The following is a 57,318-nucleotide window of genomic DNA, read 5'->3' as shown; positions in this document are numbered from 1 at the left end:
ACGTCCTCCATCCACAATAATCGTCTGGCCGCGGATCATAAAAGCTCCCGGCGATGCTAAAAACAGGACGGTTTGAACGATATCCTCCATTTCAACAATCCGGCCGGCGGGCGTGTTTTCCTTTGCGTCAGCAAGAATTTCGTCCCGGTTTGAAAAATGCTTCAGCGCATCGGTGTCAATCGCTCCTCCTGAAACCGCATTGACAACGATATTTTTCGGTGCCAGCTCTACTGATAAATAACGGGTTAACGCTTCTACAGCTGCTTTTGATACACCTACTGCCGTGTAATTTTTCAAGTAGCGGATCGAGCCGAGCGAACTAATGCTGATGATTGATCCTCCGCCGTTTTTTTCCATTAATTTTGCTGCTTCCTGTGCGCAAAATAAAAGTGCCTTGCTGTTGATGTCCATAGTCCAGTCCCAATGTTTTTCCTCAAGCTCCATAATTGGGCGCTGTACGCCGGATGCCGCGTTGTTAATAAATAAATCGAGACGTCCAAATTCACGGCTGATTGTTTCAAACATTGCCTTAATTTTATCTGTGTCGCCCACGTTGGCTTTGATCACAAGAGCACGCTGGCCGAGTGCTTCAACTTCTTTTGCTGTTTCTTCTGCCGCTGTTTTGCTGCGGGCATAATTCACAACAATGTCATATCCCTGTCTAGCCAGTGCAAGTGCAATTGCTTTGCCGACACCGCGGCTTGATCCTGTTACTAATGCTGTTTTCATTTCTCCATTCCTTTCACGTGCTGCCAGATTTTTTGGTGAGAAACCGGAAATGCGAACGTTTCAACATCTTGTTTTAAAATAAGTTTAGCCGGTTCTTTTTCTGTTTTTAAATCAATTGTTCCAACGAATACATCAATTTCCCATGTTAAATGGGAAAACACATGAGTAATTTCTGTTACTTTTTCTGAATAGACGCGGGCAGTAAGCCCGTATCTTTCTTTGATGTATGATTCCAAAGCAGCCCGCGGGTTTACCCCGGCCGGCAGCTCCATATTTGGAAACTGCCATAAGCTGGCCAGCAGGCCTGATGCCGGGCGCTTTTCAATGAGAACCGTCCCATCGGCCGCTTCAAGCACTACAGCCCCCATTCGGACTTTCTTATCAGATTTCTTTCTTGTTTTTACCGGAAGTTCGCGCTGCACACCTTCCTCGAATGCCTGGCAGTGATTCTGCACTGGACATAGCAGACAGGCCGGTGAGGTCGGCGTGCAAATCATCGCCCCCAGCTCCATTAATGCTTGATTGAACGAAGAAGGGTCTTCTTTATACATCAGCTGCCGGACTGCTTCTTCAAATACTTTGCGTGCAGACGGCTTAGCAATGTCATCCCAAATCGTTAAAATACGGGACATAACCCGCATTACATTGCCGTCAACAGCCGGTTCAGGCAGCCCGTAGGCAATGCTTAGGACCGCTCCTCCTGTGTATGGGCCAACGCCTTTCAAGGATAAAAAGTCATTTTTGTCAGCCGGCACTGTTCCTCCGTAGCTTTCTGCCACTTCCTGCACAGCCGATTGTAAATTGCGGACGCGTGAGTAATAGCCGAGACCCTCCCACGCTTTCAGAACTGATTCCTCATCAGCTGACGCAAGAGCGTCAATAGTGGGAAACTGCTCAATAAATCGGTTAAAATAAGGAATAACGGTTTCGACACGTGTCTGCTGCAGCATAATTTCCGATACCCAGATTTTGTATGGGTCTCGTTCACGCCGCCACGGCAGATCACGCTTTTCCGCTTTATACCAGCTGACCAGGTCCTTTTGAAACTTTTGAACATTTATTTTCTGTAGTGCATTGTTTTCGGGCAAATTATTTTTCCTCCGCTTTCTGCATGTTACAATAGACTGAAAATCGGGAATACCAAATAGAAGTTAGATTTTTTCATAAAGGAGGCTGTCCGTTGGATACAGGCACTCACATTGTCATGGGCTTTGCTCTTGGCGGCCTGGCAACAATTGACCCTGTTGTTGCAGCAGAACCCGCCACAAAATATGCAGTAATGGCGGCCGCCCTGATCGGCTCTCAGGCGCCAGATATTGATACCATTTTAAAACTCCGCAACAACGCGGTTTATATCCGAAATCACCGGGGTGCTACGCACTCTATTCCAGCTGTTATTCTCTGGCCTCTTCTTATTGCCGGAGCGCTGTTTCTTATTTTTCCGGATGCCAATGTTCTCCATCTCTGGCTCTGGTCGCAAATCGCTGTTTTTTTCCATGTGTTTGTTGATATTTTTAACGCATATGGCACGCAGGCCCTGCGCCCGTTTTCATCAAGATGGGTCGCACTCGGCATTATTAACACGTTCGACTGGTTTATTTTCGTTATGCACGTTATTGGCCTTCTGCTCTGGTGGCTTGCTGGCTTTGACCCGGCATTTACTTTTATTGCCGTTTATGCTGTATTGTTTATTTACTACGTGCTCCGCTTTCAAATGCAGGCAGCTATACGCCAGTCCGTCCGCCGGCTTATTCCGGATGCGGAAGAAATTATTATCGCACCAACCATCCGTTTTAATCAATGGCGTATTGCCGTAAAATCTCCTGACTATTTTTATGTAGCGAGAGGCTATCGCCGGTCCGTTACAATTTTGGATAAATACAAGCGGGTGCCCGTACCGGAAACAATTTTATTTAATGCGGCGAAAAAAGATAAAAACCTGGCTGCCTTTCTTCACTTTTCTCCTGTTTACCGATGGGAAATGGCCGAATACAATGACTGCTACGAAGTGAAATTCATTGACCTTCGTTACCGCAGCAAAAATTATTATCCTTTTGTCGCGGTGGTACAGCTGGATTTAAACTATAACATTATCGGCTCGTACACCGGCTGGATTTTTAGTGAAGAGAAGCTGCGTAAGAAATTAACATTCCTGCCCGGAGATTAATGGGTGAGATCATTTGAGTCATCGAGCAAATGCTTATACTTTGGATTGCGGGCCGCGAATTCATGCAGATTGCTTCCATAGCTTTCGATCAGCTGGGTGACCATTTTTTCAGTTAGTTCTTTGCCCCTGTAGTCGTGGCCTGCTTTTGCATAGGTTGTTTCAAAATCCTCCCATAAAAGCTCTACCCACGTGCGCGCGCGGGCAACTGACAGGCGGCTGTTTTTTTGAAGCAGCCGCTCTGTTAATTTTTGAAATACTTCTTCCATGTTTATCACACTCCCTTGTTTAATAGCGAAATTGGAAGCCCTTCTTCTTTTCCATCTCCATTTAATCTGTATCCCCAGGCGAAGACGCCGTTCAAATACTCTATTTTAAAATAATTTCCTGGATCTGATTTTAACTCATACAGCCTGCCCGGCTTGAAATCATCCGGGTTGATTAAATACGCCTGCGCCATCGATACGCGCCGTTCATACACAGCAAACTCGTTAATAATGCCAAGCTGTTCTGCTTTACGCGCTTTTTCCCGAAGCTGTGCAATTTCCTCCTTTAATTCTGTCTCGCTCATTTCACTGTATCGCTTTTCATGCTCCATCATTTATTCTTCCCCTCGTATTCTTCTTCTAGCAAAGAGTCAATCGCCCGGTCAATATCCGATAAATCAAAGCCTTTTCGGTAAAGAGCCATCTTCATTTTCTGGCGGTATTCCCGCTCTTCGAGTGAGCGATAGCGGCGATGTGCTTTTGCCGTCTGATGCATAAGCGCATCCATTTCTGCTTCTTCATCCAGTTCCTGCTCTGTTGATGCTTTTTTTAAAATATCTGCTGAATATCCTTTTGCCATTACATGCTGCTCTGCTTTTTTCTTCTGTAAAAAAGCGGAATCGTGCTTGTATTTTTTTCGCTGCTTGTGAAATAAAGATGCTGCCTTTGCAGCCTGTTCTTCTTCTGTAAACTGTTCAATAAGTGAAAAAGCGATATGGTCTTCAACGCCTTTTTCCTTTAGTTCACGCAAAATAACAGCCGGGCCTTTTTCTGTCGTCTGAATCTGTGTTTTAATATAAGCATCCGCAAACTGCTCATCATTTAAATAGCCCATCGATTCCAGCCGGCTCATAATTTCCTCCCAGGAGCCCGGATCGATTTCTTTTTTTCTTAAATAGTCAAGCACTTCTTTTTTTGAACGCATGCGGAGGGATAAAAAGTTGACAGCCGTATTGATCCCGCGCTGTACACCATCACGAATTTTAATTTCGGTGATTTCTGCTTCTGTCACAGGCTTTCCTTTTTTTAAATCAAATTCAATCAAGATGGCTTCATCCACACTGAATGCGTAATTCCCGTCAATTTCTATATTATAGCGGTCCACTCGTTTTTGCTGCATCGCTATTTTGGTAATAATACCCACAACTCAGCCTCCTTTGCACATCCGAATAGTTTTTTTATGATTCAAACAGGTAAAATAATAATATATTAAAAAGTCAGGAGGTTTTCATTATGAAAGCTGCAATTACAGGCGGCACTGGCTTTATCGGCAAAGAACTGGCAGCTGAACTTATCCGCCATGGATACGATGTTATTATTTTAACGCGAAACACGGAAAATAAGAAAGAAGAAGAACATCTTCACTATGTGAAATGGCTTTCATCTGGCGCACAACCGGAAAAAGAATTAAGCGGAACAGATCTTTTCTTTAATTTAGCCGGCGAATCGATCAACAGCGGACGATGGACCACAGAACGAAAAAAACGTATACTAGACAGCCGCATTACCGCCACTCGTGAAATCGTTCGGATCATGAATGCACTTGAACAGAAGCCAAAAGTGTTTGTAAACGCAAGCGCTATCGGTATTTATCCTGTTTCGGAAATGGAAGTCTTTACAGAGTCTACACGTACAGCCGGCACTGGCTTTTTAAGCCGTGTCGTCAACATCTGGGAGCAGGAAGCCATTGAAGCAGACAAAGCCGGCATAAGAACCGTCCTCGCCCGGTTTGGTGTTATTTTAGGAACGGAGGATGGGGCGCTTCCTCGCATGGCTGTGCCGTATAAATTGGGAGCGGGCGGCAAACTCGGCACCGGCCGCCAGTGGATGTCCTGGATTCATGTAAAAGATACAGCACGGGCGTTACGGTTTGCAGCTGAAAATGAAACAATAGAAGGTCCTCTTAATGTTACTGCGCCAAATCCCGTGCGAATGAACGATCTTGGCAAAACTCTTGCAAAAGTGCTCGGCCGCCCTCACTGGCTGTTTGTTCCTGAGCCTGCCTTAAAGCTTGCTCTTGGCGAAATGAGCACGGTTGTGTTAGACGGACAAAAAGTGCTGCCGGACAGGCTAATGAAAGCCGGGTTTCAATTTGAATTCCCTCTTATCCGCGGGGCACTTGCTGATTTATATTCAAGCTAACGTAAAAGCTGCGTAAACAAAATATGTTCAGCGCAGCTTTCTATTGTTCCATTATTTTTTCTTTAACGTGACTACCGCCTCTACCTGCGCTGTCTGCGGAAACATATCCACTGGCTGAATGCTTTCGATTTTATAAACAGAGGCAAGCTCCATTAAATCCTTTGCCAGTGTGGATGGGTTGCAGGAAACATAAACAAAAGTAGCCGGTTTAATCTGCTTTATCGTTTGAACAAGCTTCCGGTCCAGCCCGGCGCGCGGCGGATCGGTTACAAGCACATCGGGCACCCATCCTTTTTCTTTCCAGGCAGGCAGCCATTTTTCGGCAGGTCCCACTTCGTAGACAGCGTTGACGTCATATTTCTTTGCATTGGCACGGGCATCTTTAATAGAAGCCGCAATGGTATCCATGCCGCGCACTTCCGCTGCCTGCCTGCCGACCCAGAGACCGATCGTGCCCGAACCGCAGTAAGCATCCGCTACTTTATCTGTCGGCTTTACATTCGCAGCTTTTTTTACTTCATCGTACAGCTTTTTTGTTTGAACAGGATTCAGCTGAAAAAAAGCACGAGCTGATAACTCATATTCAAACTCACCTAGTTTTTCCGTGATCGTGTCACTGCCGGCGATGGTTTTAGAAACGTCTCCCATTACCAGATGTGTATTTCCCGGATTCACGTTATGAACGACTGATTTCACCTGCGGCTTTTGCGCCATCAGCTGCTCGGCAAACTGGCCCGCTTTCGGGAAGTTTTTATCGCCCGTGACAATAACCGCCTGCACTTCCCCTGTTTCAAATCCATACCGGACCACAATGGTTTTCACACCCTGCTTATTTTTCGAGCTGTACACCGGAATAGACAGCTTGTTCAATATTTTTTTGCACTGATGAATCGTTTCATCCACGGCATGGTGCTGCACAATGCATTCTTCAATGTCGACCAGCTCATTGGAATTCGAACTGTAGAGTCCCGAGATCATTCTTCCTCTGCGAATTCCTGTCTGGAACTGGGCTTTATTCCGGTAGCGCCATGGGTCATCCATGCCGATCGTATCGTGAATGGGCAGCTTTTCGACATTAAAAGAAGTATAGCGTTCAAGCGCCTGAACAATTACTCCCTTTTTTTCGGCCAGCTGGCCTTCGTAGGAAAGATGCTGCAGCTGGCATCCGCCGCATTCATGGTAAATTGGGCAGGGTGGTTTCACACGGTCTGGCGATGGCTTGCGCAGCTTTTTAATCGCAGCTTCTGTAAATTTGGGCATTACTTTTATCGCTTCTGCAGTAATCTCCTCTCCTGGAAGAGCTCCCGGTACAAATACCGCTTTTCGCTTGAAATAGCCGACTCCCTCTCCATTAATGCCAATTCTTTTTATCGTAAGCGGGAACGTCTGGCCCGGTTTCATTTCTATTCCATTTTTCATTCAAGTCACCTCATGCTTTACTGTATCATACAACCCTTTTAATCAAAAGAAGCCGGCGTTAAGCGCCGGCAAGGTGATCAAGGGATTTAAATGTGTACCCTTTTTTCTTCAAGTCACGAATTACATCCGGCAGCGCTTCAGCATTATCCTTTGAAACACTGTGGAGCATAATAACAGCACCTGGATGAATCTGTTTCATAATTTCATCATACGCATACTGCTTTCCTTTTGGCTGGTCCGCATACCAGTCTACGTACGCAAGGGACCACATAACGTGTGTATAGCCTGCTTTTTGTGCAGTTTTTAATACGTTTTCCGAGAAAATACCCCGCGGCGGACGAATATATTTCGTTTTTTTCTGGCCGGTTACTTTGGCGACTTCTTTTTCAACAAGCTTCATTTCCTCGATTACTGTACTGCCCGGCACTGTTGTTAAGTCATAATGATGCCAGGAATGATTGCCGATAATATGCCCCTCTTTAGCCATTCGCTTCAATAATTCAGGCGCACTTTCCACATAATGGCCGGTGACAAAAAAAGCAGCCGGAACTTTTTCTTTTTTCAAGGTATCCAGAATTGTTTTCGTGTGGCCATTTTCATAGCCGTTATCAAATGTTAAATACAGCACTTTTTTCTTCGGGCTGCCTTTATAAAATGAATCGTATTTCTCCAGCATTTGATCAAGCTGTTCGCCGGCTTCCGCCTGGCGTCCATCTGTTCCTTTTTGAAATCCCCAATGAACGGCTTCCGATGAGACCGCAATAACCGGCAGCATAAAAAGAAAAACAACAAATAAAATAAACTGTTTCATTTCAGCACCACCTTTTACGCTTAAGATGCGCTGCATAAAGACCCTTCATCCGTGGAAACATATTTCAAGGTAAAAAAAACCCGGCAGGCGAAATCAGGCCAGGCGCCTGCCGGGTTTTGGACCGTTTTTCTTATTTAGGGCGATATTTCTTCATTTGGGGCGGTACATTCAATGCCAGGGGCGGAGAAATAGATTACCGCCCCTAATTGGCCGTTTTTTCTCTGCTTCCCGGCCAGGCAATGAAAAAACCCGGCAGGGCCGCCGGGCTTTTGATTAAGCAAAAACAGGTTCTTTAAACTTTGCTAATTTTTCAAGTGAGGACTTATCCACTTCTTCATGAAGGCTGTTTCCGTGTGAATCCATTGTTACAACGGCTGTAAAGCCTTCTACACGCAAATGCCACATTGCTTCCGGAATACCAAACTGCATTAAATCAACACCTTCTACACCTTTGATGCAATCCGCATAGTATTGTGCCGCCCCGCCGATCGCATTTAAATAAACACCGCCATGCTCACCAAGTGCCTGCAATGTTTTTGGCCCCATGCCGCCTTTGCCGATGACCGCGCGAATGCCAAACCGTTTCATAATGTCTCCCTGATAAGGCTCCTCACGAATGGACGTAGTCGGGCCTGCTGCTTTCACATGCCACTGCCCCTGTTCATCTTTCAGCATAACCGGGCCGCAATGGTAAATGACTTGCCCGTTCAGGTCAACTGGTGCGCTGTCGGCTGTGCTCAAATGCTTGTGAATCGCATCACGGCCGGTGTACATCATACCGTTAATTTGTACGACATCTCCAACTTTAAGCTCGCGAATTTGTTCTTCGGTAATCGGTGCCTGAAGTGTTACAACCCGGCTTTCTGCTTTTACTTCCTGCTCCTGCTGCTGGTCTGTTTCAAGAGAAACTTTATCCCCGTCCTGGTAAAACCAGCTTTTAATCCCGCCTGTTTCCGCATCAACCGCCACACCTAAGCGGCGGTACGCCCAGCAGTTATACGCAACTGATACAAAGAAACTGGCCGGCAGGCGGTTCATCACACCGATTTTACAGCCAAGCAGCGTCGTTTCACCGCCAAAACCCATTGTTCCGATACCAAGCTCATTTGCATGCTCCAGAACATACTCTTCCAGCTTGCGCAGTTCTTCATTTTCATTTACATCATCAACTGCACGGAACAATTGTGCTTTTGCCAGATCATATCCAGACGAACGGTCGCCGCCAATGCCGACACCGATAAATCCGGCAGAACAGCCCTGCCCCTGTGCCTGATAAACCGAGTGCATAATGCACTTGCGGATGCCGTCCAGGTCGCGGCCGGCTTTCCCGATTCCTTCCAGCTCACAGGGAAGGCTGTATTGAATATTTTTATTTTCACAGCCGCCTCCTTTTAAAATAAGGCGCGCATCGATATAGTCTTCTTCCCATTGTTCAAATTTAATGACCGGTGTGCCGGGCCCAAGATTATTGCCGCTGTTTGAGCCATCAAGCGAGTCAACGGAATTCGGGCGGAGCTTTCCGTCTTTTGTTGCCTGCTCAATAGCCGCATAAATTGCTTTTTGAATATGTATTTGGTTTGCGCCAACCGGTGTTTTAATTTTAAAAGTCGGCATCCCTGTATCCTGGCAGATCGGCGAAATATTATCATCCGCCATTTTAATGTTAGTGGTGATCGTGTCAAGGCTCATCGCGGCCCGTGTTCCGGCATTTTCCCGCTCTTTTGCTTTTTTCACGGCACGGCGGACGTCTTTCGGAAGATTGGTCGATGTTTCAACGATCAACGTATACATGCTTTGCTGAAGTGTTTCCAAATTCATTCTGCAGTTCCCCCTCAGGATTTTTCTTATGTATCTAACATATTTATTATACGCCTGTCCCAAAGCGTTTAAAAGAAAAAATCGCAAACGGTTTCAGCGGCATCTCTTGATTGGTTTGTACTAATTGCCCTTAACATCCTTTATTAGCTCATCTATATAAAAAAGCTTAAGCGGCAACACCAGCTTAAGCTTTTTTATTATCCGCGGCTGCGGAACTGCTCGCACTTCAATTCAATATCATCGATCATCTCAATCAGGCGGTCAATATCTTCTACCTCTGTTTCTTCCGGGTCAATTGAATCGAGCACTTCCATAAAAATATTCAGCCGTTCTTTTAAATAAACAACCTGCTTTTCTTTGTCTTGAATTGGTTTCAAATAAGCTCTTCCTTTCTTTGTTACAGCAAATAAAAGCCAATACCCATAATGAGGTATGCAGCAAGGAGCGTCAACCCTTCAAACCAGTTCGTATCTCCATCGTTTGAAATGCTGATTGACAGAAGCACAGCCGTTATCATGGAGACAAGCTCCGGTACTGTAAATACGAGCGGCATCGGCGTTGGGAACAGCAGTGATACAAGTACAAGAACCGGTGCGACAAACATAGCCACTTGAAGAGTAGACCCCACAGCAATCTCGACTGCTATGTCCATTTTGTCCTTCATCGCCATTAAAATGGCTGAAGCATGCTCGGCAGCATTGCCCACGATGGCTACAATAATAACACCGATAAACAATTCAGACCAGCCAAATTGTTCTCCAACCGCTTCGAATGTATGCACAAGTCCTTCAGCCACATAAGCCACCGCAGCAGTTGCCAAAAGCAAAATGATGACGGCTTTATTTTTTCCCCATTCCGGCACTTCTTCTTGATGCGTCCCTTCCTTTCCTTCAGATGCATACACACCACGATGAGTAACAAGCTTAAAGAAAAGTCCGGCTAAATAAATAGCAATCATAACGATCGAGATTCCAATGCTCAGGTTTAGCGTTCTTGCTTCATCCATCGACATTGAAAAAATTTCCGGAATGACAAATGCGACAATTACAGCAAAAATAAGCAGCGCTGAATTATGGCGGGCATCATGAACACTAAACTTCTGGCGCTTATATTTCAGGCCTCCCATGAAAAAAGAAAGACCCGCGACAAGCAGCAGGTTTCCAAGCACCGAACCAGTAAGCGAGGCAAGGACCACGCCGACTAGTCCAGCTTTTAGCGCAAAAATAGAAATAATCAGTTCAACAGCGTTTCCAAACGTGGCGTTCAGCAGTCCGCCGACCCTCGGCCCCACTACAATTGCCAGGCTCTCCGTTGCTCTTCCCATGTAGCTTGACAGTGCGATAACTGTTGCACTGCAAATAACAAACATGACCACGCTGGGCCAGTGTAAAAGTGATCCTGCAACCGCCAGCGGTATACCCGCTGCAATCATAACCGCGAACACTTTTCCCATAGTTCCACTCCCTAATACATCAAAATAAACAGCATAAATACGTAATCATCATACCCGCTATTTACTTTTATTTAACACTGGCCCTGGAACTATTGCAGTTCAAATGTCTCTTTTATTTCGATAGCCGGCAAAACGGATTGAACCATCGAACAGTTTTTACGGGTTAATTCAACTGCTTTGCGCACCTTCTCCTTCTTTAACTCTTTCCCCTTAATAATAAAATGAAGGGTTATTTGTTCAACGCGGTCTGCTTCACCGGGATTACGCACCATATCTGTTTGAATCGTAATGTCTTCAATATGAATTCGTTGCTTGGCGAGTATTTTACGCAAAACTCCGCCGCTGCATACGGCAATCGAAGAAACAAGAAGCTGGTAAGGCCGGAATCCATGCGCCTCATCTCCAGAAATATGCAGCTCCCCAAATGGGAAATCGGCTGTAAATCCGCCCTCTTTCATTTTAAATTCCATTTTCTCTCTCCTTTTTTACTCCTTATTGTACAGAACCTTCTTAAAATTGCCCAAAAAAAGATACTTGCATCTTTTGATTGATATGCTATGATAGATTTAAATTATAATTATTATAAAATAAAAATTAATTCATTCTAATTGAAATTCCTTTTCAATAAAGGATTTGGTAATGATAATCATCATCATTAACTTGATTTTAATTCTCAATTAGATAAGGAGACTGGTAAAATGACTGCATATATTGAGAGTATCTCATTACGAAATAGCACATTAAAAAAACTCGTGCCGCACTTTGAATTAATTGCTGCCCTGTTCAGTGGTGTGCTTATTTTAACAGGCTGGCTGCTCGCTCAAAATGAAATGGAAACAGCATCTGCCCTGGTTTATTTGTCAGCGTTTTTTATCGGCGGCTACGCTAAAGCAAAAGAAGGCATTGAAGCAACACTTGAAGATAAAGAATTAAACGTCGAGATGCTGATGATTTTAGCAGCCGCTGGATCAGCAGCGATCGGTTACTGGACAGAAGGCGCCATTTTAATTTTTATTTTTGCGGTAAGTGGTGCACTTGAAACCTATACAATGAATAAAAGCCAGCGGGAGATTTCTGCATTAATGGAGATCCAGCCTGATATGGCTCTTCTTCTCTGCGAGGGAATCGAAAAAATGGTTCACGTTTCCGAATTATCACGCGGCGATGTGATTATCGTAAAACCTGGCGAGCGCATTCCGGCAGACGGCCTTATTTCAAAAGGCCGGACGACAATTGATGAAGCTGCCATTACAGGTGAATCGATGCCCGTTTCCAAAAAAGCAGGTGAAGATGTTTTTGCCGGCACGGTGAATATGACAGGATCCGTTTATATCGAAGTAACAAAAAAAGCAAATGAGACTCTGTTTCAAAAAATTATTGAGCTTGTTCAATCTGCCCAGAGTGAAAAATCCCCTTCCCAGCAATTTATTGAAAGATTCGAAGGTACTTATGTAAAAATCGTTCTGGCTGTCGTTGGAGCGATGATGATTTTGCCGCATTTTCTGCTCGGCTGGTCCTGGACTGAAACATTTTACCGGGCGATGGTTCTGCTTGTAGTGGCATCGCCATGCGCGCTCGTCGCCTCCATTATGCCGGCTTCCCTTTCCGCTATTTCCAGCGGTGCGCGGAACGGCATATTGTTCAAAGGCGGCGCCCACCTTGAAAATTTAAACCATGTGAAAGTTATTGCTTTCGATAAAACAGGAACATTAACCTATGGAAAACCGGAAGTAACCGATATTATAATTCGCGACGGCTTAAGCCGTAATGAATTGCTTCAAGCAGCTGCATCACTTGAGAGCCGTTCGAACCACCCGCTCGCTCATGCGGTTGTCCGGTATGCACAGCAGAAAAGCATTTCATTCCCGCCTCCTGATCATCTTGAAGATGCGGCAGGGTGGGGAGTAAAAGGAGTAGTCGGTTTAAAAAAATGGAAAGTCGGCAAAGCTGCATTTGTCGGTGAAGATGCCGCTGCTGCATTCGCAGATGGCGCCGCTCTTCAATTTGCCGAGGAAGGAAAAACGATTATCTATGCAGCTGACGAGGAAGGAATTGCGGCTGTTATCGCCCTAAAGGATGTTATTCGTGAGGAAACAAAAATGGCATTAAAGGCCTTGCAGAATGAAGGCATTTTTACCGTTATGCTGACAGGCGACAGCTATAAAACCGCTGAAGCGATTGCTGCAGAGGCGGCGCCTGGCTCCTATATCGCTGAATGTCTTCCAGAACAAAAAGCTGTCCACGTAAAAAAACTGCTTGAACAATACGGAACCGTTGCTATGGTTGGTGACGGAATTAATGATGCTCCCGCTCTTGCTTCAGCTTCTGTTGGAATTGCCATGGGTGAAGGCTCCGATGTCGCACTTGAAACTGCGGATATTGTTTTAATGAAAAATGATTTATCAAGGATCGCCCAGGCAATCAAGCTGTCTCGAAAAATGCAGCGCATTGTCAAACAAAACATTATTTTCTCTATTTCCATTATTGTTTTATTGATTATCTCCAATTTCTTTCAAGTTCTCGATCTTCCCTTTGGCGTTCTTGGACATGAAGGAAGCACTATTCTTGTTATCTTAAATGGCCTGCGTTTATTAAAAAGCGCATAAAAAAACCCGCTTGAGAATTTTTTCTCGAGCGGGTTTTGCTTATGCCGGGCCGCGTTTCTGGTCATTGCGCAGTGCGTTTATTTCTCCGCCAATCAAAATAATCATTGCGGATAAATAAAGCCAGATCATTAAAATGATCACGCCCCCGATGCTTCCGTAAGTAGCGGAATAATTGCCAAAGTTATTAACATAAAACGAAAAGCAAAGTGAGACAAGAATCCATCCGATTGTAGCGAAAAGCGCTCCCGGTAAAACGGTCACATACTTTACTTTCAAATTTGGAGCTAAATAATACAGCCCCACAAATACAAGAAACAGTACAACCGGTGGAAGCAAAAAGCGTATCCATGTCCAAATGCTTAAAAACTCATCGCCCATTCCAAGATAATTAAATGCAAATTCGCCGATTTGCTGGCCAAACACTTGAAGAATGAGCATTGTGCCAATCACAAGGATAAACGCAAACGTTAATAAAATGGACAATCCGCGCGCTATGTAAAAAGCTCTTGTTTCTTTTACATCATACGCATAGTTTAACCCTTTAATTACAGCATTCATCGCGTTAGACGCTGACCAGATCGTCCCGATGACCCCAACTGACAGCAAGCCGCCATTCTGGTTTGATGTAACCTCCCTCAGTGTATCCTGCACGAGATTCAGCGATTCAGAAGGCGCAAAGTTCTTAACAATATCAAAGATTTCAGTTGGGTCAATGGGCAGGTACCCGAGCAAGGTAACCATAAAAATCATCAGCGGGAATAAAGCAAGCAGAAAAAAGTAGGCCATTTGTGCAGCCACACCCGGTACATCCGATGCTTTCACCCGCCGAAGCAAATGCTTAAAAAAGCGGCGAAATTCTATTTTTTTATCTGCTTGTTCAACCAAAAATACCCTCCTCCGTTATGATGACGGATTTTGTGCACTTGCTGACGATGCTGCTGGGTTTTGTTCATCCGGTACAAAAGTAGACTTTGTTTCATCAACAAGTTCTTTTACTTCCGGCGTTAATTCTTTTAAATCTTCTACTTTTCCTTTAATAAAAGATACATCTTGATTAATTTTCTGCGCGGTTTCCGTCGCACGGTCAATCAGCTCGCGCGATGACTCTGTTAACTGCTCCGGATCCTTGGCAAGCGCTACGATGTAGCTTGCCCATGACGCCATTTCCTGGCGTGTTCTGCTGTCAAGAAGTGCAATTACGCCTCCTACTGCGGCACCCGCTGCTACACTAACAAAAAATTTACTTTTTCCCATTGAATGGTCATCCTTTCTGTTTCTGTATATAAGTACAGTTTATTATTCGGCTTTCCGAGCCGATTTTCCTTTTCAGATGTTGAAGCTTTTCCCTTAATGAAAAAAATTAAAACGCATATTTATAAAAATAAGCCTTATTTTAAGATTGCCTGGTTTATCGAAGCAGCTGAGCAGCCACTTCCGCTTTATTGACAAGTACTGCAAAACATGGAATGATGATAAAAAATAAAAAAGGTGGCATTATCGTGGATTTAAGCGTAAAATCAGCAGAAAACATTCAATATATGGTCGACCAGATTACCACGAAGCTCCGAATGGTAAACACCGGCGCCATCAGCCCTGAACACTTCAGCACTTCCTCGTATGAAGACCTAAGGGAGATATACGACTTAGTCATCCGCAAACAGTCGTTCAGCCCGAGCGAAATGCAGGCAATTGCAGAAGAGCTTGGCAATCTGCGCAAATAAGAAAAGATACCTGCACAGCAGGTATCTGAAAGTGTAGACGAAGTTAGAAAGCAGGCTGATTGAAAACGTTTGGCTTTCCAGGAATGCGGCCGGCTGGGAAGCGGAGTGACCTTTTGGGGTCGTGAGCATTCACAGACGGCAAGTGACGCCGAAAGCAAGCGTTTGTCAACAGCCTGAGATACCTGCACAGCAGGTATCTTTTTCTATTATATTATTCCTCCTCCGGCTGTTTCTCTGATTCTTCCAACTCCTTGACAACACTGTCTTCCTTCTGACGGCTTTCCGATTTGATTTTTTCAACATGTCCGCTTAATTCAGCCGTATGCTTGTCAAGCTCGGCAGCAATATGTGAAATAGCGTCCACCGACCGGTTTGTCTGCTGGACATTGGCTGCCGCTTCCTCAATTCCTGCTGCTGACTCCTGGGAAACGGCAGCAATATTCGCAATAGACTGATTTACTTTTACTGTATGATCCATAACTATATAAAGCGAGTCTGAGATAGAAGTGATATTCGAGCTTACCTGGCCGATTCGTTCTTTTATTTCGCTAAACTTTCTGCCAGTGCCGGTAATCTGGCTGCTTCCTTGAGCTACCAGGCCATAACCGTTTTCAAGTGTTACAACCGCCTCTGTTGACTCCTGCTGCACACTTTCAATAATATGATTGATCCCTGTAATGGACTGAGCCACCTGCTCGGCAAGCTTCCTCACTTCATCCGCTACAATCGCAAAGCCCCGCCCATGCTCGCCTGCACGAGCCGCTTCAATGGCTGCATTCAAGGCAAGCAAATTGGTTTGTTCTGCTACTTGCCGAATAATGCTCACAAGCTCTGTAATATCCTTCATACGGTCATCAAGCCCTTTTACTTTTTCAAGGGCATTTGTCATGTTTTGATAAATAATATTCATTTGCTCCACAGACTGCTTCATTTCGTTCTCTCCCTCATTGGTTAGAGAGACCATATCTGTGGCGCTTTGTTTTACTTCCTCGCCGCTCATAGCGGCAACCGAAATATCCTCTACAAACTTCCCAAACATTTCTGTTAAAGCAGCCGCCGACCGTGCCTGCTCTTCGGCACCCGCCGACATTTGCTCCATCATTGCCGCAACCTGGCCCGTCTCTTCTTGAGCCCGTTCTGACTCCTGATGCAGCACTGCGCTTTCTTTTTCTACTTTTTCAGAGACGCTGTTTATATTACAAAACATCGAGCCAAGCTGGCTGTTCAATTCATTCATTGCTAAAATAATTTGGCCCACTTCATCATTCCCTCTTGCTTGAAGCGGCTCATTTTCAAAACGCCCGGCGGCCATCTCTTTCATTTGAAAAGCGGTTTCTTTCAACGGACGAGTAACAGTGCGGACATTTCTCACTATTAATAAAAGTCCGGCGGCCACTGACAAAATTCCCAGTATCAAACTAACTGCTACTGCCCGCCGCCCAGAATCGATAGCGCTTTCACTCTCTGCCGCTGCTTGCTGTACTTGTTCAGCTGAAATACTTTCGTCATTCAGCAATCGCGTCAAACTTTCAATACTATTATTTGAGTTTGACAGTGAAAAGAAATTCACAGCTGAAATGAGGACTGCTAACAAAATTAAAATGCTGAAACTTAATAAAAGTTTCCCCTGTAAGCTTTTCATATGATGACACTCCTTTATGAGAAAAAAATAATAGTTCCTATAACCTATTATACATATAATTGACATTAAAAAAATGATATTTTTTGAAAAAAGCAGTAACAGGGTTCTTTTTCGCCTGGAGAATATCCGGTTAAAAATCTCATAAATTGATCGTTTATAAAAGCCGAATAAGAACTGTTACATATCCCTTTTCAAACAGAATAAGACTGGCGACAAAGTCGCCAGTCTTAAGGATTGCGTAATGGACTTTTTTGAACGAATATTGCCTGTTATTGAGCAAGCAGCTTTAACGATTCACGGTTAAACGCCGGAATATCATCAGGCTGGCGGCTTGTAACCAGCTGATTTTGGCAGACAACCACTTCTTTATCATGAAGATTCGCACCGGCATACTCAAGATCTACCTGAATTGATTTATATCCTGTTGCGTCACGCCCTTCAAGCGATTTTGCTGTGATTAGCAGCTGCGGTCCATGACAAATAGCAAAAACAGGTTTTTTTGCATCCATAAACTCTTTTGTAAATTGGACAAAACGGTCATCGGCACGAAGCTGGTCGGGAGAAAATCCTCCTGGAAGTAACAGTGCGTCAAAATCAGCCGAGCTTACGTCATCTATACTTTTATCGATTGTAACTGACGCTTCTCCCTGCTTTCCTTTTACCGTTTTTCCAGTTTCTTTCTCAATAGTAACAAGTTCATGGCCCGCTTCTTTAAAAGCGGATGCTGGCTCCGTGTATTCTACATCTTCAAACATATCTGTTATTAGTACAGCAATTTTTTTACCCATTGTATCGACTTCCCCTTTCTTTTTACTTTCCTTTTTGTTTACAATAAAAAGTTTACCCGGGCTTCCAGCCTTTAAACAAAAAAATAGAAAGGGAGTGTGCCCCTTTCTATTTTTGGCTTGATGAATTTGTTGATTGATCCGTTTCTCCCTGCGGCAAAATCAGAATTTCCACCCGCCGGTTTTGCGCTCGTCCCGGCTCCGTATCATTGGAGGCAATCGGCTGATATTCACCGTATCCTTTTGCACTGAAAAGGCGCGGGTCAAGCTGCTCATTCTTTAAAATTTCCTTCATAAAATTAACTGCGCGCATGGCGCTTAATTCCCAGTTCGAATCATATTGCACCGTGCTGATTGGAATATTATCTGTGTGCCCGCTGATAATAATATTCCGCGGAATATCCATAATCAGCAGCTTTGAAATATCCCGCGCACTTTGAATCTGGGCAGACTGGATTTCAGCATCGCCCGAGCTGAATAAAACATTATCACGAATACGCAGCAGCAGCCCTTCACCGCTTAACGCAGTTTCCACTTTATCTTCTAAATTATTTTCTTTGATATAAGCAGTCATTTTTTCCTGCATTTCCTGCAGTTCCTTCCGGTCGGCCGCTTTTAAATTTTCCTGTTCTTCAGTTTCAGACATAGAAGGATTTGAAACGGGGCTTGGAAAATCAAGCACACCGCTTCCACCTTCCAGTTCATTATTAAAAGCGGAGGCAATTGCCTGGAATTTTTGAGCGTCAATAGAGCTGCTCGCGAATAAAACAATAAACAAAGCCAGCAGAAGGGTCAGCAAATCCGCGTACGGTATCAGCCATGATTCGTCAACGTGGTCTTCATGCTTTTTATGCCGCTTATGCTTGGCCATCTCCCTGTCCTCCTTCATCGGAATTGAGCAGTTTTCTTTTTTCATCCGCCGGCAGGTATGAAGCAAGCTTTTGCTCAAGAACGCGAGGGGCCTCTCCTTCCAGAATCGAAAGAATACCTTCAACCATCATTTCTTTTACTTTCGCTTCCATTGCCGATTTTCTCTTTAATTTATTTGCAAATGGGTGCCATAATACGTAACCGGTAAAAATACCGAGCAGCGTCGCCACGAATGCTGCCGAAATGGCATGTCCGAGCGCGTCAGTATCACTCATATTGCCAAGTGCGGCAATCAAGCCGACCACAGCTCCGAGTACCCCGAGTGTCGGTGCGTACGTCCCGGCCTGAGTAAAAATGGCAGCTCCTGCTGTGTGACGGTCTTCCATTGCGGCAATTTCCTCACTGAGCACATCACGGATGTAGTCCGCACTCTGGCCGTCTACTGCAAGGCTCATGCCGTTTTTCAAAAAATCATCTTCAATTTCATTCATTTTTGGTTCAAGCGAAAGCAGGCCTTCTTTTCTGGCAAGCTCGGCCCACCCTGTAAATAACCCGATCACTTCCTGGGGGCTTAAGCTTTTTTGATCTTTAAACAAAATGCCAAACAATTTAGGCACTTTCTTTAAATCAGAACCCGGAAATGCAATTGTTACAGCTGCCACTGTACCAAGCACAATAATTAAAAACGCAGCCGGATTTATAAGAACAGCCGGGCTGACTCCTTTGGCAACCATTCCGACTCCGACCGCAATGATGGCTAAAATAATACCAATCAGAGAAGATTTATCCATAATATACTAGCTCCTTATCTCCATAGACTTTTTTACTATTATTCAGTTAAGGAATATTTTACACGTTTCGACAAAAAAAGAGTATGGCAAAACTGTTACATTCTACATTTTTTAACGTTTAAAAATTAATAATTTCTTATCACTGTATTTACATTTATTTGATAAAATACAATCATTCAAAATCCAAAGAGGTCTTTTATCCTATGATTCCAATTATATTTTTTATTTTTTTCCTTTTTGTAACAGTTTCGTTTTTCATTCATAAAAAAATTTCATTTCGCCTTGAAAGAATAGACTCTATGACCCGGCTTCCAAACCGCCGAAGCCTGCAAAAGTTTATTAATGCCCGGACTACCCCGCTTAATTTGCCGATTGCTGTCGTTTTAATTGATATTGACAATTTCAGCTGGGTCAATGAAAAATACGGATATGAAAGCGGCAATACATTAATAGCTGAATTTTCTCAGCGTCTTGTTTTTTCGGCTCCCGGCCACAGCCTGGCTGCACGGATAGAGGGAAACAGGTTTGCCCTCGCTATTCCCGGTACATATAGCAGACAGGAAATTTACTCAATGCTTTCTGATCAATTTTTATCATTACAAAATCCTTTTCATATATGTGGCGAGCCGGTCCATCTTACTTACTCAGCAGGCGTTGCTCTGGCTCCGGACGATGGAGCTGATTCTCATACACTGCTGCTTCATGCCGAACGGGCACTGGATCATATAAAGAAACATGGAAAAAACGACATTGCCCTGTATCATGCATCCTTTCATCAAGAAGATTTAGAGCGCCAGCTTGCGATGAGCTTCCGAAGTGCTCTTGAACAGGGTGAATTTCATTTGAGCTACCAGCCAAAATTCAATGTTCATACAGGCTTTATCGATTCTGCTGAAGCTCTTATCCGCTGGAAAAGCCCGCTTCATGGCGCTGTTTCTCCAGCTGTATTTATTCCAATTGCTGAAAAAAACGGGTTTATTTTTGACTTAACTAAATGGACTTTAAATGAAGCCTGCCGTCAAATGAAACATTGGGAACAAATAGAGCATCCAATTAAGAGAGTTGCCGTTAATATTTCAGCCCCATTGTTTTTATCGGACCGTCTTCCCAAAATGATTAGTGAATTTCTTCATTATTATCAACTTGATGCCCGGTGCCTGGAGCTGGAAATAACGGAAACAGCAATTATGTCTCGGTTTGAAGCTGCTTTCGACATTATTGCAGACTTAAAAAAAGCAGGTATTGCTATTTCTCTTGATGATTTTGGCACCGGCGTTTCTTCACTTACTTATTTAAAGAAGCTTCCTATTGATACGCTTAAAATTGATAAATCATTTATTGATGGGGTTCATGATTCTTTCGAGGATAAGGCACTGGTAGAAATGATTATTCAGCTGGCGAAGCTTTTTAAATTATCTGTTGTAGCAGAAGGTGTGGAAAAACAGGAGCAAATGAATGTCTTAAAAAAATTAGGCTGTGACTTTATTCAGGGCTATTTAATCAGCCGGCCCGAATGTCCTGATACGCTAGAAGCCCGTTATATGGAGAAAAAATACGGATCTTAAGCAGAAACCGGAGAATCGTCAAGAAGATATTCCATTTTCGAGCTAAAACCGCCTTCTTTTTATGGACTAGAAATGGCTCTTTTCTTCTAAAAGCAGTGCCAGGGCTGCGGTCTGCCGGCTGCGCGAACAGTGAACCACCCGGCACGCTGCGCCGTCTGTTTCACCTGCCCGCTCGTCCCATGGAAGTCTCCTCCGACCGTTGTGTTTCTAAAAAGCGGCATAAAAAACATATTCGTTCTTCTCTTGCTCGTTAGAAAAAGAAAACCAACTGGACATTACCAGCTGAATTTCTCTCTCGACCAGGGTGGCTGGCGCAGGGCGCAGACTTCTGCGGGACTGTGAGATCCGGCTTCGCCGCGAAAAGCGGAGCCCCGCAGATACCGCCTCTTCTACGCTTGAGCCAAGCTCGGTACGCTCTCCTTCTTGCTGAAGTCCCGGACGTTCATAAATATGCTGGATTTAATCTGATGGAGATATAAACAGGATTTTATTTCACCAGAATGAAAATGGGAGAGTCCTAAAAGGACTCTCCCATTTTCAGTTATGACTGTAACACAAGTGCCGGGCCAAAAAATTCGTATTTTATGCTTTGTTCATCAAAGCCCAGCTCCGTCAAGTGCTGGACAACCGCCCGCATAAACGGCACAGGTCCGCAAACATAGCAGATACTGTCCGGATCAATGTTCTCTTTTAAAAAGTCTTTGCTAATATAGCCGGTTACATCACATACGTCTGTTTCGCTTTTCTTCTCTTCGTAAGCAACGTACAGCTTTCCAGCTGATAACTGGCTGATTTTCGCGGCTGCTTCATTGCCAAATGCATGTGCTTCTTTATTGCGGGCTGCTTGAATAAAAGCTGTTTTGCGGCCCGGCTCATTTTCTGCAATGAAGCCGAGCATTGACATTAACGGTGTTACGCCCACACCGCCTGCAATCAAAGCAACCGGAGAAGTTCCCGGTTCCATATAAAAGTCGCCAGCCGGTGCACTTACTTCGAGAGTGTCTCCCTCGTTTACCTGATCATGCAGAAAGTTCGATACTTTTCCCTGAGGATCATGATCTGCTTCACGTTTAACAGAAATACGGAACAAATCACTTCCTGGAGCTTGAGACAAACTGTACTGGCGGTTCAATAAAAATTCTTCGTCTGGAATTGCGGTGCGGATTGTAATATACTGGCCGGGCAAATAATCCGGTGCTGGCACCCCATCTTTTGCTTTCAAATAAAAGGAAGTAATGAGCGAGCTTTCTTTCACTTTTTTATCCACAACAAAATCTTTAAAATCTTTCCAGCCGTTTTGCTGCTGCTCGGCTTTCTCGTACATTTCTTTTTCTACATCAATAAAGACCTGGGCAATTACGCCGTATGCTTCTCCCCATGCTTCAATAATATCGTCTGTTGCGGCATCACCGAGCACTCCTTTAATCGCTTTTAGCAGATATTCTCCTACAATGGGGTAATGTTCCGGTTTAATAGCAAGACTCCGGTGCTTATGAGCAATTTGTTTTACCGCCGGAAGCAATACTTCTAATTGATCAATGTATTTTGCTGCTGCATAAACTGTGTTGGCAAGCGCAGTCTGCTGGCGCCCTTTTGACTGGTTGGCATGATTAAAAATATTAAGAAGTTCTGGATGCGCTTCAAACATTGTTTTATAAAAATAAGTAGTAATGGCTACACCATGGGTTTCTAAAACTGGAGCAGTTGATTTAACAATTTCAATTGTTTTTTGTGAAAGCATAATTGTTCTCCCCATTTCTTTAAAGATGTATTTTCTATACATCTTATTTATATGTTAAATCTTTCACAAAAACAATATTTAAAATATATGTTTAAAAAATTGTTCACAATTGCACAGCCATCTTTTAACATGCCATAATAGGTATATAGGACGGGTGAGGAAAATGAAATTAACACTTTATTCGGATTATTCTCTTCGGATGCTTGTTTTTCTTGGTGCAAAAGAAAAAGATGAATTATCTAATATTAAAGAAATTGCTGATGCATACAACATTTCAAAAAACCATTTGATGAAAGTAACGCATGAACTTGGCAAACTTGGTTATATTGAAACAATCCGGGGACGCAACGGAGGCATCCGGCTGGCTAAGCACCCTTCGGACATTAATATTGGAGAGGTTGTCCGGCAAACAGAGGATGATTTCCATCTTGTTGAATGCTTTGTCGATCCCGGGCGCTGTGTGATTACGCCTATTTGCGGGCTGCGGCATGTATTTGTAGAAGCCATGCAGGCATTCCTTGCCGTACTTGACCGGTACACCTTGAATGACTTTTTGGCGGATAAAGATATGCTTCGGATTTTTTTAGAAGCCGATGCTTCCAGCACTTAGGGAAGCGTTTTTTCATAAAGCAAATAAACTACTTTATAAAGGAGAATGTTCATGACTACTTTTCAGGAACAATTAGAAAAATACGCACAGCTTGCGGTTACAACAGGTGTGAATGTACAGCCAGACCAGACTCTGGTTATACGGGCAGCGATTGATTCGGCCGAGCTGGTCCGCCTCATCGTCGAAAAAGCCTACAAAGCCGGTGCAAAACATGTTTATGTTGACTGGAGCGATGACACTGTCTCTAAGCTGAAGTATACGCTTGCACCTGATGAAGCCTTTCATGAATTCCCTGACTGGAATAAACAGATGATGGAGTCGCTTGCCGAAAAAGGAGCAGCGTTTATGTCGATTGTTTCCTCCGGGCCGGATTTGTTAAAAGGAGTCGACGGAAAGCGGATTGCAGCTTACCAAAAAGCGGCCGGCACCGCGATGAAGAAATACCGCGAATACATTCAATCTGATAAAGTAAGCTGGACAGTTATAGCGGCTCCTTCCCGGGACTGGGCAGATAAAGTATTCAGCGAACTGCCGGCGGAAGAGCGGGTTCCAGCACTCTGGGAAGCAATTTTCAAAGCGGTCCGTGCCGACCAGGCCGATCCAGTCCAGGCATGGAAAGAGCATGATGAACGTCTTCGTGAAAAAGTGGCTGTTTTAAACGAGCATCATTTTACATCTCTTCACTATACAGCTCCGGGAACTGATTTGACGATTGATCTTCCTGACACACATTTATGGGTAGGAGCAGGCAGCACGAACGAGCACGGACACAGCTTTATGGCCAATATGCCAACGGAAGAGGTTTTCACGGTTCCTGTTAAAACAGGTGTCAATGGCCATGTGGCAGCGACGAAACCGCTCAGCTATGCAGGTAACATTATCGATGGCTTCACCGTTACATTTGAAAACGGACGGGTTACAAATGTGGCGGCTCAAGAAGGTGAAGACGTATTAAAACAGCTCGTCGATACGGATGAAGGCTCTCATTATTTAGGTGAGGTTGCACTTGTTCCTCATGACTCCCCTATTTCGAACGCGGGTATTTTATTTTTCAACACGCTGTTTGATGAAAATGCTTCTAATCATTTAGCCATTGGCAGTGCTTACGCATTTTGCATTGAAGGCGGTAAAGAAATGTCTCAGGACGAGCTGGAGAAAAACGGTTTAAACACAAGCATTACCCATGTTGACTTTATGATCGGCTCCGCTGAAATGCATATTGACGGCATTAAAGCAGACGGCACACGAGTCCCTGTTTTTCGTAATGGGAACTGGGCATAATAAAAAAAACAGCGCTGCATCGCAGCGCTGTTTTTTTAAAAACTAAATTCGTTCAGCCTGTTATAGTACTTGATAAGAAATTCATAAAACAATTTTTCAGATGGCGGCAGCGCCCGGGACTTTGTCATGATAACACCGACTGTTCTCGTCACCCTCGGTACACTAACCGGTATACTGACTGTTCCCATCGGAGTCTGGTCAATTAAAAGTGTTTCCGGCAGCAGGCTGACACCGAGCCCTGCTTCAACCAGCCCTTTAATTGTGTAAATGTCTTCGCTTTCGAATGCGACAGCAGGCTCAAAATTCACCTTTCTGCAGGCATCAATAACGAGCGCCCTCATATCATAGCCCGTTCTAAACAAAACAAACTGATCGTCCATTAAATCCCGTAAGTTAATGGAGTCCTGCTTAGCGAGACGGTGGTGGGTTGGGATTAGCGCCCTCATATGTTCAGAGAAAAAAATATGAGTATTAATTTCTGCTGTTGACTCCGGCACAGGCGATACAAATGCCAGATCAATTTCCCCTTTCTCCACCAGTTCACGTAACTCACGGTTTGAGCCCTGCTTAAAGTCAAAGCCTATATCCGAATATTGGTTTCGAAAAGCGGAAATAACCCGGGGCAACGTTTTCGTGGCAAGTGAGTTAGGAAAGCCGAGACGGATTTTTCCTGCTTCCGGATTCAGATAATCTTCAATTGCCTGCACGGCTTTGTCAATCGCTTCCATTGCTATTTCCGTGTGATCATAGAAAATACGGCCGGCATGCGTTAAACGTACACTTCTCCCTTCCCGAGCAAAAAGCTCCACCCCCAGCTCATCCTCAAGCTTGGCAATTTGCCGACTTACCGCAGACTGGGCAACGTGCAGAGAAAATGCAGCTTCTGTCACATGCTCCTGTCGCGCTACTTCCATAAAGTATTTCAGCTGCCTCATCTCCATTTTTATCCACTCCCTTCGACTCGAATCATATCAGTTTGAGATGAATAACTTGTTAACAATATATTGATTGTATCATTTATCGTCTTTACAATAAATATTAATAGAGAAAGATGATTTGAACGCGGAGGTGCACAACATGAATCTATACGGTTACCCTGAAAAGCAGGGGTTATACGACCCTAAAAATGAACATGATGCATGCGGTATTGGGTTTATCGCTAATATAAAAGGACGTCCATCCCACAAAATTGTGCAGGATGGTATTCACATGCTTTGCCGTCTTGAACACCGCGGAGGCAATTTGAACGGAACAACAGGCGATGGTGCAGGGATTATGCTGCAAATTTGCGATGATTTTTTCCGTAAAGAATGTGAAAGCTTGAGCATTACTTTGCCTGCTCCATGTGAGTATGCGGTTGGAATGTTTTTCTTGCCGAAAAATGAAAAAGAACGGGAACAAATTCAAGTAGAAACTGAATTAATTATTCATGAAGAAGGCTTAAAACTGCTTGGCTGGCGTGACGTACCGGTCAACCCGGAAGCAGCGGGACCAGAAGCCCTTGTTATCGCCCCATATGTAATGCAGTTATTTGTCGAAAAAAGCAAGCAGCATAAAACAGAAAAAGATTTTGAGCGCGCTCTTTATATAATGAGAAAACGCATCGAGAATGAAATTGGCCACAACCCAGACGTAAAAGGCACATTTTACATTCCGAGCTTCTCAACACGGACAATTATTTATAAAGGAATGCTGACGCCTGAGCAAATTGACCAATATTATATTGATCTTGCGAAAGAAGATTACCAGTCAGCTTTTTCACTTGTTCACTCACGCTTTAGTACAAACACATTCCCAAGCTGGGAACGTGCGCATCCGTACCGCTACCTGATTCATAACGGGGAAATTAATACGAACCGTGGCAATGTAAGCTGGATGCAGGCACGCGAAAAAGCCGGCTACTCAAAATTATTCGGCGATCAATATAAAGATCTTCTGCCAATCATTGATACAAACGGCAGTGACTCCGCTATGCTGGATAACGCAATTGAGTTTTTAACATTATCAGGACGCTCACTTCCGCATGCAGCGATGATGCTTATTCCTGAGCCATGGGACCGTGATCCGCATATGGCAGATCCAAAACTTGCATTTTACGAGTACCATAGCTGCTTAATGGAACCATGGGATGGACCAACCTCCATTTCTTTTACAGATGGAAGAAAAATCGGTACGATTCTTGACCGTAATGGATTGCGTCCAGCGCGCTATTACGTAACAGATGATGATCATATTATTTATTCTTCAGAAGTCGGTACAATTGAAGTGGATGAAAAGCGTATCGTGAAAAAAGAAACAGTAAGTGCCGGCGAAATGCTTCTTGTTGATTTAGAAGAAGGCCGCATTGTATCTGATGAAGAAATTAAGCAGGAAATTACAACAGCCAAGCCGTATCGTGAATGGCTTGACAATAACCTGGCGCACATTACAGATCTTGAGGACCCAGCTGACGCTAAAGAAGAGTCATTTACCGAAGCTGAAATGCTGAACCTTCACAAAACATTCGGCTATACGTATGATGAATTGGCAAAGCAAATCACGCCAATGGCTACTGAAAAAACAGACCCGATCGGTTCAATGGGTTACGATGCGCCGCTGGCGATTTTATCAGAACGTCCGCAGCTTTTATATAACTACTTTAAGCAGCTGTTTGCCCAGGTAACGAATCCTCCTATTGACGCAATCCGCGAAGACAATGTTGTGTCAATGATGACTCTGCTTGGCAACGAAGGAAACATTTTAACTCCTTCTGCCCAAAACAGCCGCCGCATTCGCTTGGAGACACCAATTCTTGGTGAAAAAGAATGGAATAAAATTGCTTTAAATAAAAAAGAGGCATTTAAAACAGCCGCCCTTTCGCTTCTGTTTAATGCAAAAGAAAAAGTCGATTTATCAGATGTAATGTCACAATTGTTTGAACAGGCAGATAAAGCGATCGAGGACGGTGCTTCTATCTTGATTCTGTCTGACCGGGGCGTATCAAGCAAAAAAGCAGCGGCCCCTGCCCTTCTGGCGGTAAGCGGCCTTCACCATCACTTAATTAAAACAGGGCGCCGTACGAATGTCAGCCTTGTTCTTGATACAGCGGAAGCGCGCGATGTACACCAGTTCTGCTGCTTAATCGGCTATGGTGCTGATGCCATTTATCCGTATCTTGCCATTGCGTCTCTTCGCTCAATGGTAGCAGATGGCACAATTCCGAATATGACAGCAGAAGAAGCAGAGAAAAACTATAACTACGCAGCAACAAGCGGCATTATTAAAGTTATGGCGAAAATGGGAATTTCAACGGTACAAAGCTACCGCGGTGCACAAATTTTCGAAGCAGTCGGCATCGGGCATGATGTGATTGAAACATACTTTACCGGCACAACTTCAGCGCTTGGCGGTATTACCCTTGATGTTATTTCAGCTGAAACACTCGCTCGTCATTACAATGCGTTTGGCAAAGGTGAATTCAGCGATCCGACGCTTGATTCAAGCGGCGAATTCGTTTGGAGACGCACAGGTGAAAAACATGCGTTTAACCCAAAAACAATTCACATGCTTCAGCATGCATCACGCACAAATGACTATGAGCTGTATAAACAATATTCCTCATTGGTAAACGATGAAAACATTATGTTCCTTCGCGGCCTACTGGATCTTGATTTCACAGCACGCCCGTCCATTCCGCTTGATGAAGTTGAACCGCTTGAAAACATTTTTAAACGGTTCAAATCAGGCGCAATGTCTTATGGCTCAATTAGTAAAGAAGCGCATGAATCACTGGCAATTGCTTTGAACCGTTTAGGCGGAAAAAGCAACAGCGGTGAAGGCGGCGAAGATTCTGACCGTTATACACTGGATGCCAATGGAGACAGCCGTTCAAGTGCCATTAAACAAGTTGCATCCGGCCGTTTCGGTGTAACAAGTGAGTACTTGAATACAGCAAAAGAAATTCAAATTAAAATGGCACAGGGTGCGAAGCCGGGTGAAGGCGGACACCTGCCAGGCAAAAAGGTTTACCCTTGGGTTGCGGAAACACGCGGCTCAACGCCGGGAGTTGGATTGATCTCACCTCCACCTCACCATGATATTTATTCAATCGAGGACCTGGCCCAGCTTATTTATGACTTAAAAAACGCTAATCACAATGCGCGTATTAATGTAAAGCTTGTAGCAAAAACAGGTGTTGGCACAATTGCAGCCGGTGTAGCAAAAGGCCTGGCAGATGTTATTCTTGTCAGCGGCTATGAAGGCGGTACAGGTGCTTCTCCAAAAACAAGTATTAAACACGCCGGCATTCCTTGGGAAATCGGCCTGGCTGAAACACACCAGACTCTTCTTATGAACGGCCTTCGTGAAAAAGTAACGCTTGAAACAGACGGCAAGTTAATGAACGGCCGTGACGTTATAATAGCAGCTCTTCTCGGAGCCGAAGAATTCGGTTTTGCGACAGCTCCTCTTGTTGTTCTCGGCTGTGTCATGATGCGCGTGTGCCACATGGATACATGTCCGGTTGGTGTCGCTACTCAAAACCCGGCGCTTCGTGAGAAATTTACCGGCAATGCTGATCACGTTGTTAACTACTTAACATTTGTTGCACGTGAAATCCGTGAATTGATGGCAGAGCTTGGATTCCGTACAATCGACGAGTTGATCGGACAAAAGCAAGTATTAAAAGCACACGCTCGGAAAGAACTGCATCCAAAAGCAAGATATTTAGACCTGTTCCCTCTCCTGTATATGACGCCGCTTAAACCAGGCCAAAAACAGTACAAAACAACGGAACAGGATTACAAATTAGACCGTACAATTGACCGCCGTCTCCTGTTAGATGCCGTTCGTCCTGCGCTTGAAAACAAAGAAGTTGTTGCGGGAGAATTTGACATTATTAACACAGACCGGGCTGCCGGTACAATCACTGGTTCAGCTGTCACACTGGCTTACGGTGCAGATGGCCTGCCGGATAATACAGTCCAATTCACTTTTAATGGATCTGCCGGACAAAGTTTCGGTGCATTCCTTCCAAAAGGATTGACATTCACTGTAAATGGCGATGCCAATGATTATTTTGGAAAAGGTTTATCAGGCGGACGTCTTGTCGTTCGTCCACACCAGAACGCAGACCTTGTGCCGCATGAGCATGCAATTTGCGGAAACGTCAACTTATATGGAGCAACAAACGGCGAAGCGTTTATCAATGGACGCGCCGGCACCCGCTTTGCAGTGCGAAACAGCGGTGCAGACATTGTTGTTGAGGGTATTACCGATCACGGATGTGAGTATATGACAGGCGGCCGCGTAGTCATTCTTGGTGCAACAGGCCGTAATTTCGCCGCAGGTATGTCAGGCGGTATTGCTTACCTTTATGCTCCAGATCGTGCACGGGCAGAAAGCCGCATAAATCGTGAAATGGTTTTAACAGAATCACTGGACGGCATCCGGGAAGAGACGGAATTAAAAATGCTTATCACAAGCCATGTGCATTGGACAGGCAGTCCACTGGCTGCATCTATTCTTAAAAACTGGGAAGCGGAAAAACACAACTTTATCCGTGTTATCCCTTATGAATATAAAGAAATGATGAAATCCATTTCTTACTATGAGCAGCAAGGAATGAAAACGGCTGACGCAAAATATGCCGCATTTACAGAGAAAAAAATGCCAGTCGTTGAAAACGTGTAAGAAAGGAGAATGAATTGATGGGGAAAGCTACCGGCTTTATTGAATATGAGCGTAAAACAGCACCAGGACGCAACCCGGCTGAACGGGTAAAAGACTGGAAAGAGTATACAACAGTACTTCCTGAAAAGGAACTGCAAGTTCAAGGGGCCCGCTGCATGGACTGCGGGACTCCCTTCTGCCATACCGGCCAGATGATTGGGGGCACACCATCTGGCTGCCCTCTTTACAACCTTATTCCCGAATGGAATGACCTTGTTTACCGCGGCCGCTGGAAAGAGGCGCTAGACCGTTTATTGAAAACAAATAATTTCCCAGAATTCACAGGCCGGGTCTGCCCTGCTCCATGTGAAGGTTCATGTACTGTTGCGATCAGCGATCCTGCGGTTGCGATCAAATCGATTGAAAAAGCAATCATTGACAAAGGATTTGAGGAAGGCTGGATCGTGCCGAATCCTCCAAAACGCCGCACAGGCAAGCGCGTGGCGGTAGTCGGCTCCGGCCCAGCCGGCCTGGCTGCAGCGGACCAGCTGAATAAAGCCGGCCACCTTGTTACTGTTTTTGAGCGTGATGATCGAATCGGCGGCCTGCTTATGTATGGGATTCCTTCCATGAAGCTTGAAAAAGAAACTGTTGAACGCCGCGTAAACCTTCTTAAAAATGAAGGTATCGAATTTGTTGTGAACACAACAATCGGCAAAGATGTGACAAAAGAGCAGCTGAAGGAAGAATATGATGCCGTGATTCTTTGTGCAGGTGCGCAAACACACCGTGACATCGTCATTGAAGGCCGCGAAGCAGAAGGTATTTACCTTGCAATGGATTACTTAACAAGAAGCATCAAAGGCCTGCTGAACGAGTCTGAAGAAGGCGTAATTTCAGCAGAAGGCAAAAATGTTATTGTAATCGGCGGCGGTGACACAGGTGCTGACTGTGTGGCTACAGCGATTCGCCAGGGCGCGAAAAGCGTTGTACAATTCGGCAAGCACGAAGCACAGCCGTTGAAGCGCAGCAAGAATAACCCGTGGCCGCAGTATCCTCATGTGTTTGAGCTTGACTACGCATATGCGGAAGCAGCTGCTGTGTATGGAGAAGATCCTCGTGAATACTTGATTGCAACAACAAAATTTGTTTCAGACGAGCATGGCAGGCTGAAAGAGCTTCATACTGTCCGGATGGAAAAAACATACCTTGAAGATGGAAGCTACACAATGGAAGAAATTCCAGGAAGCGAACAGGTCTGGCCTGTTGAGCTTGTTCTTGTAGCAATTGGCTTCAGCGGAACGGATATGCCGCTTGCATCCCACTTCGGTGTTCATACAACTGCACGCAATACGGTTCTTGCAAAGTATGGAAAGTACACAACAAATGAAGAAGGCATTTTTGCGGCAGGCGATATGCGCCGCGGGCAGAGCCTTGTTGTTTGGGCTATCCATGAAGGCCGTGAAGCAGCACGTGAAGCAGACCGTTTCTTAATGGGTGAAACAAAGCTTCCTTAAACCTTCAGCAGCATGAAAGACTGATTAAGCCGGCCGTTTGCCAGCATCCTGAGCGCCTCATATTGATATGAGGCGCTTTTTTCGCATAAAAAAAGACCAGCACCGGCTAGTCTCTTCGCAAAAAGTGTAAAAAGGTTTCAGCTGTTTTGGTTATAAATGGTGCATCCGGAACAATTGCGTAAAAATTCCGCTCGTAGTAAAGGCTGCCCCCGCCCACTATTTTCAATTTTTCCAGCTCCAGTTCGTTACGGATGGTCCATTCGGATAAAAGCGCTACACCCAGGCCTGCTTCCACTGCTTCTTTAATAATCTGCGTGCTTCCGAATTCAAGTATCTTTGCCGGCCGGATCCCGTTCTTAGCGGCAAACCAATCAAACGCTTCTCTTGTACCCGATCCCTGCTCTCTGACAATCCAGGTTTCTTCATTTAAATGAACACGCTTTTCCGTACTTTCTTTTTTCCCTTTAATTACATACATTTTATCTGAAGCAATTTTCTCAGCGATCAGTTTATCTGAGGCGACGGTTCCTTCTACGACGCCCAGATCAATTTCGTTATGAATAACTTTTTCAGCAATTTCCTGTGTATTGCCAATTGTAATATATGGGTCTACTGATGGAAACTTCTCTAAAAAATCCGCTACAATATGGGGCAAAATATACTCACCAAACGAGTAGCTTGCTCCAACAGCCAGCTTCCCCTTCACTTCGCCTGCCAATTCTTCTACTGCCTGCTTCATTTTTTCATTTAATGTAGAAATTTCTCCGCCATAGTAGGCAACCAGGCTGCCTGCTTTCGTTAAGCGGATTTTTTTATGAGTCCGGTCAATAAGTTTAATGCCAAGCTCTTCTTCAAAGGATTTGATATATTGGCTAACCGCAGGCTGCGTAATAAACAGCTCCTCTGCTGCTCTTGAAAAATTCATATGCTTTACTACCGTTAAAAAAACTTTTAATTTCTGTTCCATATCCGCCCACCATCATACGTGATTGCTTTCTATTTGTCTTCAGCTGATTCTATTTTAGCATGAACAATCCCGAAAAGGGTGCAGGAGAAAAGAAACCAAACAAAAAAAGCATTCGGTGTCCTCCAATGACATTCGAATGCTTTTCTAATTTTGCAGGGATCAGCCGCTCTCCAATAGCGGCTGAAATAAGTATTTCCTTTCGTCCAGCCATTCTCCGCTAACAGCTGGACAGGGTGTTTTCGGCTGTTTTCATAAACACCCTCTTTCAGAAGCAGCCCTCCATTGGCCGCTGCCTTTCTTGAAAGAGGCACGTTGTGTTGTTATTCAGCTCTTTTTTCCGCCCTTTAACATTATTTTTTCATCAAGCTGTATAGAACTGCTTTTTGGGCGTGCATACGGTTTTCAGCCTGCTGGAAAACAATTGACGCTGCTCCATCCATTACTCCAGCTGAAACCTCTTCTCCGCGGTGTGCCGGCAGACAATGCATAAACTTGCAGCCTGCGTTTGCCTGCTCAAGCAGATCTTCGTTTACCTGGTATGGGGCAAAAGCCTTTAAACGAAGAGCAGACTCCTCTTCCTGGCCCATACTGGTCCAGACATCTGTATAAATGAAATCTGCACCCTGTACAGCTTCAATCGGATTTTCTGTAAACGTTACAGCCGCTCCCGTTCGGGCAGCGATTTGTTTTGTTTTTTCGATCACTGCACTGTCTGCCTCGTAGCCTTTTGGCGCTGCTAAAGCAAAATCCATCCCCATCATGACGGCGCCTATCATAAGAGAGTGAGCGACATTGTTGCCATCGCCGATATAAACCATTTTGTTTCCTTTAAAGCCGCCTTTATGCTCGTAAACAGTCAACAGGTCAGCCAGTGCCTGGCATGGATGATATAAATCGGTCAGTCCATTAATAACCGGAATAGATGCTGCTTCTGCCAGCGTTTCAATTCGGTCATGGCCATGCGTACGAATCATAATTCCATCCAGGTAGCCTGACAGTACCTTTCCTGTATCTTCAATTGTTTCACCCCGGCCGATTTGCAGCTGATCAGAGCTTAAGAACATGCCGTTGCCGCCAAGCTGAAGAATCGCCGTTTCAAAGGAGACACGCGTTCTGGTCGAGTTTTTTTCAAAAATCATTCCAAGAATCTGACCCTTCAAGGCATCAAAATACTTTTCTTTTTGCTTTTTCATATCGTCTGCAAGTACGACTAGCGCCTCAACTTCTTCAGCACTAAAATCAAGGAGCTTTAAAAAGTCTTTTCCTTTTAAATCCAGCTCTTTTACTTGTTCCATTGTGATCATAATCGTCACCCCAACCTGTCATCACCATGTTTATATTTATATTTATACACAATAAAGAATTAAAATGCAACTATTTTTTCTCCTGTCATGGAAAATATTTTTGCTTTGGCCTGTATCGGGTATACTAGGTTGTAGAAGGAATAGGTGATAAAAATGAAAAAAACCAAGAAAATGGCCGAGACAGTGGCCATAAAATCCGCCCAGGTTTTTCCGCCGGATACAAACTATTACGGGACGCTGTTTGGCGGAAAATTAATGGCGCATATTGACGACGTTGCTTCTATTTCCGCTACACGGTTTGCCCGTAATCCAACTGTGACTGCTTCTACAGATTCTGTTGATTTTCTGCGCCCCATTAAAGTTGGCGATACCGTTACGCTAAAAGCAATGGTTACCCACACTGGCCGATCAAGCATGGAAGTATTTGTCCGTGTGACTTCTGAGAATCTCATTACAGGCGAGGAGGAAGTAGCTGCTCTTTCTTTTTTAACGTTTGTTGCTATCGATGAAAACGGCAGGCCGGTAGAAGTCGGCAATGTCGCACCGGAAACAGAAGAAGAAAGATGGCTGTTTGATACAGCTCCCGCACGGGCGGCTTACCGGAAAACAAGGAAAGATCATAGTAAAGAACTATCTTCGTTCTTTAAAAAGTTATGACAATCTTCCCCCTCTTTTTCGTAACAAAATTTAAATTTCCGTAACAGTCTTGTTCTTTTTTCTTGTTATAACGGCTTTTTTTTGTGTCATGTCTGTAATAAATAAAGATTCATCTATTTGTCCCATGACGCTTATTCTTTTTCTTCCTTATAATAAGCGAAGGCGGAAAAAAGCCGTTTGGAGGTATGGAGATATGTTTGGACAAGCTGAAATTGGAATTGATCTGGGAACAGCAAATTTGCTTGTTTACAGTAAAGATAAAGGTATTATTTTAAACGAGCCTTCTGTTGTTGCCCTTGATATGGATACGAAAAAAGTATTGGCGGTTGGTGCAGACGCAAAGGAAATGATCGGGAAAACTCCAGGGCGAATTGCAGCAGTACGGCCGATGAAAGATGGCGTCATTGCCGATTTTGATGTAACGTCTGAAATGTTAAAAGAATTAATGAGAAAAGCGGGGAAAGCAGCCGGATTTGCGATCCGAAAGCCGACAGTAGTCGTTTGTACGCCCTCTGGCGCAACAAGTGTCGAGCGCCGGGCAATTCAAGATGCCATTAAATCAAGCGGTGCCAAAACGGTCCACTTAATTGAAGAGCCGGTAGCAGCGGCAATCGGGGCAGATCTTCCCGTAGATGAGCCAATCGCCAATTTAATTGTCGATATTGGCGGCGGCACAACAGAAGTAGCCATTATTTCATATGGCGGTGTCGTAACATGCAATTCTATCCGCCTTGCCGGCGATAAGCTAGATGAAGATATTGTTCAATATGTACGAAAAGAATATAATTTGTTAATCGGGGAACGCACAGCGGAAAAAGTGAAAATGGAAATTGGCTACGCTCCAATCGAACATGAAGAAGTGCATATGGATGTGCGCGGCCGTGACCTCGTCACCGGCCTGCCAAAAACGGTTCATATAAGCTCTTATGAAATTCAGCAGGCGCTTCGCGAATCTCTTCTGGCTATTTTAGAAACCATTCGTGTTACGCTTGAGTCCTCACCACCGGAGTTAAGTGGTGATATCGTAGACCGCGGTGTTGTAATCAGCGGCGGCGGTGCCTTACTAAACGGTCTTCAAGAGTGGCTTGCACAGGAAATTATCGTACCTGTCCACCTTGCTCCTAATCCCCTTGAATCGGTGGCAATTGGAACAGGACGTTCCCTCCATGTATTGAAAAAGCTGCAAAAAGTAACTTCATAAAACAAAAGCAGGCTGAGTTTAACAGCCTGCTTTTACTTTTTATAAGGAGCTTTTTGATAAAAAAAATTCGGTGACAGCACTGTATTTTCATATGAACGGTGAAAGATATGGGTGGCAGCCGGGGAAACAGGAGGAATCAGCCAGGTCCAGTCTCCCGTTACCCCTCTTCCGGCTGCTTCTTCATTTTGTTCAAATATACGGTGCTGCCTGGCTGCTGTGTGATGGTCGACGATTGTTAAGCCGGCTTCTTTAAAAGAGTGCAGCACCGCTGCATTCAGCTCAATTAAAGCCCTGTCCTTCCAAAGCGTAGACGCATGTGCTGTGCCATCAAGCCCCATACAATCCGCCACAGCGGAAAGCTTGTTGTAGCGGCTTTCATCGGCTAAATTGCGGGCCCCAATTTCTGTTCCCATATACCACCCGTTAAAGGGAGCCGCCTTATATTCTATTCCGCCGATTTCCAGCCGCATATCTGAAATAATCGGTATCGCGTACCATTTCAATTGCAGCGTTTTAAAGGCCTGGATAAATGGATGGAAAAGCCTGACTTCTATCCGGCAATGATCAGGGACGTCTTTCCAGACCGGTTCCTGATTACCTATCTGCACCACCCATGGCAGCAAATCAAAGTCACTTCCCGCTCCCTGCCAGCCGAGTGCCTCACATTTTTTCGTGAAAGAGCGGGAATGCGGATCTCCCTTGTTTTCATATCCGGCATAACGAAGCAATTGATGATTCCAGATGCGCAGCTCCTCCTGCCCTCCCGTACTCTGCCGGAAAACGGTAATAGCCGGCCGGATTTTCCCTTCATTATGAGCAAACACAACGTGCCGTTCAAGCGCCTTCAGTACCTCTTCTTCTGTTTTGGCTTTGCGTTCATCAAATATGTGAAGTGTCTGCCAGAACAAGCGGCCAATACAGCGGTTGCTGTTGCGCCAGGCAGCCCTTGCCCCGTATTCCAATTCCTCAAATGTATGAGTGTACGTACCGGTTTGCTCAATTTCATCATGAATCAGCTGCAGCCTTTCTTTTGCTGCATGTTTATTTTTTCCGGTTTCTTTATAAAAGCCAGTAATAAATTCCTTTGCTTTTTGCCATAGCTGTTTTTCCATACATAATCCCTCTCTTTTAAAAAAGTATATCAAGATCCGTGCTCATTTTCCTTGAATGTTTCGTGTCCATATTCTATAATTTAGATAGTTAGACAAATATCTAAATAAGGAGGTTAAGCATGACCGCTACCCTTGTTTTTAAAGCGCTCGCTGATCCGACGAGACGTTCTATTATTGAATTGCTGAAAAAACGGGATATGACAGCCGGTGAAATTGCTGAGCAGTTCAATATGACAAAGCCAAGCATTTCCCATCACCTGCAAACCTTGCAGACAGCCGAACTTGTTTTATCAGAACGAAACGGCCAGCACATTATTTATTCATTAAATACAACAGTTTTTCAAGACATTATGATGTGGATGATGAACATAACCGGAAAGGAGAATAAAGAATGAAAAATTCCCGTTATCTTTGGCTTATTACCCTTATTGCATTTCTTGCTGGCTTTATTGCGATTCCGTATTTACCTGATCAAATTGCCACCCACTGGGGGCCTTCCGGAGAAGCGGACGGATACTCCTCCAAATGGTTCGGCGCTTTTTTCGGCCCTCTTATGCTTCTGTTCGTAGGCGGGCTGCTGATCGTCTCTCCTAAAATAGATCCACGCCGGCAAAATTACCAAAAATTCATAGGAAGTTATCATATTATCGTTAATGCTGCCGTGACTCTTCTATTTATTGTACATCTTTTAACGCTTGCAAACGGCCTCGGCTATCCGGTTAAAATGGGTACAGCCATTCCTGTCTTAATCGGTCTGTTATTTATAGTTATTGGCAATTACCTGCCGCGTATCCGGCCGAGCTACATGATTGGCTTCCGAACGCCCTGGACATTAGCCGATGACCATGTCTGGACCAGGACACACCGGCTGGGCGGATTTCTTTTTGTTATCGGCGGGCTCGTGATTGTTATCACCGCTTTTCTACCGGTTTCACTCAGAATCATGGCTTTTATAGCCGTTGTTCTTATGATTACCGTTATTCCTTTTTTCCAGTCTTACCTTTTGTACCAAAAACAAGCACGCTCTTAATCTGCTTTAAAAATGTCTTGACTGAGCGTACCTGAAACGGTATGATATTTTTAATTATTCTTGCAATTTAATACCTAATTCTTATCAAGAGAAGCCGAGGGTACTGGCCCTATGACGCTTCAGCAACCAGCCGCGATGGTCAGGTGCTAAATCCAGCAGACTCCTGCAGTCTGGAAGATGAGAAGGAACGGACAACACATACATGTTGAAAAAGCCTTCTTGCCATCAGGAAGGCTTTTTTATTTTATTATAGAGAGGATATTATGATATGACACTGCTCGATAAATTAAAAACAGACGTGCTGGCCGCGGATGGAGCAATGGGTACCCTTCTTTACTCTTATGGAATTGATTTTTGCTACGAAGAATTGAATACAGCAAAACCGGAAGTAATCGAAAAAATTCACGCTGATTATATTAAAGCGGGAGCCGATGTGATTCAAACAAACACATACGGCGCCAATACATTGAAGCTTTCCCGTTATGGTATGGAGAACCGGGTGCGTGAATTAAATGAAGCCGCTATACGCATCGCGAAAAAAGCGGCAGCACCGGGAGGCCAATTTGTTCTTGGCACAATTGGCGGGATTCGCGGCATCCGGAAAAGCACAGCCACAAATGAAGAGATTCTGGCCTCTGTACGCGAGCAGGCGGAAAGCTTGCTCTCAGGTAATCCAGACGGGCTCCTACTGGAAACCTATTATGATTTTGAAGAGCTTTGTCATTCTGTGACTCAGCTCCGCCAAATGAGCGATGTGCCGATCATTGCCCAGGTGTCGATGCATGAGCCCGGTGTTTTGCAAAACGGCCTGCCGTTAAATGAGGCGCTGCGAAAGCTTGAAGGAATCGGAGCGGATGTTGTCGGTGTGAACTGCCGTCTCGGCCCCTACCACACCATCCAGGCATTTGAGGATGTCACACTGCCGGATAAAGCATTTTTATCCGCTTATCCTAACGCAAGCCTTCTTGACGTAGAAGACGGGCGGATTGTTTATGAATCAGAAGCAGATTACTTTGGACGGGCTGCTGTTCTCCTTCGCAACGAAGGAGTCCGCTTAATCGGAGGATGCTGCGGAACAACACCAAAGCATATTGAAGCGGCCAAAAAACGGCTGGCCGGCCTTCCTCCTTTAACAGAGAAAAAAGTCAAAACGAAAAAACCGATTGTGATTCAAGAAGCGGCCCCTGCGACAGAACGTTCTATTTGCGAAAAAGCCAAAACGGAACGGACAATCATTGTAGAGCTCGATACGCCGAAAACATTAATGACAGAGCGGTTTATTGAAGGTGCCAATGCATTGTATCAAACAGGCATTGATGCGGTTACCATGGCGGACAACTCTCTCGCTTCCCCGCGTGTCAGCAACATGGCGATGGGCGCAGCGTTAAAAATGAATCATGACGTTCGCTCACTCGTTCATATTACATGCCGAGACCGCAATTTAATTGGCCTGCAGTCTCACTTGATGGGGCTTGATACGCTCGGCCTCCATGATGTGCTTGCCATTACCGGCGATCCGACCAAAGTTGGCGACTTTCCCGGGGCGACAAGTGTCTATGATGTATCAAGCCTGGAATTGATCCAGCTTATCAAGCAGTTAAACGAGGGCATTTCCTTTTCCGGAAAGCCGCTGAAGAAGAAAGCAAATTTCTCCGTTGCGGCGGCATTTAACCCGAATGTGCGGGTGCTTGACCGGGCCGTAAAGCGGCTAGAAAAAAAGATTGAATGCGGGGCCGATTATTTTATTACGCAGCCGGTGTTCACAAAGGAAAAAATTATTGAAGTTTATGAAGCAACTAAGCATTTGTCTACACCGATTTTTATCGGTATTATGCCGCTTACGAATATACGCAATGCAGAATTTTTACACCATGAAGTGCCGGGCATCAAGCTGTCCGATGAAACATTGGAAAGAATGCGCGCATGCGGCGAAAACAAAGAAGCTTCGGCAAAAGAAGGAGTGAACATAGCCAAAGAATTAATTGATACGGCGGCGGAACTCTTTAACGGACTTTACATTATTACTCCATTCTTGCGTTATGATATGTCAGTGGAACTGATTCACTATATAAAAGAACTTGATGCACAGAAAGAAAGCGAGGCTCTGCATGACCACACATCGAATTGAACAGGAACTGAAAAAGCGCATTCTTCTCATTGACGGAGCAATGGGGACAATGCTTCAAAATGCGAATTTAACACCGGATGATTTCGGCGGTGAAGAATATGACGGCTGTAATGAAAATCTTGTGCTTACAAGGCCTGATGTGATTGAGCGCATTCACCGTGAATATTTAGAAGCCGGTGCGGATATTATTGCGACAAATACATTTGGCGGAACGCCGGTCGTTCTCGATGAATACGATCTGGGCAGTAAAGCATATGAAATTAACCTGCGGGCTGTTCAGATTGCAAGAAGAGCCGTTGACGAATTTTCTACTCCAGAATGGCCGCGTTTTGTAGCCGGAGCGATAGGGCCAACGACGAAAACCCTGTCTGTTACAGGCGGCATTACCTTTGATGCACTCGTCGACAATTTTGAATTGCAGGCAAAAGCCCTGATTGAAGGCGGCGCGGACTTAATCCTGATGGAAACAAGCCAGGATATGCTGAACGTTAAAGCCGGCACCCTCGGTATCCGCCGGGCGTTTGATGAAGCCGGCATTGAGCTTCCAGTGATGATTTCCGGCACGATTGAGCCAATGGGCACCACCCTTGCCGGACAGAATATTGAAGCTTTTTATATTTCCATCGAGCACATTAAACCGCTGTCTGTCGGGCTGAACTGTGCGACGGGGCCGGAGTTTATGACGGACCATATCCGTTCCCTGTCAGAGCTCGCAACAAGCTATGTAAGCTGTTATCCGAACGCCGGCCTTCCGGATGAAGAAGGAAATTACCATGAATCACCCGAATCTCTTGCGCAAAAATTGGCGGCTTTTGCAGACAAGGGCTGGCTGAATATCGTCGGCGGCTGCTGTGGAACGACACCGGCGCATATTCGCACGATGCGCGAGGCAGTCAAAGAAAAAACACCGCGCACCTCTCCTGAAAACCCGCATGGACATGCCGTTTCCGGGATTGAGCCGCTCCTGTATGACGACTCGATGCGCCCTCTTTTTATTGGTGAGCGGACCAATGTTATCGGCTCCCGTAAATTTAAGCGGCTGATTGTTGAAGGAAAATTTGAAGAAGCAGCCGAAATTGCCCGTGCCCAGGTTAAAGGCGGTGCCCATGTTATTGACATATGCCTCGCTAACCCGGACCGTGAAGAACTTGACGACATGAAGGAATTTATGAAGGAAGTCGTTAAAAAAGTGAAAGTGCCGCTTGTTATTGACTCAACAGATGAAAAAGTTATTGAAGAAGCATTGAAATTCTCCCAGGGGAAAGCAATCATTAATTCAATTAACCTTGAAGACGGCGAAGAACGTTTTGACGCAGTAATGCCGCTTGTAAAAAAATACGGCGCTGCCGTCGTTGTCGGAACGATCGATGAAGAAGGAATGGCCGTTTCGCGTGAACGCAAGCTTGAAATCGCCATTCGCTCACATGATCTGCTCGTCGAAAAATGGGGGCTTGCCCCTGAAGATATTATTTTTGACCCGCTCGTTTTCCCTGTCGGCACCGGTGATGAGCAGTATATCGGTTCAGCTGTTGAAACAATCGAAGGAATCCGGCTAATTAAAGAGAGGCTGCCCAGATGCTTAACCGTTCTCGGCGTAAGCAATGTTTCATTCGGCCTTCCTCCTGTCGGGCGCGAAGTACTGAATGCGGTCTACTTGTACCACTGCACACAGGCAGGCCTTGATTATGCGATCGTTAATACAGAGAAGCTTGAGCGCTATGCATCAATTCCGAAAGAAGAAATTAAGCTTGCAGATGACCTGCTCTTTACCACAACAGACGAAACGCTGGCTGTATTCACTGACTTTTACCGGGACAAGAAAAAAGAAAAAAAAGAAGAAGACATCCCTAAAACGGTGCCGGAGCGTTTAAGCTACTATGTGGTTGAAGGAACGAAAGAAGGCCTGCTGGCTGATCTTGAAGCGGCGCGCGGTCTCTATGACGATCCGCTCGATATTATTAACGGGCCGCTTATGAAAGGAATGGCAGAAGTCGGCCGCCTGTTTAATGACAATCAGCTGATCGTAGCGGAGGTATTGCAAAGTGCCGAAGTGATGAAAGCCTCTGTTGCTTATCTGGAACAGTTTATGGAGAAAAAAGAAGACGACTCCGGAAAAGGCAAAGTGATTCTGGCTACTGTAAAAGGTGATGTTCATGACATTGGCAAAAACCTGGTCGATATTATTTTAAGCAACAATGGGTTTAAAGTAGTTGATGTCGGTATCAAAGTAACACCACAGGCATTAATTGATGTAATTCGGAAAGAAAAGCCCGATATGGTCGGCCTGTCCGGACTGCTCGTTAAGTCTGCCCAGCAAATGGTAATCACCGCACAGGATTTTAAAACCGCCGATATCGATGTTCCGATTCTCGTTGGCGGTGCCGCTCTGTCACGCCGCTTTACCGAAACGAAAATTTCGCCGGAATACACCGGCCCCGTCTTATATGCGAAAGATGCGATGGACGGGCTGGATATTGCCAACCGCCTGCAAAATGCCGAGCAGAAGGCCGTTCTTTTAGAAGAGCTTGAAGCAAAAAAAGAAAAGCGGAAGGAAGTAGAAGCGTACCGTGAAGAAAGACAGGAGCAGGCTGTTGCCACAGCACCGAAGCCGGTAAAAACGGTTCGTCAGGATGCGCCTGTTTATGTGCCGCGCGATACTCGCCGCCGCATTTTAAAGGATTATTCCATTTCGCATTTGAAGCCGTATGTAAATATGCAGACACTGATCGGCCACCACCTCGGCATGAAAGGCAATGTCAAAAAGCTGCTCGAAGAAAAAAATGAGAAAGCAATCCAGCTGCATGAAACGGTGAATGGCTTTTTAAACGACGACTCATTTAAAACCTCCGCCGTTTATCAATTTTTCCCGGCACAGTCGCAGGGCGATGATGTTGTTATTTACGATCCATCCGACGCAAAAACAGAAATTGAACGCTTCACTTTTCCACGCCAGACAAAGGAACCATTTCTTTGCCTTGCAGACTATGTAAAATCAGTCGAAAGCGGCGAAATGGATTACGTTGGATTTTTTGTTGTGACGGCCGGGTTCGGTGTCCGCGATGCGGCAATGAAGCTGCGCGAAGAAGGAAAATTTTTGGACAGCCATGCGATCCAGGCAACAGCACTGGAACTCGCGGAAGGATTCGCTGAACGAATTCACCAGGAAATGCGCGATCAATGGGGCATCCCCGATCCGGTTGATTTCACGATGCGTGAACGGTTTGCGGCCAAATACCAGGGGCAGCGTTTTTCATTCGGCTACCCGGCCTGCCCGAACCTGGAGGATCAGGAAAAGTTATTCGGCCTTATTCATCCCGAGGAAATCGGCGTCCGCCTCACAGAAGGCTTTATGATGGAACCGGAAGCCTCCGTCTCTGCTATTGTATTTGCTCATCCTGATGCAAGATACTTTAATGTGATTTAACAAAAAAAGCAGTCCTGCCAATAAAGCAGGACTGCTTTTTTTAATGATGCCCCCTTTAGCCGCCATTATCTTACTTCGCGGCTCACCGGAACGTCGCTTTTCTCCTCTTTCTCAAAAAACAAAATCAATGCCGGCAGCAGCAGCCCCCGTACAAAAAATGTATCAATCAAAATGCCTACCGCCACAATAAAGCCAAAAACAAACAGCACTTCTATCGGCTGAGTCATTAGAACAGCAAACGTGGCAGCCAGGATAATCCCTGCCGATGAAATCACTCCACCGGTTTTAGCAGTTGCAATTTCAACCGCTTTTTTCAATGGGTGTTTTTTTCTTTCCTCTAAAAAACGGGAAACAAGAATAATGTTGTAATCAATCCCTAAAGCCACAAGAAAAACAAATGAATACAGAGGCACTCTCGTACTGATTGCATCAATTCCAAACAGGGCATTCGTTAAAAACAGTCCCAGGCCAAGCGCCGACAAAAAGGAGAGAACAATCGTCCCAACCATATAAAGCGGCATTTTCCAGGAACGTGTCAGCACGATAAGCATGGCAAATAACAATGCTACCTCGATTACTACGATAAGTATGGTATCACGCTCATTCAGTTCCCTGTCATCAAGCTTTTCTGCTGTTTCGCCAGCGAAATATAAATTCCCTTCAGCATCCGCCTCACGCAATACAGCTTCTTTGCCAGCCCGCAGCCCGGCAAGAGCATCCAGTGAAGCCGCCGCATACGGATTCTTTTCAAAGGCAACAGTCAATTCATGAGCATTCCCTGATGCTGTTGAGGACGCGGGAACAGCTGAAAGCACTCCCTCCTGCTCACTGAGGGCTTCGGCAACAGCAGCAGGATCACCCGTTCCCTCATATACAATTGTTGTTGGTGATAAGTCTCCTGCTGAAAATTTTTCATCAATGATATTGTACCCAACAAGCGAGGGCATATCTTCCGGAAATGATTTAAGCGTATCAAACTCATACTTCAAATTAAAAACATTCAACGAGGAAAGGATCAGAAATGCCAGCACGATTCCTCCGGACAGGGCCGGTTTTTTCGTAACAAAGCGGGCCACGCGGCTCCATAAGCCGTTTTCTTTTTTACTCTCCTCTCCCGCTTTCGGCACTCTCGGCCAGAAGGAACGGCGGCCAAACAGTGTAAACAAAGCGGGTACCAGTGTAATAGATGCCAGCATAATAACGGCCATAACTGTCGCGAACAATGGTGCAAAGCTTTGGTAGTCACGAATCGCGGCGAAAAATAAAACAAGCATCGCTGCCAGAACGGTTCCGCCCGAGAAAAAGACCGGTTCTCCCGTTTCACGCATTGCGTACTTCATAGCCTCAAACTTGTTCTCATGGCGCTTTAATTCTTCACGAAAACGCGCCAGTACAAACAAAGAATAGTCAGTTACCGCTGCAAACAATAAAATCGTCATAATAGAAAGCGCCTGGCTGCTCATTTCTAAGCCGGCGGCTCCATACAACCCTAAAATCCGGTCTGTTACGGCATAAACCATACCGGAAGCGAAAAGCGGAATAAATGCTAAAAGCGGAGAGCGGTAAATCACAATAAGCAATACCAGGATCAAAACGACAGTAGATAAAAGAAGAACAATGTCCGCACGTGAAAACAGTGCCGTTGTATCAGTCGCAATGCCGGCAGGCCCTGTTACATAAACTTCGCTGCCGGATTTCTTTGCAATATCTGTAATGGCTTCAATACGCGGCTCAAAGTCTTCACTGCTGAAACCTTCTTGAAAAACAATCGGGATCGCAGCAGCAGATCCGTCTTCCGATAAAAACTCAGCTTGAGCAGGCGGCGGCAGCTGGGCAAATGGAGCTATACTTGTGATTCCGTCTATTTCTTTCTCAATTTCTTCAAGAATTCTCCCTGCCTCTGTTGCATCTACCTTTCCCTTTGATTCATTGAATACAAGAATAGCCGGTGTGCCGCCGTCATCCGGAAAATACGTTTCCACTTTTTCTGCTGCCTCAATCGAAGCTGCATCATCCGGCAGGGATTCAAATGCACTTGTTCCATAATCACGTGCCGCCGGCGCAAAAATACTTAACAATACAATAATAATTAACCAGCCAGCCAGCACAGTCCACATGCCTTTTTTTGTGGCGGCCCAATCTGTCAAAGGCCAGAGCACCTTTCTCATCTTAATTCCCTCCTAAAGCATCCGTGATTCTTTCATTTAAATCTATTCCTGACACTTATGTCAAATTAAAAGTGTAAAAAAAGAAGCGTTATCGCGCTCCGCTTCCTTCATACCATAATGTAAATAAATAATCCGCCCATTCATGCGGCGGCAGCTCCAAGGTATTTGGTGTATTGATGAGCTGGAAAAACAAGCCGGCCAGTACGACAGCCGGCATGTCCCGTCGAATGGCGCCCTGCTTTTGAGCCGCCTGAAAAATCCGGTCGAGCTGTCCGCGCAAATGATTCAGCATAGACAGCACTTCTTTTACATTTTGTGCCGCTTTTTTTGACTGTGATACGTCTATTTTCCGCGCATCCCCTAAAAAGTAATGAAGATCTGCTTCCTCCATATATACACGGAGAAGCTGCCGGAGTGCTTCGACTGGTTCCGATTCCTGGATAGCGCCAGCTTTAATAAGCGCCCGAACCATCGCCCGCTTCATCACAGCGGCCGCCACCTCTTCTTTGTTTGCGTAATATTGATAAATAGTGCTTCTTGCACCTGGAAGATGATTTCCGAGCAGCTTTAAATGAAAGCTGCTGTAGCCATGCTGCACGATAAGCGCTTCTGCTGTGTCAAGCAGCTCATCTTCTGTAAACGCCCGCTTGCGCCCCATGATGACCGCTCCTTTACCCTGGTTCTTTCTTTAAGTGTATCATGAGGAATTTATTCATTCCATAGCCGGGGTTTTTCAGGGAAAGGACTTTGAGCTGCTTTCTAATTCTGATTGCTGAAATACCCGTTTCGTTTTCTATATTTTCCACAAAAAAACTGGCGACTGTGCGCCAGCTTTTTTCTTTTTCGCTTAAATTACTTCCGGCAAGTCAGCTTGTTCGCCGCCTGTCATCCACAGCAGGCTTTCATCTGCTAACCGGGTTTTGTCGATCTGCTTATACGGCGTACCGTCAGTTCCGACCGTTATTTTGGAATGAATCAAATAACGGTCCTGCTCTGTTTCGGCAAATACACCGGCCACAAGATCATTATTATAAATAACTCCCTTAACAGCAGCGCCTTTCAGCAGCTTTAAGTTTGGAAAAGACTCTGTCTGCCGGTAGAGGGCCATGATAACCATCCGGTTCATATGCCCGTCCTGCTTATATAGTGGTTTCATTAATAGCTGTTGTACTTTCTCCTGTTCAAGAAATAATATCAGCTCCTGCATAGCCGGCTTCACATGCCGGTCGGCATTATCAAGCAGCTTAAGCTCGTACATGAGCTGTGTAAAAGACGGGTCGCCGCCCTGCTTTTTTTGAAATGGCTGATGGAAATCCGTGCTCTTTTCTAAAACGATAACGTCCATGCCCTGCTTTGCCAGAAAAAGCCCCATTATCATTCCAGCCGGCCCGTCTCCTGCAATACATACATCCGTCTCCAATGGTACAGCTCCGGCTTGCTGGCTTTCGATTGCAGTGATTTCCATTTCCATCTTCCTTTCGTTTATTGTTTATTTCTTTGGTTCTAGCTAAAGAATAAACAATTACAGAAAGTTTGTCTTGAATTTTGTTAGAAAGACTGACAAAGGTTTTGAAAATTCTCTTTATTTTTTAAAAAAAGAAATTTGCTTTCTGTATATTTTCCTGTTAGTATGGGGAAGAATTATTTTTGTTCGGAAAAGATTGTTAAGTGGTACACTTTCCATCTGGAATTAGTGAGCAAGGATAGTAACACATCGTGTGCAAAGCACACAAGGAGGAAACACACATGGAACAAGGTACAGTAAAATGGTTTAACTCAGAAAAAGGCTTCGGCTTTATCGAGCGTGAAGGCGGCGACGATGTATTCGTTCACTTCTCAGCGATTCAAGGTGAAGGCTATAAGTCTTTAGAAGAAGGCCAGGCAGTAACATTTGATGTTGAAGAAGGCCAGCGCGGTCCTCAAGCAGCAAACGTGGTAAAAGCGTAATTTCGCTTTTTCACGAGGCAGGCTCTCCCACGAGAGCCTGTTTTTTTATTTTCTTTTTTAAAAACTGCGTTCAAACATAAAGAGGCATATATATTTAAGCTGCATTACACACCCATTTTCCGGCGTGAATTGCTTACCTTTTTGGTCTGCTGGCTTTGCAGTTTTTTCGTTGAAGTATTAAAGCTGCCTTTCGCTTTGCCCCCTGCATTCTGAGCTTTTTTTTCTTCTAATTTTTTCAGCATTGCTTCCTGCAGCGACATTTTTTTCTCTTCTGCCACGATTATTCCCTCCTTTATTCGTTTTTTATAGTGTATCATTTTTTAAGCATTCGCTCTTTTCTTTTTTATGAGCAAAATCAAAAGGCATCTCCGTTGAGAGATGCCTTTTGATTACTTGCACAATAGCTGCCATTGCAATGATTTACGTACGAGTGTGTGTTTGACGAACATTATCACGATTGATCAACGGCAGGAATTTCAATGAATACAGAGCGGACAATCCAACAAGAATATAAACGATTCTTGATAAGAGAGCATCTTGTCCGCCGAAAATGGAAGCTACTAAATCAAATTGGAGCAGTCCAACTAACAGCCAGTTTATACCGCCGACAATTAAGAGGATAAGAGCGATGGTATCCAAGGTTTTCATTTGTTTTACCTCCTTTTTGATTTTCTAGTATTAAGTATTTCCCTTTTTTGAAAATGTAAACCACACAACTGTTTAAAACCCAAATCGAGACCTGCTGTTTTGTTTGCCTTTATAAAAAACTGGGCAGAATTTATTAGAGGCAGTTACGCTCTTCCTTGTGGAAAATAATAGAAACATAAGGAGTGAAAACATGATTAAAACCGATCAATATGCAGCCCTTATCAAACAGCATGCCGTACGTTTTTCAGAAATTGACGATCTCTCCCCTGTTATCCAGGCGGCCTGCAGGGCAAAATACGTATTGCTTGGCGAAGCCTCACACGGCACATCCGAATTTTATACAACGCGTGCCGAGATCACCAAAAAACTCATTCAAGAGCATGGATTTTCATTTATTGCAGTGGAAGGAGACTGGCCTGCCTGCTTCGAAGTAAACCGCTATATTAAAGGCCAGGCGCCCGAGTATGCAAATGCGGAGGAAGTTCTCCGCTCTTTTCAACGCTGGCCATCCTGGATGTGGGCCAACGATGAAATCACCAGCCTGGTTAACTGGCTTTATGAGTACAATCGTGAGCATAATAAGCAAATTGGCTTTTATGGAATGGATGTCTACAGCCTGTGGGAATCAATGGAAGCAGTTGTTGACTATTTGGAAAAGATTCAGTCGCCTGATGTGGATAAAGCGAAAAAAGCGTTTGAATGCTTTGAGCCTTTTCACCGGGAGCCGGAGCAATATGGTATTTCAGCCGCTATTTATGGAGAGAGCTGCCTGGCAGAAGTTATGGATTTGTTAAAAGCTATTCAGAAAAACAGGAAAACATATAACCGCGATCCAGAAGCTTCTCTTAATATGCAGGTCAACGCGCTGGTGGCAAGAAATGCGGAAGCCTACTACCAGGCTATGGTCACCAACGGAAATGAATCGTGGAACATTCGGGACCGCCACATGGTGGAAGCACTTGGATTTATAGGTGCTTATTACGGAGCACAGTCAAAAGGAATCATTTGGGAGCACAACACCCATATCGGAGATGCCCGGGCAACGGATATGGCACAGGAAGGAATGGTCAATGTCGGCCAGCTTACCCGTGAAATATACGGCCAGGATCAAGTCTACGCAGTCGGCTTTGGCACCCATCGCGGCACAGTGATAGCAGCTGACAGATGGGGCTCCCCTTTAGAGGTTATGGCGGTGCCGGAAGGGCTGCCAGGAAGCTGGGAGGATATGATGCACCAGGCAGGCCCCTTCAATCAATACATTCTCTTTACACCAGATAACCGAAAATTGTTTCAAGAAACCGTCGGGCATCGGGCAATCGGGGTTGTGTATCACCCCGAAATGGAACACTTCGGAAACTATGTCCCTTCCCGCCTTTCGGACCGGTATGACGCTTTTATTCATATCGATAAAACAAGTGCCCTGTCTCCGCATTTGTTTCATGGCGTTTTCTAACATGCCTGCTTATTTACCCGGCAAACAATTTGCCGGGTAAATAAATGCCGAAGTACAAAGCTTGAAGAAAAAAAAGCAGCCCCCATATCCGGGAAGAAATACCGGTAGACTTTTTTAAGGTGGAGGCATCCCCGGCGTTTTTGGGAAACTTAATACTTAAAAACAAAATTACCCAGCTGCTTCGGACGGACTCGACAAGCAAAACAGCCGCAACTAAAGATACATACGCCTGCTGGATCGTCTCAGAGGCGTACAGGTAGACCGCCATGGTGCCCGCCAAAAAAGCAGCCAGCCAGATAAAGCCAAACCAGTTGCGCACCCATAGCACCATACTCGCACCCAGCACAGCAAACAACCCGCCATACAGCCACTCTGTATAGCCATGCCTCAATCCCCAGTAAGCCGCAAAAGCCGACACGGACGCAAAAGGATAGCCGGCAAGTGACGTAATAATCGCGGCGAGCCGGTGAGAATAAGTTGTATAAGCTGCACCGCTTGTATCCCAAAAAAGGCGGACCTGGTAAATGCCTCCGCCGCAGACGAGACTCGCCAGCACATGGCCGATTTCGTGCAGCAGCGTGTTCAGCAGGCGAAAGTACTTTCCTGCAACCGGTATGTAAATGAGCAGAACTGCTGCAATAATAAATATAATTTCCCGGCCCGCTTCCATTCTCTCACCTTCTTTGCTGCTTTTTTCATTGACAAAGGCCAGCGTGTTAATTAAGTTTCTTTATTTTACCACGTATGAATAAAGTCCACCATCTTTTGAACGAAACACTTTTCAAGGAATAGGAGAACCGTTTTTTTTATCCTTTCCTGTACATTTCTTCAAATAAAAAGCGCCTCTTTAAAAGAGCGGCTTCCAAATAATACACTTCTATTCTGCCTTTTATCATTTCCTTTATTTTCCAAATATAGATATCGAACTAACTAGAGATACAGCCTTAACTGCTCACATTAAATTATTAATTTAGCACGAGTAACAGGCCTCCAATCATTCTCAAGAATTCTCAGTATTCGGAATATGAAAACCTCATTAAAGCATTTATAATGAAGTCAGGCACCCATGAAGGACTTATCATAAAAATTCTGATATTAATACAGGAGGTAAGTCAAATGCAAGAATTTAAAAAAATCACCGTAGAAGCAATCGTTGAAGCACCCGTAGAAAAGGTATGGAGGTATTGGGCAGAGCCAGATCATATAACGAAATGGAACAATGCTTCAGATGACTGGCACACACCATTTGCTGAGAATGATTTAAGAGAAGGCGGAACATTCGTTTCAAGAATGGAAGCTAAAGATGGCAGTGCCGGCTTCGATTTTGGCGGAATTTATGATGAAGTAAAATTACATGAGATTATCGCTTATAGTATGAGTGATGGAAGAAAAGTTAAAATCACTTTTAAAAATCTAGGAAACCAAACTGAAGTAATGGAAACCTTTGATGCAGAACCCACACATCCGGTTGAGTACCAGCAACAAGGATGGCAGGCAATCCTAAATAACTTCAAAAAATACGCGGAGGAAACAAACAACAGTTAAAAAATTTATCAAGAGTATTATTTTAGCTGGCCTGTAAATTAAATGGTGTAACTCCTCTGCAAAAATTAGATAAAGACATCTTGCAATTGAAAAAATGAAAAGAGACGTCTTATTAAGACATCTCTTTCTCAGCAGATTACCGTGGTCACATTTCATGCGACCACGCTCGTTTCTGTCCCTCTTACCGGTTATCCACCGTTTCCGGATACAGATCATGGTTCATCATGCGGTACTCGGCCATTTTCTCGTATTTCGTGCCAGGCTTCCCGTAGTTCGTGTACGGGTCAATCGAAATCCCGCCACGCGGCGTGAATTTGCCCCATACTTCAATGTAGCGCGGGTCCATCAGTTCAATCAGGTCATTCATGATAATATTCATGCAGTCCTCGTGGAAATCACCGTGATTGCGGAAGCTGAACAGGTACAGCTTCAGTGATTTGCTTTCCACCATTTTGACATCGGGAATATAGCTGATATAAATGGTCGCAAAATCCGGCTGCCCGGTCATTGGGCAAAGAGAGGTAAACTCGGGACAATTGAATTTTACGAAGTAATCCCGGTTTTGATGTTTATTGTCAAACGTCTCTAAAACAGACGGATCGTAGTCAAACACATATTTGGTCCCTTGATTGCCAAGGAGTGTAATGTCTTTTAGTTCTTCTTCATTGCGTCCTGCCATTATTGCAAGATTCCTCCTTCCAAAGCTTCTTTCTTTTCTATTATACCAAAGCCGCATTACAATGGAATAAAGGAGTGATCAAAATGAAGCCTATTTCCTCATACACAGAATTTTCAGACGCCGTCGCTTCCAATGAAGCGGTTTTGCTTTATACTTCAATGCCTGACTGTTCTGTCTGCCACGCTTTAAGACCCCGGGTGGAGACCCTGCTGGCTGATTTTCCTCACGTAACAGCAGTTCATGCCGATACAGCAGAGCTGCCAGAGCTTGCCGGCCAGCTGACTATTTTCTCTGCCCCGGCTGTTCTTCTTTTTATTCGGGGAAAAGAAATCTTCCGCATGGCACGTTTTGTCCCAATTGATAAACTGAAAGAAAATATTACACAAGCATTGAAAATGATTTGACAAAAAATTAAGAAATGCTTCACAATAATAAAGAAGATTATAAAAGGAGCGATTACCATTGTCATTACTTCATGATATTTTGTCATTTAACGAAACCTTTGTAGAAACCAAGGAGTATGAAAAGTTTGCGACAACAAAATTCCCCGATAAACGTGTCGTAATTTTAACCTGTATGGATACACGCCTTGTTGAGCTCGTAACAGAAGCAATGAACTTTAAAAATGGAGATGTTAAAATTGTCCGCAATGCCGGTGCGATTGTCAACCATCCGTTTGGTTCCATTATGCGCAGCCTGCTTGTTGCTGTGTATCAGCTTCAGGCCGATGAAGTGCTGATCGTGGGGCATCATGACTGCGGCATGAGTTCTCTTTCAAGCGATGTAATCATTGAAGCAATGAAAGAGCGGGGCATTCAGCAGGAAGTGGTTGACACACTTCGCAACTCGGGAATTGAAGTGGATAAATGGCTGAGCGGCTTCAGCAGTGTGGAAGAAAGTGTTGCCCACAGTGTAAACATGGTAAAATCCCATCCACTTATGGTAAACACGATTCCGGTTCACGGGCTTGTGATTGATCCTTCAACCGGCAAGCTGGATCTTGTAGTGGACGGCTACAAAAAAGAAGCGGCGCTTTAATAGGCCGCTTCTTTTCTTTTAAGGCTTTAAAATAACTTTTATGCAGTCATGTGTTTTTGTGTCAAACATTTCATACCCTCTCGCCGCCTCATCAAGCGGCAGGATGTGGGTGACAATATCGGAAGGGTCAAATTTCCCTTTCGCAATCAGCTCGTGCAAATAAGGCATATAGTGAATAACCGGCGCCTGTCCGGTTCGAATGTTGACATTGCGCTGAAAAATATCTCCCAGCGGGAACGCATTATACATGCCCCCGTAGACGCCTGTCACTTGAATGGTACCGCCTTTTTTCACTGCCTGGCTGGCAATGACCAGACCGCCAAGCGCCCCGCCCTGAAGCTTCATGCCTACAGAAAGAAATTCCATCGGTGACATTTTCCCGTCCATTCCGACACAGTCAATGACAACCTCGGCACCGCCGCCTGTCATTTCCTTCAAGTAGCTGCCAATGTTTTGTTCACGTTCAAAATTGACAATTTCAACTCTATTCGTTTTCTGGGCGTGGCGCAGCCGGTAGTCCACATAATCGACTGCTATTACCCGTTTGGCGCCTTTCAGCCAGGCAAACTTCTGTGCCAGCAGCCCGACAGGCCCGCAGCCAAGAATAATCGCCGTATCCCCTTCTTTTAAGCCGGAGTTATCTACACTCCAATAAGCGGTCGGAATAATATCTGAGAGGAGAACCAGTTTTTCGTCTTCCACTTCGCTGCTTTCAGGAATTTTAAATGGAGTGAAATTTCCATAAGGAACCCGCATATATTCTGCCTGTCCGCCGGGATATCCTCCTGTACTGCCGGAATACCCAAAAAATGCGCCCATATCTCCGTTGTCATTAGAGTTGTCACACTGGCTTTCGAGATCATGCTTGCAAAACCAGCACTCTCCGCAGCTGATGTTAAACGGAACAATGACCCGGTCCCCTTTTTTCACTTTTGTCACAGCAGGACCCACTTCTTCTACAATCCCCATTGGCTCATGGCCGATAATGTAGTCCGGCTGAATATTAGGGATCATTCCATGGATCAAATGCAAATCTGATCCACAGATGGCCGTTAAAGTAAGCTTGACGATAATATCATCCGGCTTTTGAATTTGAGGTGCTTTTACTTCTTTTACCGCTACGTTTTTAACTCCCTGAAACGTGACAGCTTTCATTTTTTTCTCCTCCTTTCCTGTAAGGTCGGTTAATTTGGCGGGGTCGGGAACAGCCCTTTTCGATTAGTGTTATTCGGGAAAAGCGGCAGCCGGGCGATATCCAAAGCTGTTTCGGCAGATTTTCTGTCTATTTGCATTTGTTTGTCCATGTCATAAGGATAAAACCAGCCTTTATTCATCATCAATTCGGTTACTTCTCCGTGCAGGTCAATACCCTGCTCTAAATGTTCCATAAGGGCTAATTGCACTTCTGGATCAGCCGACTGCGTCAAAGCAGCCGCACAGTTTCGAATCCCGTTTTTAACAGTCATCAAAAACTCAAGAGCAATGGCAGAATCGACAAGCTCTGGCATTCCAACCGAATTAATGGGATCTAAATAATCGTTCATTGCATTCACCTCCACAGGCTTAAAATGTCCTTGCTCCTTTATACAGCTCTAATAATTCATTCAGCTGATGAATCGACTGCTGTGTATCCTTCTCCATCATGGCTTTTAAATCACTGTCAAAACAAACACCCTGCATCATTTTCGTCTTCAGCAATGAGACTGTTTTAAAGTTCACCAGCTCATGCAGCTCCATTGTTTCGTGAAAAGCCAGTTTTTCTTGATTCATATCCGGCACCCCCAATGTTAGTCACCATATTCATTTTTCCTTCGCTATTGCGTTTTATTCATTCACCGACGGGACAGCTGTGAATAAGCAAAAGACAATCAGCCAAAATAAACAGGTACATGAATAATTGAAGAGGTGATACACGTGAGAAAAAGTCTGGGGCAGCACGAAACGCTGGACGTGCATGAATTAGTCGTTTTTAAAAGCATCTGCACAACAAAGGCTTTTACGATGAGCAAGCTGGCACAAGACCCTGAATTAAAAGCTCTGCTGGATGCAGATGCCCGGACGGGCCATCAGCATCTGGAGCAGCTGAAGCAGTTCTTGCCGGAAGGAGGAGTGAAGCAATGAATGATTTATTTAAAAGTGCAGCAGGAATGGGGAGCCTGACTGATCAGGTCATTGCATCTGACTTTTTAATTTCGGTTAAATGCGGCATAAAAGATACGGCGTTCGCCCTTACAGAAGCAGCAACCCCTGAATTGCGTTCTGTGCTGCGCGAGCAATTAATGACAGGCATTTCCACCCACAGAAGCATCAGTAACTATATGATCAAAAACGGCTATTATCACCCTTATGATTTACATGAGCAGGCAAAGGTCGATGCTGCTATCGCTGAAACAAGCCAGAGCCTTATTAACTAGCAGGCAGTCCCGGACAGCCTCTCGATTTCTTACGTTTTCAAAACATAAAAAAACTGCCGGCGAAGCATTCCGGCAGTTAACAATCTCCTTATACTTGGCGGTTCCAGTGGCGGTGCTCAGCCAGCGCTGTCAAAAACTTGTCCGCATAGTCTTTTGATGGGACCGCTTCTGAAATAACGCCTGCGTCTGCTGTCAAATCTGCAGCCAGATCAACACCGTCTCCTGTTGCACCAATCGTTTTAAAGTGCTCGTATGCTTCCGTTAAAAAGGCTTTTGCCTGCTTTCTGGCTTTCGGATCAGCTGACAGTCCGCCCGCCGCATAAACACCGTCAAACAACACAGAATCCGCTGTCAGGAAAGTATGGTCGACTTCAAGTTCTGCTCCGTCGTCTCCTTTGATTATTCCCTGCTTTGTGCTTACTACTTCAGGACGGGTTCCCGCTCTTTCAAAGGCTTTAAAGATCTCTGTCATTTCTTTTCCTGAAAATCCTTCACCGGCAAGCACGGCAATTTTACGTGTTGCGACGCCTTTCACCGGATTTTTCTCCTGGCTTAATGCGTCAGAGGATTTTGTGACCGCTGATTCTGGCACATCCGACGGCGCCTGCACCCCGATGGCTTCCGCTACAGTTGTCGCCAGCTCCACATTTACATTTGCGAACATATTCACAACCTGCTGGCGGATATCTTTGCTTTTCACTTTGCCAAGTTCAAAACTGAACGCTTTGATAATATGTTCTTTCTCTATGTCAGTCATGCTGTTCCAGAACAGCGCCGCCTGTGAAAAATGATCTTTAAAGCTGTCGCTGCGCCGCGCTACTTTCCGGCCCTCCACTTTTTCCTGGTAGTGGGCATAGCCGCCTTCTTCTTCTGAAGCCGGCGACGGAGTGTTCTGGGCCAGTGAGTTTTTATGGTAGCTCACCTGCCCGACATTAATCGTCTGGCGCCCATATCCATCACGCTGGTTGTTAAAAAACGGGCAGACCGGCCGGTTAATCGGCAGCTCGTGGAAATTCGGGCCGCCCAGGCGGATCAGCTGTGTGTCTGTGTAAGAGAAAAGGCGTCCCTGCAGAAGCGGATCATTGGTGAAATCGATTCCCGGCACCACATGGCCCGGATGGAAAGCAGCCTGCTCCGTTTCTGCAAACACATTATCCACATTGCGGTTTAATGTCATTTTTCCGATGATTTTAACCGGCACGTCTTCTTCCGGCCAAATTTTCGTCGGATCAAGAACATCAAAATCAAATTTAAATTCATCTTCCTCATCAATCATCTGAACGCCAAACTCAAACTCGGGATAGTCGCCCATCTCGATCGCTTCCCACAGATCACGACGGTGGAAATCCGGGTCTTTTCCGGCGAGTTTCTGCGCTTCATCCCAGACAAGCGATTTAATGCCCAGCACCGGCTTCCAATGGAATTTAACAAACCGGGCTTTTCCCTCTTCATTTACAAACCGGAATGTATGTACACCGAACCCTTCCATCATTCGATAGCTGCGGGGAATCGCACGGTCTGAAAGATGCCACATAACCATATGGGCTGATTCCTGATTGTTGGCAATAAAATCCCAGAATGTATCATGGGCACTCGCTGCCTGCGGGATTTCATTGTGCGGTTCCGGTTTTACTGCATGAATTAAATCGGGAAATTTAATAGCGTCCTGAATGAAAAAAACAGGGATATTGTTGCCGACAAGGTCATAGTTGCCTTCTTCTGTGTAAAATTTTGTAGCAAAGCCGCGGACATCACGTACTGTATCACCCGAGCCACGGAATCCAGCTACTGTTGAATAACGGACAAACACCGGTGTTTTTTTAGAAGGGTCCTGTAAAAACCCCGCTTTTGTATACTCTTTCATTGATTCATATACCTGGAAATAACCATGCGCTGCAAAGCCCCGGGCATGCACAACCCGTTCAGGGATACGTTCATGGTCAAAATGAGTCATTTTTTCCCGAAAATGAAAATCCTCTATCAATGTGGGCCCGCGTTCTCCCGCTTTTAAGGAATGTTCATC

55 protein-coding genes and 1 riboswitch (2 of these 56 running past the window's edge) are annotated in these 57,318 nt (G+C 44.9%); of the genes, 22 read left to right on the top strand and 33 right to left on the bottom strand.

The features are described from left to right. Together fabL and mutY are read right to left on the bottom strand one after the other, a co-directional pair. Window positions 1-729, bottom strand: the 5' portion of a protein-coding gene (fabL, locus tag VP98_RS07770; RefSeq protein ID WP_046174811.1) for an enoyl-[acyl-carrier-protein] reductase FabL. It extends 15 nt beyond the left edge of the window; only the first 729 of its 744 coding nucleotides appear in the window; its start codon is at window positions 727-729; the stop codon falls past the left edge of the window. Beyond that, window positions 726-1,850 carry an A/G-specific adenine glycosylase gene (mutY, locus tag VP98_RS07765; protein WP_407919210.1) on the bottom strand — a complete coding sequence of 375 codons (1,125 nt, stop codon included), beginning with the start codon at window positions 1,848-1,850 and terminating at the stop codon, window positions 726-728. The genes fabL and mutY overlap by 4 nt, the downstream gene beginning before the upstream one ends. Window positions 1,851-1,909: 59 nt before the next feature. Between mutY and VP98_RS07760 the strand changes: the two genes are divergently transcribed. Next, on the top strand, window positions 1,910-2,896 hold the full coding sequence (locus VP98_RS07760) for a metal-dependent hydrolase (RefSeq protein ID WP_046174809.1): 987 nt from the start codon (window positions 1,910-1,912) through the stop codon (window positions 2,894-2,896). Here VP98_RS07760 and VP98_RS07755 read toward each other — a convergent pair. From VP98_RS07755 to recX, 3 genes are read right to left on the bottom strand one after another with little or no spacing between them, the layout of a single operon-like run. After that, a complete protein-coding gene (locus VP98_RS07755) occupies window positions 2,893-3,162 on the bottom strand; it encodes a YfhJ family protein (protein ID WP_046174808.1) in 270 nt (89 codons plus the stop codon). The two genes, VP98_RS07760 and VP98_RS07755, sit on opposite strands and share 4 nt — an antisense overlap. A 5-nt stretch (window positions 3,163-3,167) precedes the next feature. Beyond that, a complete protein-coding gene (locus VP98_RS07750) occupies window positions 3,168-3,491 on the bottom strand; it encodes a YfhH family protein (protein ID WP_046174827.1) in 324 nt (107 codons plus the stop codon). Further along, complete coding sequence (gene recX / locus VP98_RS07745) at window positions 3,491-4,303, bottom strand: recombination regulator RecX (protein ID WP_046174807.1); 813 nt, start codon at window positions 4,301-4,303, stop codon at window positions 3,491-3,493. The genes VP98_RS07750 and recX overlap by 1 nt, the downstream gene beginning before the upstream one ends. An 89-nt stretch (window positions 4,304-4,392) precedes the next feature. On the opposite strand from recX, the gene VP98_RS07740 reads away from it, so the two are divergent. Beyond that, window positions 4,393-5,301 (top strand): TIGR01777 family oxidoreductase, encoded by a 909-nt coding sequence (locus tag VP98_RS07740; protein ID WP_046174806.1) that lies wholly within the window; start codon window positions 4,393-4,395, stop codon window positions 5,299-5,301. Window positions 5,302-5,352: 51 nt separating this feature from the next. On the opposite strand, the gene rlmD is transcribed toward VP98_RS07740, so the two are convergent. The 6 genes from rlmD to VP98_RS07710 all read right to left on the bottom strand — a co-directional run bounded on the left by rlmD (window position 5,353) and on the right by VP98_RS07710 (window position 11,272). Next, on the bottom strand, window positions 5,353-6,720 hold the full coding sequence (gene rlmD / locus VP98_RS07735) for a 23S rRNA (uracil(1939)-C(5))-methyltransferase RlmD (protein ID WP_046174805.1): 1,368 nt from the start codon (window positions 6,718-6,720) through the stop codon (window positions 5,353-5,355). 58 nt (window positions 6,721-6,778) lie between these two features. Further along, window positions 6,779-7,531, bottom strand: a complete 753-nt coding sequence (gene pdaA / locus VP98_RS07730; RefSeq protein ID WP_046174826.1) for a delta-lactam-biosynthetic de-N-acetylase — start codon at window positions 7,529-7,531, stop codon at window positions 6,779-6,781. Between the two features lie 273 nt (window positions 7,532-7,804). Beyond that, window positions 7,805-9,349 carry a fumarate hydratase gene (locus tag VP98_RS07725; protein WP_046174804.1) on the bottom strand — a complete coding sequence of 515 codons (1,545 nt, stop codon included), beginning with the start codon at window positions 9,347-9,349 and terminating at the stop codon, window positions 7,805-7,807. A gap of 197 nt (window positions 9,350-9,546) precedes the next feature. Beyond that, window positions 9,547-9,726: an SE1561 family protein gene (locus VP98_RS07720; protein WP_046174803.1), complete on the bottom strand. Its 180-nt coding sequence runs from the start codon at window positions 9,724-9,726 to the stop codon at window positions 9,547-9,549. A gap of 20 nt (window positions 9,727-9,746) precedes the next feature. Then, window positions 9,747-10,802 (bottom strand): calcium/proton exchanger, encoded by a 1,056-nt coding sequence (gene cax, locus VP98_RS07715; protein ID WP_046174802.1) that lies wholly within the window; start codon window positions 10,800-10,802, stop codon window positions 9,747-9,749. Between the two features lie 89 nt (window positions 10,803-10,891). Then, the gene (locus VP98_RS07710; protein ID WP_046174801.1) at window positions 10,892-11,272 is read right to left on the bottom strand and encodes an OsmC family protein; all 381 of its coding nucleotides are present in this window, start codon (window positions 11,270-11,272) and stop codon (window positions 10,892-10,894) included. Between the two features lie 228 nt (window positions 11,273-11,500). Between VP98_RS07710 and VP98_RS07705 the strand changes: the two genes are divergently transcribed. Then, window positions 11,501-13,408, top strand: a complete 1,908-nt coding sequence (locus tag VP98_RS07705) for a heavy metal translocating P-type ATPase (protein WP_046174800.1) — start codon at window positions 11,501-11,503, stop codon at window positions 13,406-13,408. 39 nt (window positions 13,409-13,447) lie between these two features. Here the strand turns inward: VP98_RS07705 and VP98_RS07700 are convergent, their stop codons facing one another. Both VP98_RS07700 and VP98_RS07695 read right to left on the bottom strand, forming a co-directional pair. Continuing rightward, window positions 13,448-14,293, bottom strand: coding sequence for a YihY/virulence factor BrkB family protein (locus tag VP98_RS07700; protein WP_082087886.1), 846 nt, complete (start codon window positions 14,291-14,293; stop codon window positions 13,448-13,450). Window positions 14,294-14,308: 15 nt separating this feature from the next. Further along, window positions 14,309-14,662 carry a hypothetical protein gene (locus VP98_RS07695; protein ID WP_046174799.1) on the bottom strand — a complete coding sequence of 118 codons (354 nt, stop codon included), beginning with the start codon at window positions 14,660-14,662 and terminating at the stop codon, window positions 14,309-14,311. Between the two features lie 245 nt (window positions 14,663-14,907). Between VP98_RS07695 and VP98_RS07685 the strand changes: the two genes are divergently transcribed. Continuing rightward, window positions 14,908-15,129: a DUF1128 domain-containing protein gene (locus tag VP98_RS07685; RefSeq protein WP_046174824.1), complete on the top strand. Its 222-nt coding sequence runs from the start codon at window positions 14,908-14,910 to the stop codon at window positions 15,127-15,129. Between the two features lie 211 nt (window positions 15,130-15,340). Here VP98_RS07685 and VP98_RS07680 read toward each other — a convergent pair whose 3' ends face one another. The 4 genes from VP98_RS07680 to motA all read right to left on the bottom strand — a co-directional run bounded on the left by VP98_RS07680 (window position 15,341) and on the right by motA (window position 19,217). Then, window positions 15,341-16,771: a methyl-accepting chemotaxis protein gene (locus tag VP98_RS07680; protein WP_052712182.1), complete on the bottom strand. Its 1,431-nt coding sequence runs from the start codon at window positions 16,769-16,771 to the stop codon at window positions 15,341-15,343. Between the two features lie 269 nt (window positions 16,772-17,040). Beyond that, window positions 17,041-17,559, bottom strand: a complete 519-nt coding sequence (locus VP98_RS07675) for a type 1 glutamine amidotransferase domain-containing protein (protein WP_046174797.1) — start codon at window positions 17,557-17,559, stop codon at window positions 17,041-17,043. A gap of 106 nt (window positions 17,560-17,665) precedes the next feature. Continuing rightward, a complete protein-coding gene (gene motB, locus VP98_RS07670; protein WP_046174796.1) occupies window positions 17,666-18,427 on the bottom strand; it encodes a flagellar motor protein MotB in 762 nt (253 codons plus the stop codon). Further along, the gene (gene motA / locus VP98_RS07665) at window positions 18,414-19,217 is read right to left on the bottom strand and encodes a flagellar motor stator protein MotA (RefSeq protein WP_046174795.1); all 804 of its coding nucleotides are present in this window, start codon (window positions 19,215-19,217) and stop codon (window positions 18,414-18,416) included. Before motA ends, motB begins: the two co-directional genes overlap by 14 nt. 299 nt (window positions 19,218-19,516) lie before the next feature. Between motA and VP98_RS07660 the strand changes: the two genes are divergently transcribed. Further along, window positions 19,517-20,782 carry a putative bifunctional diguanylate cyclase/phosphodiesterase gene (locus tag VP98_RS07660; protein ID WP_197076571.1) on the top strand — a complete coding sequence of 422 codons (1,266 nt, stop codon included), beginning with the start codon at window positions 19,517-19,519 and terminating at the stop codon, window positions 20,780-20,782. Between the two features lie 541 nt (window positions 20,783-21,323). Here the strand turns inward: VP98_RS07660 and hmpA are convergent. Further along, window positions 21,324-22,523 (bottom strand): NO-inducible flavohemoprotein, encoded by a 1,200-nt coding sequence (hmpA, locus tag VP98_RS07655; protein WP_046174794.1) that lies wholly within the window; start codon window positions 22,521-22,523, stop codon window positions 21,324-21,326. 163 nt (window positions 22,524-22,686) lie between these two features. Here hmpA and VP98_RS07650 point away from each other — a divergent pair, with 163 nt between their 5' ends. Together VP98_RS07650 and VP98_RS07645 are read left to right on the top strand one after the other, a co-directional pair. Beyond that, the gene (locus VP98_RS07650) at window positions 22,687-23,133 is read left to right on the top strand and encodes an RrF2 family transcriptional regulator (protein ID WP_046174793.1); all 447 of its coding nucleotides are present in this window, start codon (window positions 22,687-22,689) and stop codon (window positions 23,131-23,133) included. Between the two features lie 51 nt (window positions 23,134-23,184). Continuing rightward, window positions 23,185-24,414 (top strand): aminopeptidase, encoded by a 1,230-nt coding sequence (locus tag VP98_RS07645; protein ID WP_046174792.1) that lies wholly within the window; start codon window positions 23,185-23,187, stop codon window positions 24,412-24,414. 35 nt (window positions 24,415-24,449) lie between these two features. Here VP98_RS07645 and VP98_RS07640 read toward each other — a convergent pair whose 3' ends face one another. After that, the gene (locus tag VP98_RS07640; RefSeq protein ID WP_046174791.1) at window positions 24,450-25,355 is read right to left on the bottom strand and encodes a LysR family transcriptional regulator; all 906 of its coding nucleotides are present in this window, start codon (window positions 25,353-25,355) and stop codon (window positions 24,450-24,452) included. Window positions 25,356-25,491: 136 nt separating this feature from the next. Between VP98_RS07640 and gltB the strand changes: the two genes are divergently transcribed. After that, window positions 25,492-30,084: a glutamate synthase large subunit gene (gltB, locus tag VP98_RS07635; protein ID WP_046174790.1), complete on the top strand. Its 4,593-nt coding sequence runs from the start codon at window positions 25,492-25,494 to the stop codon at window positions 30,082-30,084. Window positions 30,085-30,101: 17 nt separating this feature from the next. Further along, window positions 30,102-31,580 carry a glutamate synthase subunit beta gene (locus VP98_RS07630; protein ID WP_046174789.1) on the top strand — a complete coding sequence of 493 codons (1,479 nt, stop codon included), beginning with the start codon at window positions 30,102-30,104 and terminating at the stop codon, window positions 31,578-31,580. A 106-nt stretch (window positions 31,581-31,686) separates the two neighbouring features. Here VP98_RS07630 and VP98_RS07625 read toward each other — a convergent pair whose 3' ends face one another. Both VP98_RS07625 and argF read right to left on the bottom strand, forming a co-directional pair. Further along, window positions 31,687-32,547, bottom strand: a complete 861-nt coding sequence (locus VP98_RS07625; RefSeq protein ID WP_046174788.1) for a LysR substrate-binding domain-containing protein — start codon at window positions 32,545-32,547, stop codon at window positions 31,687-31,689. Window positions 32,548-32,897: 350 nt separating this feature from the next. Further along, complete coding sequence (argF, locus tag VP98_RS07615) at window positions 32,898-33,851, bottom strand: ornithine carbamoyltransferase (protein WP_046174786.1); 954 nt, start codon at window positions 33,849-33,851, stop codon at window positions 32,898-32,900. 153 nt (window positions 33,852-34,004) lie between these two features. On the opposite strand from argF, the gene VP98_RS07610 reads away from it, so the two are divergent. Together VP98_RS07610 and mreBH are read left to right on the top strand one after the other, a co-directional pair. Continuing rightward, a complete protein-coding gene (locus tag VP98_RS07610) occupies window positions 34,005-34,508 on the top strand; it encodes an acyl-CoA thioesterase (RefSeq protein ID WP_046174785.1) in 504 nt (167 codons plus the stop codon). A gap of 193 nt (window positions 34,509-34,701) precedes the next feature. Further along, a complete protein-coding gene (gene mreBH / locus VP98_RS07605) occupies window positions 34,702-35,709 on the top strand; it encodes a rod-share determining protein MreBH (protein WP_046174784.1) in 1,008 nt (335 codons plus the stop codon). 32 nt (window positions 35,710-35,741) lie between these two features. Here mreBH and VP98_RS07600 read toward each other — a convergent pair whose 3' ends face one another. Beyond that, entirely contained in the window at window positions 35,742-36,821 is a 1,080-nt protein-coding gene (locus VP98_RS07600) for a nitric oxide synthase oxygenase (protein WP_046174783.1), read from the bottom strand. A gap of 119 nt (window positions 36,822-36,940) precedes the next feature. Between VP98_RS07600 and VP98_RS07595 the strand changes: the two genes are divergently transcribed. From VP98_RS07595 to metH, 4 genes are all read left to right on the top strand, one after another. Then, a complete protein-coding gene (locus VP98_RS07595; protein ID WP_046174782.1) occupies window positions 36,941-37,216 on the top strand; it encodes an autorepressor SdpR family transcription factor in 276 nt (91 codons plus the stop codon). After that, complete coding sequence (locus tag VP98_RS07590) at window positions 37,213-37,851, top strand: SdpI family protein (RefSeq protein ID WP_046174781.1); 639 nt, start codon at window positions 37,213-37,215, stop codon at window positions 37,849-37,851. The genes VP98_RS07595 and VP98_RS07590 overlap by 4 nt, the downstream gene beginning before the upstream one ends. Before the next feature lie 78 nt (window positions 37,852-37,929). Next, window positions 37,930-38,035: riboswitch (SAM riboswitch) on the top strand. A gap of 84 nt (window positions 38,036-38,119) precedes the next feature. After that, window positions 38,120-39,979 carry a bifunctional homocysteine S-methyltransferase/methylenetetrahydrofolate reductase gene (locus VP98_RS07585; protein ID WP_046174780.1) on the top strand — a complete coding sequence of 620 codons (1,860 nt, stop codon included), beginning with the start codon at window positions 38,120-38,122 and terminating at the stop codon, window positions 39,977-39,979. Further along, window positions 39,960-43,403: a methionine synthase gene (metH, locus tag VP98_RS07580; protein ID WP_046174779.1), complete on the top strand. Its 3,444-nt coding sequence runs from the start codon at window positions 39,960-39,962 to the stop codon at window positions 43,401-43,403. The genes VP98_RS07585 and metH overlap by 20 nt, the downstream gene beginning before the upstream one ends. A gap of 65 nt (window positions 43,404-43,468) precedes the next feature. Here the strand turns inward: metH and VP98_RS07575 are convergent, their stop codons facing one another. The 3 genes from VP98_RS07575 to VP98_RS07565 all read right to left on the bottom strand — a co-directional run bounded on the left by VP98_RS07575 (window position 43,469) and on the right by VP98_RS07565 (window position 47,036). Then, window positions 43,469-45,571 (bottom strand): MMPL family transporter, encoded by a 2,103-nt coding sequence (locus tag VP98_RS07575; RefSeq protein ID WP_046174778.1) that lies wholly within the window; start codon window positions 45,569-45,571, stop codon window positions 43,469-43,471. Window positions 45,572-45,659: 88 nt separating this feature from the next. Further along, complete coding sequence (locus tag VP98_RS07570) at window positions 45,660-46,229, bottom strand: TetR/AcrR family transcriptional regulator (protein WP_046174777.1); 570 nt, start codon at window positions 46,227-46,229, stop codon at window positions 45,660-45,662. A 189-nt stretch (window positions 46,230-46,418) separates the two neighbouring features. Then, entirely contained in the window at window positions 46,419-47,036 is a 618-nt protein-coding gene (locus tag VP98_RS07565) for an FAD-dependent monooxygenase (RefSeq protein ID WP_046174776.1), read from the bottom strand. A gap of 281 nt (window positions 47,037-47,317) precedes the next feature. Between VP98_RS07565 and VP98_RS07560 the strand changes: the two genes are divergently transcribed. Further along, window positions 47,318-47,518 (top strand): cold-shock protein, encoded by a 201-nt coding sequence (locus tag VP98_RS07560; RefSeq protein ID WP_046174775.1) that lies wholly within the window; start codon window positions 47,318-47,320, stop codon window positions 47,516-47,518. Between the two features lie 104 nt (window positions 47,519-47,622). Here VP98_RS07560 and VP98_RS07555 read toward each other — a convergent pair whose 3' ends face one another. Together VP98_RS07555 and VP98_RS07550 are read right to left on the bottom strand one after the other, a co-directional pair. Continuing rightward, window positions 47,623-47,796 carry a hypothetical protein gene (locus VP98_RS07555; protein WP_231584143.1) on the bottom strand — a complete coding sequence of 58 codons (174 nt, stop codon included), beginning with the start codon at window positions 47,794-47,796 and terminating at the stop codon, window positions 47,623-47,625. Window positions 47,797-47,938: 142 nt separating this feature from the next. Further along, a complete protein-coding gene (locus VP98_RS07550; RefSeq protein WP_046174773.1) occupies window positions 47,939-48,166 on the bottom strand; it encodes a DUF378 domain-containing protein in 228 nt (75 codons plus the stop codon). Window positions 48,167-48,356: 190 nt separating this feature from the next. On the opposite strand from VP98_RS07550, the gene VP98_RS07545 reads away from it, so the two are divergent. Next, the gene (locus VP98_RS07545; protein ID WP_046174772.1) at window positions 48,357-49,619 is read left to right on the top strand and encodes an erythromycin esterase family protein; all 1,263 of its coding nucleotides are present in this window, start codon (window positions 48,357-48,359) and stop codon (window positions 49,617-49,619) included. Between the two features lie 13 nt (window positions 49,620-49,632). Here VP98_RS07545 and VP98_RS07540 read toward each other — a convergent pair whose 3' ends face one another. Further along, window positions 49,633-50,289: a M50 family metallopeptidase gene (locus tag VP98_RS07540; protein WP_052712180.1), complete on the bottom strand. Its 657-nt coding sequence runs from the start codon at window positions 50,287-50,289 to the stop codon at window positions 49,633-49,635. 446 nt (window positions 50,290-50,735) lie between these two features. Here VP98_RS07540 and VP98_RS07535 point away from each other — a divergent pair, with 446 nt between their 5' ends. Beyond that, window positions 50,736-51,164, top strand: a complete 429-nt coding sequence (locus VP98_RS07535; protein ID WP_046174771.1) for an SRPBCC family protein — start codon at window positions 50,736-50,738, stop codon at window positions 51,162-51,164. Window positions 51,165-51,345: 181 nt separating this feature from the next. Here VP98_RS07535 and queF read toward each other — a convergent pair whose 3' ends face one another. Beyond that, window positions 51,346-51,843: a preQ(1) synthase gene (gene queF, locus VP98_RS07530; protein ID WP_046174770.1), complete on the bottom strand. Its 498-nt coding sequence runs from the start codon at window positions 51,841-51,843 to the stop codon at window positions 51,346-51,348. 83 nt (window positions 51,844-51,926) lie between these two features. Between queF and VP98_RS07525 the strand changes: the two genes are divergently transcribed. Both VP98_RS07525 and VP98_RS07520 read left to right on the top strand, forming a co-directional pair. Then, complete coding sequence (locus VP98_RS07525) at window positions 51,927-52,247, top strand: thioredoxin family protein (protein WP_046174769.1); 321 nt, start codon at window positions 51,927-51,929, stop codon at window positions 52,245-52,247. Between the two features lie 58 nt (window positions 52,248-52,305). Then, window positions 52,306-52,881, top strand: coding sequence for a beta-class carbonic anhydrase (locus VP98_RS07520; RefSeq protein WP_046174768.1), 576 nt, complete (start codon window positions 52,306-52,308; stop codon window positions 52,879-52,881). 18 nt (window positions 52,882-52,899) lie between these two features. Here the strand turns inward: VP98_RS07520 and VP98_RS07515 are convergent, their stop codons facing one another. From VP98_RS07515 to VP98_RS07505, 3 genes are read right to left on the bottom strand one after another with little or no spacing between them, the layout of a single operon-like run. Next, window positions 52,900-54,036: a zinc-dependent alcohol dehydrogenase gene (locus VP98_RS07515; protein ID WP_046174767.1), complete on the bottom strand. Its 1,137-nt coding sequence runs from the start codon at window positions 54,034-54,036 to the stop codon at window positions 52,900-52,902. Window positions 54,037-54,065: 29 nt separating this feature from the next. Further along, window positions 54,066-54,425 carry a spore coat protein gene (locus tag VP98_RS07510; RefSeq protein ID WP_046174766.1) on the bottom strand — a complete coding sequence of 120 codons (360 nt, stop codon included), beginning with the start codon at window positions 54,423-54,425 and terminating at the stop codon, window positions 54,066-54,068. A gap of 19 nt (window positions 54,426-54,444) precedes the next feature. Further along, window positions 54,445-54,651: a hypothetical protein gene (locus VP98_RS07505; RefSeq protein ID WP_046174765.1), complete on the bottom strand. Its 207-nt coding sequence runs from the start codon at window positions 54,649-54,651 to the stop codon at window positions 54,445-54,447. Window positions 54,652-54,795: 144 nt separating this feature from the next. On the opposite strand from VP98_RS07505, the gene VP98_RS18815 reads away from it, so the two are divergent. Beyond that, complete coding sequence (locus VP98_RS18815; protein ID WP_046174764.1) at window positions 54,796-55,002, top strand: hypothetical protein; 207 nt, start codon at window positions 54,796-54,798, stop codon at window positions 55,000-55,002. Next, on the top strand, window positions 54,999-55,295 hold the full coding sequence (locus tag VP98_RS18810; protein WP_046174763.1) for a spore coat protein: 297 nt from the start codon (window positions 54,999-55,001) through the stop codon (window positions 55,293-55,295). The genes VP98_RS18815 and VP98_RS18810 overlap by 4 nt, the downstream gene beginning before the upstream one ends. A gap of 88 nt (window positions 55,296-55,383) precedes the next feature. Here VP98_RS18810 and VP98_RS07490 read toward each other — a convergent pair whose 3' ends face one another. Next, window positions 55,384-57,318, bottom strand: the 3' portion of a protein-coding gene (locus VP98_RS07490) for a catalase (RefSeq protein ID WP_046174762.1). It continues 102 nt past the right edge of the window; only the last 1,935 of its 2,037 coding nucleotides appear in the window; its start codon lies beyond the right edge, outside the window; the stop codon is at window positions 55,384-55,386.

Source organism: Domibacillus indicus (assembly GCF_000970685.1).
GTDB lineage: Bacteria > Bacillota > Bacilli > Bacillales > Domibacillaceae > Domibacillus > Domibacillus indicus.
This window is presented reverse-complemented; position numbering and strand designations above follow the sequence as displayed.

Excerpts from the sequence above, each read along its gene's own strand:
- VP98_RS07595 (WP_046174782.1), top strand. The coding sequence starts at position 36,941 with ATGACCGCTACCCTTGTTTTTAAAGCGCTCGCTGATCCGACGAGACGT.
- VP98_RS07740 (WP_046174806.1), top strand. The coding sequence starts at position 4,393 with ATGAAAGCTGCAATTACAGGCGGCACTGGCTTTATCGGCAAAGAACTG.
- argF (WP_046174786.1), bottom strand. The coding sequence starts at position 33,851 with ATGATCACAATGGAACAAGTAAAAGAGCTGGATTTAAAAGGAAAAGAC.
- hmpA (WP_046174794.1), bottom strand. The coding sequence starts at position 22,523 with ATGCTTTCACAAAAAACAATTGAAATTGTTAAATCAACTGCTCCAGTT.
- VP98_RS07570 (WP_046174777.1), bottom strand. The coding sequence starts at position 46,229 with ATGGGGCGCAAGCGGGCGTTTACAGAAGATGAGCTGCTTGACACAGCA.
- VP98_RS07515 (WP_046174767.1), bottom strand. The coding sequence starts at position 54,036 with ATGAAAGCTGTCACGTTTCAGGGAGTTAAAAACGTAGCGGTAAAAGAA.
- motB (WP_046174796.1), bottom strand. The coding sequence starts at position 18,427 with ATGGCCAAGCATAAGCGGCATAAAAAGCATGAAGACCACGTTGACGAA.
- mreBH (WP_046174784.1), top strand. The coding sequence starts at position 34,702 with ATGTTTGGACAAGCTGAAATTGGAATTGATCTGGGAACAGCAAATTTG.
- VP98_RS07640 (WP_046174791.1), bottom strand. The coding sequence starts at position 25,355 with ATGGAGATGAGGCAGCTGAAATACTTTATGGAAGTAGCGCGACAGGAG.
- VP98_RS07660 (WP_197076571.1), top strand. The coding sequence starts at position 19,517 with ATGACCCGGCTTCCAAACCGCCGAAGCCTGCAAAAGTTTATTAATGCC.
- VP98_RS07710 (WP_046174801.1), bottom strand. The coding sequence starts at position 11,272 with ATGGAATTTAAAATGAAAGAGGGCGGATTTACAGCCGATTTCCCATTT.
- motA (WP_046174795.1), bottom strand. The coding sequence starts at position 19,217 with ATGGATAAATCTTCTCTGATTGGTATTATTTTAGCCATCATTGCGGTC.
- VP98_RS07560 (WP_046174775.1), top strand. The coding sequence starts at position 47,318 with ATGGAACAAGGTACAGTAAAATGGTTTAACTCAGAAAAAGGCTTCGGC.
- VP98_RS07695 (WP_046174799.1), bottom strand. The coding sequence starts at position 14,662 with ATGGGAAAAAGTAAATTTTTTGTTAGTGTAGCAGCGGGTGCCGCAGTA.
- VP98_RS07585 (WP_046174780.1), top strand. The coding sequence starts at position 38,120 with ATGACACTGCTCGATAAATTAAAAACAGACGTGCTGGCCGCGGATGGA.
- VP98_RS07725 (WP_046174804.1), bottom strand. The coding sequence starts at position 9,349 with ATGAATTTGGAAACACTTCAGCAAAGCATGTATACGTTGATCGTTGAA.
- VP98_RS07545 (WP_046174772.1), top strand. The coding sequence starts at position 48,357 with ATGATTAAAACCGATCAATATGCAGCCCTTATCAAACAGCATGCCGTA.
- metH (WP_046174779.1), top strand. The coding sequence starts at position 39,960 with ATGACCACACATCGAATTGAACAGGAACTGAAAAAGCGCATTCTTCTC.
- rlmD (WP_046174805.1), bottom strand. The coding sequence starts at position 6,720 with ATGAAAAATGGAATAGAAATGAAACCGGGCCAGACGTTCCCGCTTACG.
- VP98_RS07505 (WP_046174765.1), bottom strand. The coding sequence starts at position 54,651 with ATGAATCAAGAAAAACTGGCTTTTCACGAAACAATGGAGCTGCATGAG.
- VP98_RS07645 (WP_046174792.1), top strand. The coding sequence starts at position 23,185 with ATGACTACTTTTCAGGAACAATTAGAAAAATACGCACAGCTTGCGGTT.
- VP98_RS07755 (WP_046174808.1), bottom strand. The coding sequence starts at position 3,162 with ATGGAAGAAGTATTTCAAAAATTAACAGAGCGGCTGCTTCAAAAAAAC.
- VP98_RS18810 (WP_046174763.1), top strand. The coding sequence starts at position 54,999 with ATGAATGATTTATTTAAAAGTGCAGCAGGAATGGGGAGCCTGACTGAT.
- VP98_RS07550 (WP_046174773.1), bottom strand. The coding sequence starts at position 48,166 with ATGAAAACCTTGGATACCATCGCTCTTATCCTCTTAATTGTCGGCGGT.
- pdaA (WP_046174826.1), bottom strand. The coding sequence starts at position 7,531 with ATGAAACAGTTTATTTTATTTGTTGTTTTTCTTTTTATGCTGCCGGTT.
- cax (WP_046174802.1), bottom strand. The coding sequence starts at position 10,802 with ATGGGAAAAGTGTTCGCGGTTATGATTGCAGCGGGTATACCGCTGGCG.
- VP98_RS07540 (WP_052712180.1), bottom strand. The coding sequence starts at position 50,289 with ATGGAAGCGGGCCGGGAAATTATATTTATTATTGCAGCAGTTCTGCTC.
- queF (WP_046174770.1), bottom strand. The coding sequence starts at position 51,843 with ATGGCAGGACGCAATGAAGAAGAACTAAAAGACATTACACTCCTTGGC.
- VP98_RS07630 (WP_046174789.1), top strand. The coding sequence starts at position 30,102 with ATGGGGAAAGCTACCGGCTTTATTGAATATGAGCGTAAAACAGCACCA.
- VP98_RS07565 (WP_046174776.1), bottom strand. The coding sequence starts at position 47,036 with ATGGAAATCACTGCAATCGAAAGCCAGCAAGCCGGAGCTGTACCATTG.
- VP98_RS07610 (WP_046174785.1), top strand. The coding sequence starts at position 34,005 with ATGAAAAAAACCAAGAAAATGGCCGAGACAGTGGCCATAAAATCCGCC.
- VP98_RS07590 (WP_046174781.1), top strand. The coding sequence starts at position 37,213 with ATGAAAAATTCCCGTTATCTTTGGCTTATTACCCTTATTGCATTTCTT.
- VP98_RS07705 (WP_046174800.1), top strand. The coding sequence starts at position 11,501 with ATGACTGCATATATTGAGAGTATCTCATTACGAAATAGCACATTAAAA.
- VP98_RS07750 (WP_046174827.1), bottom strand. The coding sequence starts at position 3,491 with ATGGAGCATGAAAAGCGATACAGTGAAATGAGCGAGACAGAATTAAAG.
- gltB (WP_046174790.1), top strand. The coding sequence starts at position 25,492 with ATGAATCTATACGGTTACCCTGAAAAGCAGGGGTTATACGACCCTAAA.
- VP98_RS07625 (WP_046174788.1), bottom strand. The coding sequence starts at position 32,547 with ATGGAACAGAAATTAAAAGTTTTTTTAACGGTAGTAAAGCATATGAAT.
- VP98_RS07575 (WP_046174778.1), bottom strand. The coding sequence starts at position 45,571 with ATGAGAAAGGTGCTCTGGCCTTTGACAGATTGGGCCGCCACAAAAAAA.
- VP98_RS07525 (WP_046174769.1), top strand. The coding sequence starts at position 51,927 with ATGAAGCCTATTTCCTCATACACAGAATTTTCAGACGCCGTCGCTTCC.
- VP98_RS07675 (WP_046174797.1), bottom strand. The coding sequence starts at position 17,559 with ATGGGTAAAAAAATTGCTGTACTAATAACAGATATGTTTGAAGATGTA.
- VP98_RS07680 (WP_052712182.1), bottom strand. The coding sequence starts at position 16,771 with ATGAAAAGCTTACAGGGGAAACTTTTATTAAGTTTCAGCATTTTAATT.
- VP98_RS07510 (WP_046174766.1), bottom strand. The coding sequence starts at position 54,425 with ATGAACGATTATTTAGATCCCATTAATTCGGTTGGAATGCCAGAGCTT.
- VP98_RS07600 (WP_046174783.1), bottom strand. The coding sequence starts at position 36,821 with ATGGAAAAACAGCTATGGCAAAAAGCAAAGGAATTTATTACTGGCTTT.
- VP98_RS07535 (WP_046174771.1), top strand. The coding sequence starts at position 50,736 with ATGCAAGAATTTAAAAAAATCACCGTAGAAGCAATCGTTGAAGCACCC.
- VP98_RS07650 (WP_046174793.1), top strand. The coding sequence starts at position 22,687 with ATGAAATTAACACTTTATTCGGATTATTCTCTTCGGATGCTTGTTTTT.